This is a genomic window from Massilia sp. UYP11 (assembly GCF_050434805.1).
Classification (GTDB): domain Bacteria; phylum Pseudomonadota; class Gammaproteobacteria; order Burkholderiales; family Burkholderiaceae_D; genus Telluria.
Window position 1 is genome coordinate 1 of record NZ_JBNDJE010000017.1, and the last position, 57,671, is coordinate 57,671.

The following is a 57,671-nucleotide window of genomic DNA, read 5'->3' on the forward strand; positions in this document are numbered from 1 at the left end:
TTGAAAATCACGCTACTGAGCGATGCTGGAGCGCGGACTCACGTTTCGCCTGGCTCTGCTCACGCCGAGAGCGGGTTATTCGAGGTGGCCTTAAGGACAAACTCATGATTATTGAGTTACCAGGATTCGACTTTGAAAAGCCTCGCCAAGATGCAGTGGCAATCGAGCCATTGCTCGATAAAGTTCGACAGTTTCTTGAACCAAAAAGAGTCGATAAAAATGAATACATTATAGGTAGCCAAATCGCGCCCGGACTTGGCGAACTAGTTATTAAAAAAGTAAATGATTTTTGGTTGATTTATACTACCGAACGCGGAACGAATTTTGATGTGGCGATATTTTCAAATGAGTTTCATGCAGTCAACTACTTTGTTTTCCAACTTACAGGTGAGAAAGAGACAATCGATTGGTCGACTATATGAAGGCCCGCTGACCTAATTGCTTTCGCACATCGATGCACTGCAACACCTATGACTAAAACCGAAACCGTCGCATCGAAGCTTCGCTTTGCCCTTCAACAAATAGACTCATTGCCTCCCAACTCGGGAGTTACTCCAGAACAATTACATTTTATTCGAGAGACTCTAACCGTTTACTTGGAACAGGTTGAAAAAAATCTTGAATTCATTCCGCCTTCCGATTTAATTCTTGCATCAAGGCTAGTTATAGAATATTGGCCCATTTCACTTCTTGCCGGTGAAGCGGTTATAGCCGCAGAACAAGCAATGAGAAAGCTCGCAGGAAAATAAACAGATACGCTCTTTGCGCCTGCAAAAATCAGCAGGACAGTCTCTCAAAGTTGCCCATAGGGAAATTCATGATTATTTAGTCACCAAGGATCGACTTTAAAAGCCTACCCCAAATGCAATGGCAATCGAGCCGTTGTTCGATAAGTTCGACAGTTCGACGAACGCGGCAACCTCGTACAGCGCGCCCAGGACGGCATTCGGTCCGAATATGCGTGCGATGCATTCAACCGGATGACCCGCGCCACGACCTAGCATGGCGTTACCACCTTTGCCTACGATCCGCTGGGGCGGCGCATCACCAAGCGCAGCGGGGCGATGGATGGCACTGCCTTCCGCGAGACGACCCGGACCATGTACGGCTGGATGACGACACGCTGGTTGGAAAGCCGCGTGCGCCGGGGCTACGCGGCGGGCGAACGGACCATGCACTATGTATATGAGCGCGACAGCTTCGTGCCGCTGGTGCAGGCTACCCGGAGCCGGGCGCTTCGACTGATGCCTACGGAACCCAGTTAATCTAATTGATCCGCTTGGGCTTTCTTGTAAACTGCCGAGCCTGGCAAAACGGCCTCTTGCGCTTCCTGCTCCGACAGTATCAAATCCTTGGATGCCGAATACTCCTATGGAATCGGCTCCTGCTCCAGAAGGCGGATTAGAGGTTCAAATGGCGATGGCGCCTGGGCAAACTCTACCAGGTGGATGGGCGACACAAGACCACATCCCCAATGTGGCCTATGTACGAAAAAATTTAGCTGTGACACCACAATTCAAACCTGAAGTGTCGCATGTACAAAAATTTCACATTCTTGAAGGAGTGCAGCTCAAGCATGGAATGGTTGGGCCTCAGACGCATGACTGCGCAATTTATCCCGGTGGAGGCAGCCAAGTACAGATTCTGAATGACGCGGACCGTGCCAAACTCGTCCCCGTTGGAGCACCAAGACCATTGAATAACAGAGACAGGCAATGACTAAATTACAGAACTTCAGACATATCGAAATGGACCCGAACTACGACAGAATACAGAACCCGAAGCGATTAACAGTGAGGGAACTACTGCCAGTTGGGGCATCATGGGAACACAATGGAAAAAATATGAAGTGTTGAAACCATGGAGAGTTCTCGCAGTCCGCTAAACGATTTCCGAAGTATTGCCATTGTGGAGGGGCCATTCGAAACGCGACAAAAAAAACATGCTTACGTCATGAATGTGGACGGAAGCGTTCGCTTTGAAATAAACAAGCCAAGAAAATTAACTACTTCGTCATTTTCCGATGTTTATTATGTTTCCGGCGAGCTTTGCTTCTTCTTATCGGGATCATCAGGTGATTTTCGATTATCAATAAATGAAATTGACGGCACGATTTCCAAAATCAATCCGAGCCGATAATCGTGTCGTCAGTTAGATCTCCAAGCGGTAATACAACGGGCTCTGAAGGTGTGAGCGAGATATGCGAGCGGTACAGTTAGGAGATCTGAAATGAAAAGCGGGCGAAAGCTAAATCGGCAATGTGACCTGCCTCACAATTTGCTTGTGTCCGTCGACACAAGGAAGCGTTGATATTCCTAATGGTCCTGCGTTGCAGAGTAATGCGCCAGGAGCTTTGGCAGCAAGAAAGCAGGTGCAAAGTGGGGCTACTTTGTATAGGGCTGGAACAATGGAAAAAAGACAAGCTGCTGAGGCTCAGTTCTGGTCACTTGAGCATCCAGACAGCCCAAATTATGCGCAACACTATGGAATTCCGCAAGAGAACATCGCAAACGCGAACTTTGTAGAAACTGGTGTTCTTAAACCGGGCACGCCCTTTGTGACGAGGGCTGCCACTGTTTCTAGTAATCCAAGAGGGGAAATTGAGGTCGTCACTCCTGCTAACGGAGTTTGTCTAAAAAGTTTTTTTACGAGATAGCCAAAATGAATTCATATGACCACTACTCTCAGGCAAGAGAATTAGCCGAATTACTTGCACGTGATGGAACTGCCGCTCTTTCAGAAGAAGTGCTTGATGCAATGGTTATTGGTTCAACAGGAACAGAAATCTTTATGTTATTGCGAGTGGCAGTAAAGAAATCTTTAGCTCAACCTAACCTATCCAGTGATGCAATACAGCTTGCACAAGCACTTCTAACGCACCTAGAAAAATCACTGCAATGAGGAAATAGCGAAATAAACGTTGGATTTTTCGAGCAGCCATCGGAGGCAATCAGTGGGCGACATCCAGGCAATCGCGGCCGGCGCCGCGCTGTCGGCGCTCAGCGGACAATCGCAGCACAAGCGGCTCATGCGGCTGGAGTTCCCCCCCCCATGATGGGCCGCCTGCGATCCCGCTCCCGGACAAGCTGGTCGCCCATGAGGAAGTCTCGCGCGGCTTCCGCTTCGTGCTCGATGTGCTGTCGGACGACCCACGCATCCCGCTGAAAGCTCGCCGGAAAATAAACAGATAGGCTCTTTGGACCTGCGAAAAACCGGGAAAAGGTGACTCCCGCAGGAACTGATTCATTTTTTAAAGTATGAGTTCCGCCACTCAGCTGGCCGTGCCAGTTCATCGTCGGATCAAGCCAGATAAGCAGCGAACCGCGTGTGTTGAGTGCTTCATTGTAAGTCTTTCAGTCAGTCGTGCGCTACTTCTGTAGCTGGTTTCATCCGTTCAGACTACAAGACCGACGCGCTCTACGCTGGCCGAGCCTGATTTGCGCAACAAAGCCGTTCCGAAATGAAAAAAGCCACCTTGCGGTGGCTGTTTTCATGATACTTGGCGGAGAGGGTGGGATTCGAACCCACGGTACGGTCACCCGTACGCCTGATTTCGAGTCAGGTACATTCGACCACTCTGCCACCTCTCCGGCTTTGGTCGATCCTTGCAGTGGCCTGCAAGAGACCGCCATTATAGACGCATTCGAGAAAAATGGAAGAGGGAAATGTGCGTGCAAGCACGATTCCCCTGTTCCACCTTTCAGGCCGCCGGCGCCAGGCGCTCCAGCCCGCCCATGTACGGACGCAGCACTTCCGGAATGACGACGCTGCCGTCGGCCTGCTGGTAGTTCTCCAGCACTGCCACCAGGGTGCGGCCCACGGCCAGGCCCGAGCCGTTGAGCGTATGCACCAGTTCCGGCTTGCCGGCCGCATTGCGGAAGCGCGCCTGCATGCGGCGCGCCTGGAAGGCTTCACAGTTCGACAGCGACGAGATCTCGCGGTAGGTGTTCTGCGCCGGCAGCCATACCTCGAGGTCGTAGGTCTTGGCGGCGGAAAAGCCCATGTCGCCGGTGCACAGCTGCATCACGCGGTATGGCAGGCCGAGCGAGGTCAGGATGAATTCGGCCTGGCCGACCATCTCTTCGAGCGCCGCGTACGACTGCTCCGGATGCACCACCTGGACTAGCTCGACCTTGTCGAACTGGTGCTGGCGGATCATGCCGCGGGTGTCGCGGCCATAGCTGCCGGCTTCGGAACGGAAGCACGGGGTATGCGCGGTCATCTTGATCGGCAGTTCGTCCAGCGCCACGATCTCGTCGCGCACCACGTTGGTCAGCGAGACTTCGGAGGTCGGGATCAGGTAGAAGTTCTCGCCCTCGCCTTCCGCGCCGCCCTTCTTCACCGAGAACAGATCGGCCTCGAACTTCGGCAGCTGGCCGGTGCCGCGCAGCGACTCGGCGTTGACCATGTACGGGGTGTAGCATTCCAGATAGCCGTGCTGGCCGGTGTGGGTGTCGAGCATGAACTGCGCGAGCGCGCGGTGCAGGCGCGCCATGCCGCCCTTCATCATCGAGAAGCGCGAGCCCGTGACCTTGGTCGCGGTCTCGAAGTCCAGGCCCAGGCGCTCGCCGATGTCGACGTGGTCGCGCACCTCGAAATCGAACGCTGCCGGCGTGCCGACCTTGCGCACTTCGACGTTGGCGCTTTCGTCCTTGCCTTCCGGCGTGCTCTCGTGCGGCAGGTTGGGCAGTGCGGCGATGAAGCTCGCGAGCCTGGCCTGGACCTCGGCCAGCGCCACTTCGTTGGCCTTGAGCTCGTCGCCCAGTCCGGCGACTTCAGCCATCACGGCCGTCGTGTCTTCGCCTTTGCCCTTCAGCATGCCGATCTGCTTCGACAGCGAATTGCGCTTGCCCTGCAGTTCTTCGGTGCGCGTCTGGATCGCCTTGCGTTCGGCCTCCAGCGCATTGAAACTGGCCACATCGAGCTGGTACTTGCGGGTCGCCAGGCGGGCGGCGACGGTATCGATGTCTTTGCGGAGAAGTTGGATGTCAATCATGTCTGGGTGGACTGGGCTGTGTATCGAAAGCACAATTGTACCAAGCCGACCGACATTCTTTGCGAGATTCGGCAACCACATTGCCGGGGCCTCGCCAGGGCGCCCCTGAAACCGGCTTGCGCCGGTCTCAGCGGACTGCCAGGCGCGGCGCGCTGACGATCACGGTCTGGATGCTGGCCATGTCGATCGCCGGGACGGTCGACGCGGCGATCTCGACCGGACGCTCGTCGGCGGTGACGAAACTGCCAATCAGGCCCAGGGCGGCGACGGCGAGGAACAGGGCTTCGAAGTTTTTACGGATGTTCATGATCGCTCCTTCAGGGGGTGGGTTGATTCGCGAATTGCTGTGCGATGGTGGTACTTTAGCCACCCACCCCGGGAGTCGCCATCGACTTGCGACGAAGCGCATGAAACGCGGCGCAGAATGCAGCAATGCGGGACCAAGCGCGCAATGCCGGCGCATTGCGCGCCGTTGAAGGAAGTAGGGTTGGCGGCTTGGCCGCCGACGCGGTGATTGTTATCGGCTCTGCTCGCGCGCCGGATGATCTCGCAGCAAACTCGTATCGGCTCCGCTCGCGTGCCGCATGATTTCGCAGCAAACCATCACCGCGTCGGCGACAAGCCGGCTGCGCGCCCCGGCCAACCCTACGCCCTGTCGCCGTTCGCGCGCGCCTCGTCATCCAGGCTGCGCAGCCAGGCGAGCTTCTCGGCGATCTTGGATTCGATCCCGCGCGGCACCGGCTGGTACCAGCCGGGTTCTGGCATCCCATCCGGCAGATAGGTTTCGCCGGCCGCATACGCGTTCGGCTCGTCATGCGCATAGCGGTATTCGTGGCCGTAGCCCAGCTCTTTCATGAGCTTGGTCGGCGCATTGCGCAGGTGGACCGGCACTTCGCGCGACTTGTCCTTGCGCACGAAGGCCATCGCCGCATTGAAGGCGTTGTAGCCGGCATTGCTCTTGGACGCGACCGCCAGGTAGATCACGGCCTGGCCCAGCGCCAGCTCGCCTTCGGGCGAGCCGAGCCGCTCATAGGTCGCGGCGGCGTCGTTGGCCAGCTGGATCGCGCGCGGGTCGGCGATGCCGATGTCTTCCCACGCCATGCGCACGATGCGGCGCGACAGGTACTTGGCGTCGGCGCCGCCATCGAGCATCCGGCACAGCCAGTACAGGGCGGCATCGGGGTGCGAGCCGCGCACCGATTTGTGCAGGGCCGAGATCTGGTCGTAGAAATTGTCGCCGCCCTTGTCGAAGCGGCGCGCATTGAGCGTCAGCGCGTTCTCGACGAACTCCGCGGTGATGCGGTTGGTGCCGGCGGTGTTGGCCGAGGTGCTGGTCTGCTCGAGCAGGTTCAGGAAGCGGCGCGCGTCGCCGTCGGCATAGCCGACCAGGGTATCGACCGCCAGCTCGTCGAACTCCAGGTGCTGCAGGGCCTCCTTGCGGGCACGCGCCAGGAGCTGGCGCAGCTCGGCGTCGGTCAATGCCTTGAGCACATAGACCTGCGAGCGCGACAGCAGCGCCGAATTGACTTCGAACGAGGGATTCTCGGTGGTGGCGCCGATCAGGGTCACCAGGCCGCTTTCCACGAACGGCAGCAGGGCGTCCTGCTGCGATTTATTGAAGCGGTGGATCTCGTCGATGAACAGGATCGTGTGCTTGCCGCGGGCCAGGTACTGCTCGGCCTGCTCGATCGACGCGCGGATGTCCTTGACACCCGATAACACCGCCGACAGCGCAATGAACTCGCAGTCGAAGGCGTACGCGGTCAGGCGCGCCAGGGTGGTCTTGCCCACGCCCGGCGGGCCCCACAGGATCATCGAATGCGGCTTGCCGGATTTGAAGACCAGGTTGAGCGGCTTGCCGGGCCCCAGCAGGTGGCTCTGGCCAACCACCTCGTCGATGGTGCGCGGACGCAGGGCTTCGGCCAGCGGCGCGGCCGGCTCGGTCTTGAACAGGTCATCCGTGGACATGAATGCGGGAGAACGAATGGTTGTGCATGGGCGTAGTGTAGCCGATGCCCGCACGGCCCGTGCGTCGCACGCACACCCCGCCCGGCCGCGCGCCGATCCGCTGCGCCCAGTGATTACTGTTTGACGACGTCGGCGCCCTGCGGCACCTCGAACTTGAACTGCTGCGCGCCCAGTTGCGGATTGCGCTGGAAGTTGGTGAAGGTCAGGCGCGAGGTCTGGCCGAACGTGTCCTTCAATTCCATCGCCATCGGCACGCCGCCCTTCAGGCCGATGCTGATCTGCTCGAACGACGTGTCCTTGGCCTTCGGCGTGGCGTTCAGCCATTCCATGCCGTCACGCGCGCCGGCCTCGCTCAGCGTGAAGTTTTCTTCCAGCTTGTTGCTGCCGAACAGGATCGCGGCCGGCGAGCTGCCCAGCGCATTGCCCAGCTTGCGGGTGGTAACCTGGTTCAGGTCCTTGTCGTAGATGTACAGGGTTTCGCCATCCGCCTGCAGCACCTGCTCATAGGGCTTCTGGTAGGTCCAGATGAACTTGCCGGGGCGGGCGAACACGAAGCTGCCGCTCGAGGCCGGCGCGGCCTTGCCGCTCTTCGATTTGCCCAGTTGCTGCTGGGTGAATTCGCCCCTGGCCGACTGGGTCGAGGCGACGAAGGTCTTGAACTGGTCGAGCGCGGCGGCGCTCGCCATGCCCGGGACAGCGAAGGCGCTCGCGGCCACCAGCGCGGCCACAGTGAATTTGGTCATTGCTTGCATCCAGGGTTCCTTATTGTCATTCGGCGCTTGCAGTCGGCACCAGGATGTCGCGGTTGCCGTTCGACTGCATCGGCGACACCATGCCGTTCTGCTCCATTTGCTCGATCAGGCGGGCGGCCCGGTTGTAGCCGATGCGCAGGTGGCGCTGCACCAGCGAGATCGAGGCCTTGCGGTTCTTCAGCACGACCTGCACCGCCTGGTCGTACATGGCGTCGGATTCTCCGCCGCCCTCACCCGCCACCGCGCCGTCGGCGCCGCCTTCTTCCAGCGTGCCGCCTTCGAGGATGCCCTCAATATAATTGGGTTCGCCCTGCTCCTGCAGATGTTTTACAACTCGATGCACTTCGTCGTCGGACACGAAGGCGCCGTGCACGCGGACCGGCAGCCCGGTGCCGGGCGGCATGTAGAGCATGTCGCCCATGCCCAGCAGGGTCTCGGCGCCCATCTGGTCGAGAATCGTGCGCGAGTCGATCTTGGACGAGACCTGGAACGCGATGCGGGTCGGGATGTTGGCCTTGATCAGGCCGGTGATCACGTCGACCGACGGCCGCTGGGTCGCGAGAATCAGGTGGATCCCCGCCGCGCGCGCCTTCTGGGCGATACGGGCGATCAGCTCTTCCACCTTCTTGCCGACGACCATCATCAGGTCGGCCAGCTCGTCGATGATGATGACGATGGTCGGCAGTTTTTCCAGCGGCTCGGGCGCGTCCGGCGTGATCGAGAACGGGTTCGGGATGTGCTCCTCGCGCTTGGCGGCGTCGAGGATCTTGCTGTTGTAGCCGGCCAGGTTGCGCACGCCGAGCTTGCTCATGAGCTTGTAGCGGCGCTCCATCTCGTTGACCGCCCAGTTCAGCGCGTGGCCGGCCTGGCGCATATCGGTCACCACCGGCGCCAGCAGGTGCGGAATGCCTTCGTAGACCGACATCTCCAGCATCTTCGGGTCGATCAGGATCAGGCGCACGTCGGCCGGGTCGGATTTGTACAGCAACGACAGGATGGTGGCGTTGATGCCGACCGATTTACCCGAACCGGTGGTGCCCGCCACCAGCAGGTGCGGCATCTTGGCCAGGTCGGCCACCACCGGTTTGCCGGCGATGTCCTTGCCCAGGGCCACGGTCAGGCTCGATGCGCTGTCGCCATACACCTTGGAACCGACGATCTCGCTCAGGCGCACGATCTGGCGCTTGGGGTTCGGCAGCTCGAGCGCCATGTAGTTCTTGCCGGGGATGGTCTCGACCACCCGGATCGAGGTCAGCGACAGCGAACGCGCCAGGTCGCGCGCCAGGTTGACGATCTGGCTACCCTTGACGCCGGTGGCCGGCTCGATTTCGTAGCGGGTGACCACCGGGCCCGGATAGGCGGCCACGACCTTGGCTTCGACGCCGAAATCGGACAATTTCTTTTCGATCAGGCGGCTGGTGAATTCCAGCGTCTCGATCGCCACCGTTTCCTGGGCTGCCGGCGCGTCGTCCAGCAGGCCCAGCGGCGGCAGGCCGGACTCGCCGTTCAGGTCCTGGAACAGCGGCGACTGACGCTCCTTCTCGGCGCGCTCGGATTTCGGCACGCTGACCATCTGCGGCTCGATCTTGATGGTCGGCGCCACCGCCTGGGCCGACGCCAATGGCGCCGGAGCCGGGCTGGCCGCGGCTTTCGGCGCCGGCGGCGCGAACCCGGGCGACGGCTCGTCCTTGACGACCGCGATCGGCTGCTCCGCATGCTTTTCGGTGAACTTGGCGCGCTCGTTGACCACCACTTCGTCGCGCTTGACGGCGGCGGCCTCGCCATGGCGGCGGTCCTCGATGTCTTCCATGCGCAGTTGGAACCAGTCGATGGTGTTGTCGAACACGGCACCGATGCGCTCGGCGACATTCAGCCACGACACCTGGAAGAACAGCGAAAAGCCCAGGAAGAACAGCAGCAACAGCAGCAAGGTGGCGCCGGTCGAGCCGAAGGCGACGTGGCTCGCGTGGCCGATCAGCTGGCCCAGCACGCCGCCAGGGGCGCGCGGCAGCTCGACGTCCCACGACCACATGCGCAGGTATTCCAGGCCGACGCTGCCGGCGAACATCAGGGCGAAGCCGATCCAGCGCACGTACATCTCGCCGTGGTGCGGTTCCTCCACTTTCGTGCCGAGCTTGTCGGTGAGGCGGCGCCAGCCGCGCCAGACCTGGCGCAGGAAGATCACGCCCCACCACCAGGCCGAGAACCCGAAGATGAACAGCAGCAGGTCGGACAGCCAGGCGCCGGCGCTCCCGCCCAGGTTGGCGATGCGCGGCACCGCGTTGGCGTGCGACCAGCCGGGATCGAGCTTGCTGTAGCTGAGCAGGATCAGGACGAAATACAGGAAGGCGACGGCGCCGGCGATCCAGCGCGCCTCGGACAGCAGGCGCGCGAGGCGGCCCGGCAGCGGACGGCGGGCGGTGGCGCTGGCCTGGGTGCGGGTGTATCCGGAAGTGCTGGCTTGGCTATTCTTGCTCATTACAGGTACTGCGGAAGGATGTACTATCGACGATCCACCCATTCTAAGCGATATACGGTCGCGTTGCCCCGACGATTCATGCACATCTGCATGATCGACTATAATCGGCGCTCTTCGGACACCCTCTGGCTGACCCTGGTGGCCCTTGATTCCTGTCAGGCCGCCCCCAATTGCCGTGTGTCTATATAACAACCACGTGAAGCAAAGAGCGCCGCCATGACTACTACCAAACACGCCAAAGTCCTCATCCTCGGTTCCGGGCCAGCCGGCTACAGCGCCGCGGTGTACGCCGCGCGCGCCAACCTGAAGCCGATGCTGGTGACCGGCGTCGAACAGGGCGGCCAGCTGATGACCACCACCGACGTCGAGAACTGGCCGGGCGATCCGCTGGGCGTGCAGGGACCGGAACTGATGCAGCGCCTGCTGCAGCATGCCGAGCGCTTCAACACCGAGATCGTGTTCGACCACATCCACACGACCTACCTGAACGAAAAACCGATCCGCCTGGTGGGCGACAGCCACACCTTCACCTGCGACGCCCTGATCATCGCCACCGGCGCCTCGGCCCAGTACCTGGGCCTGCCGTCGGAACAGGCCTTCATGGGCCGCGGCGTGTCGGCCTGCGCCACCTGCGACGGCTTCTTCTACCGCAACCAGGAAGTCGCGGTCATCGGCGGCGGCAATACCGCGGTCGAGGAAGCCCTGTACCTGGCCGGCATCGCCTCGAAAGTCACCCTGATCCACCGCCGCGACAAGTTCCGCGCCGAGCCGATCCTGGTCGACCGCCTGATGCACAAGGTCGGCGAAGGCAAGATCGTGCTCGAACTGAACCAGACCCTGGACGAGGTCCTGGGCGATCAGAGCGGCGTCACCGCGCTGCGCCTGAAGTCGGCCATCGACGGCGCCACCAAGGAACTGAACGTGCACGGCCTGTTCGTGGCGATCGGCCACAAGCCGAACACCGGCATCTTCGAAGGCCAGCTCGAAATGCACAGCGGCGGCTACCTGGTCACCAAATCGGGGCTCGAAGGCATGGCGACCGCCACCAGCGTGCCGGGCGTGTTCGCCGCCGGCGACGTCCAGGACCACATCTATCGCCAGGCGATCACCAGCTCGGGCACCGGCTGCATGGCCGCGCTCGATGCCCAGCGCTACCTGGAAGCGCTGGAGGACGATCCGAAGTAATCAACGCAACAAAAGGGTAGCAGGCGATGGCGGGCATGAAGGATTTCGGCGAGCTCAAAGGCTTGCGCGACCGGCTCAAGGAAGAAGAGCGCGCGCGCGCCATCGAGCAGGCCGAACGCGAGAAGCGCGAACGCATCGCGCGCGAGCGGGCGGTGGAATTTCGCACGTCGATGCAGGGCGTGCACAAGCTGCCCGAATCGGACCGTTACGTGCACCGCCCGGTGTACGTGGCGCCGGGCGCGGCACGGGCGCGCGCGCAACTGAGCCCCGAGGAAGAAACCGCGGACGTGCTGCGCGCCTCGATGTCGGATGAACTGTCCGACCTGTTCGATGTCGAGGGCATGCTGGACGAAGATCCGTCCATGAGCTATGCCCGCGACGGCGTCGGCCCCGACGTCGTCAAGAAGCTGCGCAAGCGCCACTGGCCGATCCAGGACGAACTCGACCTGCACGGCCTGACCCGCGACGGCGCGCGCGACGCCCTCACCGATTTCCTGCACCGCGCCAACCGGCGCGGGGTGCGCTGCGTGCGCATCATCCATGGTGTCGGCTACGGCTCGCCCAAGGGCGAGCCGGTGCTGCGCAGCATCGTGCACAGCTGGCTGGTGCAGAAGAACGAAGTCATCGCCTTCTGCGCCGCCGGCCGGTCCGACGGCGGCCATGGCGCCCTGATCGCCCTGCTGCGCCCCGCCCTGCACGATTGATGTTGCGCCGGGCAGACACTGCCCGACATGTCGTGTGACAATGAGCCGTTTCACAGTTGCAATCCCTCCAAATCGCGTCCGACAACGGTAAAATGCCTCTACACCGGACGGCTCCGGCCCAGCGAAAGGGGATTTGTATTGAAGGCAACGCAAGCAGTTCCGATGGAGCATGGACGGCAGGTCGACCTGTCATCCTGTGCTGACGAGCCTATCCATATTCCCGGCTCGATCCAGCCACACGGTGCGCTGCTGTTCTTCCAGGGCGATGGTCAGCTCGAAGGCTGGAGCGGGAACGTCCCGGCCTTGCTTGGCGTCACCCCCCAGTTTGGCGCTTCGTACGCCGCGCTGGCGCTGCCGCAGGCGGCGGTGGAAGCGATCGCCGAGTGCATCGCCGCCCGCGACGATGAAGACGCCGCGCCGCTGGCCGCTGGCCTGGCCATCGGCGACGCCGAATTCGACTGCGTCGTGCACGCGCAGCACGGGCGCATCCTCGCCGAATTCGAGCTGCGCGAGACCTCGAGCGAGGAAGTGTCGCGCTTCGCCATCAAGGCGCATGGCCTGATCGACCGCCTGCGCCGCCAGAAGACCATCGATGCCCTGCTCGCGTCGGCCGTCCAGCAGGTGCGCGAATTCACCGGTTTCGACCGCGTGATGGCCTACCGCTTCCGCGTCGACGACAGCGGCGACGTGGTGGCCGAGAGCCGGCGCGACGACCTGGTGCCGTATCTCGGCCAACGCTATCCGGCCGGCGACATCCCGGCCCAGGCGCGCCGCCTGTACACGCTCAACACGCTGCGCGTGATCGCCGACATGGACTACAACGCGGTGCCGCTGTACGGCGCGCCGGACGCCGCGCCGCTCGACATGAGCTTCGCGGTGTTGCGCAGCGTGTCGCCGGTGCACATCGAGTACCTCAAGAACATGCGCGTGCGCGCCTCGATGAGCGTGTCGATCGTGATCAACGGCCGCCTGTGGGGCCTGATCGCCTGCCACCACATGTCGCCCAAGCTGGTGCCCTACGCGGTGCGCATGGCGGCCGACGTGCTGGCCCAGGTGATGGCCTCGACCATCCACAGCATCGAGGCGCGCGAGGACGCGACCCTGGCCGAGCAGTCGGCCCGGGTGCGCACGGCCCTGATCGAATCGCTGCTGCTCGACGACGATCCGCTCGACGCCCTTGACCAGCACGCCGGCGCCCTGCTTGCGGCGTCCAGAGCGCAGGCGCTGATCGCCATGCACCACGGCAAGATCGCCACCCATGGCGAGCTGCCTGAGGACCTGGCCCGCGCCATCGTCGATTCGCTGCCCGCGAACGAGCACGACCTGGTGGTGCGCGAAATGCGGGCCGACTGGCCCGCGGCGCTGCACGACCGGCTCGGCAAGTGGGTCGGCATGCTGGCCCTGCCCTTCGATCCGCTGGGCCAGGGCTGGTGCGTCATGCTGCGCGTCGAACAGATCGACACCGTGGCCTGGGGCGGCCGCCCCGGCAAGATCGTGGTGCTCGGCCCGCTGGGCGAGCGCCTGACGCCGCGCGGCTCGTTCGACGCCTGGCGCGAGACCGTGCGCGGCTGCGCCCATCCATGGGAAGCGAACGTGCTGGCCAATGCGCGCCTGACCCTGGCCGAACTGGTGCGCGCGGTGAACGCGCACCGCTCGCAGACCGAGGCCACGCGCGCCCAGCTGCTGGCCATGCTCGGCCACGACCTGCGCGACCCGCTCCATTCGATCAATATGGCCGGCATGGTGCTCGAACGCACCGGCGGCGCCGCCGACGCCGGTCAGCCCACGCTCGGCAAGCGCATCCAGTCGTCGACCAACCGCATGCAGCGCATGATCAGCCAGGTGCTGGACATGAGCCGCATCGACCGCGGCATGGGCCTGGGCGTGACGCTCGAGCCGGTCGACCTCAAGGCCTTGCTGGTCGACCTGATGGACGAGGCGCGCCTGGCCTATCCATCGATCCCGCTCGAGCTGATCTGCGACGACGACGCGACGGTGAACGCCGACGGCGGCCGCCTGGCGCAGGTGCTGTCGAACCTGCTGAGCAATGCGCGCCACCATGGCGAGCCGGGCAAGCCGGTGACCGTGTGCCTGAGGGCGCACGATGGCGAGGCCTCGGTCGCGGTGAGCAACGCGGGCGCGCCGATTCCGCCCGAGACGGTGGCGACGCTGTTCAATCCGTTCAAGCGCGCATCGCTGAGCAATCCGCGCAACCGCACCGGCATGGGCCTGGGGCTGTACATCGCGCAGCAGATCGTACGCGAGCACCACGGCGAGATCGGCTACCGCTACGAGGACGAACAGGTGGTGTTCACCGTGCGCCTGCCGCTGGCCGGCGCTTGACCGGCCGCCGCAGGCTGCGCCCGGACCTGCCCTGCGTGCCGGCTGGACGGACCGTGGCGGCACGGTCGCAGATTTACCTTACGTAAGTCTGCGAGCGCATGGTAGTCTCACAACACTTCCCGCTTCCTGCTGCTGCATGACCCTCATCAAGTTCATCGAAATCATGGCGATCCTGGTCGGGGCGTTTTCCGGCTTCATCGAGGCGCGGCGCAAGCGCATGGACCTGGTCGGGGTGTTCACGGTGGCCTTCATCACCGCTTTCGGGGGCGGCACGCTGCGCGACATCCTGCTCGACAAGCGGCCCCTGTTCTGGGTCACCCACCAGGAGTATGCGATCGCGATCTTCGTGCTGGCGCTGGTGGCCTCGCCCCTGATCCGCACGCTGCGCCAGATCGTCTCGGAACGCCTGATCGTGGTGGCCGACGCGGTGGGACTGGGACTGTTCTCGATCGCGGGAACATCGGCGGCGCTGGCGGCCGAGATGCCGATCTTCATCGCCTCGATGATGGGCGTGATCACCGGGATCTTCGGCGGCGTGCTGCGCGACATCGTCTGCAACGAGGTGCCGATGGTGTTCCGGGACGGCAAACCGTATGCGATCTGCGCCTTTCTCGGCAACTGGCTGTTCCTGTTGATGGGAAAGTACGGCGTGTCGCACGACTTCGCGCTGTGGTCGAGCTGCCTGTTCATCAGCGGACTGAGGCTGCTGACGTGGAAGTTCGATATGCGGATGGGGCGGTGACGAAGTTGCCAGCGGGAACTTACGTAAGTTAAATAAGCTCAATAGCTACCAATACCACAGTGCTACAATCGCTCTCTGCACATTGAGAGGACAGCGTATGCGTGTCGAGTCGAGCAGATCGGTCTCAAGCCTGCAAAACGTCGGAATGAAGATGAGCACTGGCGCACGCTCGAGAATGCTTACGCATGAAAGGATCGTGCTGAGATATTACAACGACATGGGGAAGAATAAAGGCAACTGCACTTGGGGCGCCGGCATTCTCGCTCATAAAGGCGTGTGCACTCAGGATGAGCTGGAACGAAAAGTGACCCTGAGGGACGTCGACCTGGAATTCGGACGTCGCGTAGCCGAAGCTGAACGGTACGTCATCCGCGCCATCACGGTCCGGTTAAACCAGGACCAGTTCGACGCTCTTGTCAGCCTCACCTACAATGCCGGCATCCGAAATGTGAAAGAGACCTTTGCCTATGTGAATAAAGGGGATTTCGACGGAGCGGCCAGGAATATTAATTTGCTGATCAGAGTCACTATTGTCGACAAAGGAAAACGGAGGCAAGTCATCGCCCCAGGCTTGATCAAGCGCCGCGCCGAAGAGAGCGCCCCGTTCCGCACGAAAGAAGCTTCTGCAACACGCAAATAAGGGCTCAACACTGATTATGAGTCACTCATTCACCCAACGTCACCTCCATGGGATCCTGCTCGTCTTCGTGAATCTGCTGACCACGATGCCGGCTTTGGCAAGCGACACTCCCGAACCAGGAAGAGACACCAGCATCATCGGAAAGTGGGAAATAAAATCCGTGCTGGATTATGCAGCGATCTCCGTCGGCGAAGATCAAGCAAGGTCCTTGATCGGCAAGGACCTGATGATCAGTAAGGAAAAGATCGAACTCGGCAGTCGGGTTTGCTCCGAATCGAACTTCCTTGCCGAAAGCGTGGAAACGAATATCGAGCTCCGGGAAAACGCGCGCACAAGCAACGATAGACTGCGCTTGCCCAATCCCGTTACCGTCGTGGAGCTCAGTTGCGCCTACGCCTACATCAGGAACAAGAACAGAATCGTCCTGGCCTGGAACGGTGTCTTCTTCGACGCCGTTCGTAAAAAGCGGCCGGGATCAACTACCCTCCCCCGTCAACACTCCACCGGCACCAGATAGACAAGCGCTACCCTGCACCCGCTTGTCTGTCCGAGGCCGGCCAGCCAGCTTACACCGCGTCCGCGCCGGTCTCGCCGGTACGGATACGGATCACCTGTTCCACGTCCTGCACGAAAATCTTGCCGTCGCCGATCTTGCCGGTGCGCGCGGCCTTGATGATGGCGTCGACCACCTGCTCGGTCATCGGATCGTCCACCACCACCTCGATCTTCACCTTCGGCAAGAAGTCGACCACGTATTCCGCGCCGCGGTACAGCTCGGTGTGGCCCTTCTGGCGCCCGAAGCCCTTCACTTCGGTCACGGTCAGGCCGGTCACGTTCACCTCGGCCAGCGCTTCGCGCACTTCGTCGAGCTTGAACGGCTTGATCACGCAGGTAATCTGTTTCATGGTGTTGGTCCTTTCAAAATACCAGGGTTAATCGGGAATGTTCGCCAGGTCGTCCAGCCACACGGTGGCTTCGGAATCGGACGGCGCGCGCCAGTCGCCGCGCGGCGACAGCGAGCCGCCGTTGCCGACCTTCGGTCCGTTCGGCACGCAGGAACGCTTGAACTGGCTGGTCTTGAAGAAGCGGAACAGGAAGATCGACAGGTTGCGCTTGATGGCGCCGAGGTCGTACTGGTTGCGCGTGCCCAGTTCGTCGGGCCAGCGCCCGAGCGCGCGGTCGTGCCAGGCCGAATAGGCGAGGAAGGCCGTCTTGCTCGGCTTGTAGCCGTAGCGCAGCGTGTAGAACAGGTTGAAGTCCTGCAGCTCGTAGGGGCCGATCCGCTCTTGCGTGCTCTGGGCCGGCTTGTCGTCCTTGTCGCCTCCCGGCACCAGCTCGGGGCTGATCTCGGTATCGAGGATGTCGAGCAGCACCTGCGCCTGGCCGCCGACGACGGCGCCGGTCTCGGCCACCCAGCGCACCAGGTAGGAGATCAGGGTCTTGGGCACGCTGGCGTTGACGTTGTAGTGCGACATGTGGTCGCCCACGCCGTAGGTGCACCAGCCCAGCGCCAGTTCGGACAGGTCACCGGTGCCGATCACGATCCCGTTGTGGAAGTTCGCCAGGCGGAACAGGTGGTTGGTGCGCTCGCCCGCCTGCACGTTCTCGAACGTGATGTCGTACTCGGCCTTGCCTTCCGCGTAGGGGTGGCCCAGGTCCTTGAGCATCTGGATGCAGCTCGGGCGGATGTCGATTTCCTGCGCGCTGCAGCCCACCGCCGCCATCAGGTCGCGCGCCTGCCTGAGCGTGCGCCCGCTGGTGGCGAAGCCGGGCATCGTATAGGCCAGGATGTTGGTGCGCGGCAGGCCGAGTCGGTCCATCGCCTTGGCGCACACCAGCAGCGCATGGGTCGAGTCGAGCCCGCCCGAGACGCCGATCACCACCTTCTGGATGCCGCTCGACGACAGGCGCTGGATCAGGGCCTGGACCTGGATGTTGTAGACCTCGGTGCAGCGCTCGTCGCGCCGCGCGCGGTCGGCCGGCACGTAGGGGAAGCGCTCGACCGTCCGTTGCAGCGGCAGGGTGCGGTCGAGCGGAAGGTCGAGCTCGAGCTTGACAACGCGAAAGTTCGACACCTCGGCGGCATGGCGCCGCGCCGACTGGGCGAAGGTGGTCGCCTTCATGCGTTCGGTCGACAGGCGGTCCAGGTCCACGTCGGCATAAATAATCTGCGAATCGTCGGCGAAGCGCTCGGACTCGGCCAGCAGCTCGCCCTTCTCGTAGATCAGCGACTGGCCGTCCCAGGCCATGTCGGTGGTCGATTCGCCGCGCCCGGCCGAGGTGTACAGATAGGCCGCCATGCAGCGTGCCGACTGCTGGCCGACCAGCTGGTGGCGGTAGCCGCTCTTGCCCACCACGACGTTCGAGGCCGACAGGTTGACCAGCACCGTGGCGCCGGCCAGCGCGGCGAACGAGGATGGCGGCACCGGTACCCAGACGTCCTCGCAGATCTCGACGTGAAAGCGCAGCAGCGGCAGGTTGGCCGCCTCGAACAGCAGGTTCGCGCCGAAGGGAACGAGCTCGCCGAATAGCTCGATCCGGTCCACCGCCGCGCAATCGGCGGGGGTGAACTGCCGGGGTTCGTAAAACTCGCCATAATTAGGCAAGAAACTCTTTGGCACCACGCCCAGCACCTTGCCGTTCGCGATCACCACGCCGCAGTTGAACAGCATGTGGTTGACCCGCAGCGGCATGCCGATCACCATGGCCAGCGGCAGCGCGTTTGACTCTTCGACGATGGCCGCCAGGCCCTCAAGGCAGGCGTCGAGCAGCGCCCGCTGGTGGAACAGGTCGTCGCAGGTATAGGCGGACAGGCCCAGCTCGGGGAAGGCGACCAGCGCCGCGCCCTGCCCCGCGGCCTGGCGCGCGAGCAGGATGGTCTGTTCGACGTTGTACGCCGGGTCGGCGATCCGCACGCGCGGGATGGCCACCGCGACGCGGGCGAAATGGTGCGAATAGAGATTGAAGAATGGGCTGTTCATAAAATGATCTTCGCAGCGAGACAGGTCGAGGCCGCATCGCTGCCTGTCGTCACTCACCTCGTCAATGGAAGCAATTTTGAATTATCGCACGCATATCGTTTCCGATCTGTCCGAAGTAGGCCAGGCCTCCTGGGATGCACTGGTCCGGGCCCAGGCGGCGCCGACGCCGTTTCTCTCCCACGCCTTCCTGCATGCGCTGCATGCGTCGGGCAGCGCCTCGCCCGAGACCGGCTGGCAGCCGCAATTCCTGCTGCTGTATGACGGGCAGGACGTGCTGGCCGCCGCCCTGCCCCTGTACGTCAAGGGCCACTCCTACGGCGAATACGTGTTCGACTGGGCCTGGGCCGACGCCTACGGGCGCAATGGGCTCGACTATTACCCCAAGCTCCTGAGCGCGATCCCGTTCACGCCGGTGGCGGGCGCGCGCCTGATGGCGCGCGACGCCGAGGCGCGTGCAGCGCTGGTCGACGTGCTGTGCGCCACCCAGCAGGCGACCGAGGTGTCGTCGACCCATGTGCTGTTCCCGCCCGAGGACGAAGCGCGGCAACTGGCCGACGCCGGCTTCCTGCTGCGCAGCGGGGTGCAGTTCCATTGGCTCAACCAGGGCTACCGCAGCTTCGACGATTTCCTGGCCACGCTCGAGCAGAAGAAGCGCAAGAACATCCGCGCCGAGCGGCGCAAGGTGGCAGAGGCCGGCGTGACGCTGCGCCGGGTGCGCGGCGTCGACGCCACGCGCGAGGACTGGGTGCTGTTCAACCGCTGCTACCGCAACACCTACCGCGAACACCATTCGACGCCCTACCTCAACCTCGATTTCTTCCTGCGCATCGGCGCTACGATGCCGGAGAATATCCTGCTGGTGATCGCGGAAAAGGAAGGCCGGGCGCTCGCGGCCTCGCTGGTGATCCACGACCAGAACACGCTGTACGGCCGCTACTGGGGCGCGCTCGAGCACGTGCCCTGCCTGCACTTCGAGGCGGCCTATTATCAACCGCTGGAATTCTGCATCGAGCAGGGCATCGCCACCTTCGAGGGCGGCGCCCAGGGCGAGCACAAGATGGCGCGCGGCTTTTTGCCCACCCGCACCTGGTCGGCGCACTGGCTGGCGCACCCGTCGTTCGCGGATGCGGTCGAGCGCTTCCTGGAGCGCGAGGCGGGCGGGATCGACGACTACATGGATGAACTGAACGAGCGCAACCCGTTCCGGGCGCGCAGCTGATGCGGCATCCGGGGCGGCCTTGCGGCGCCGTCCCGGATGCGGGGTGCCGTTACTTCTTCTTGCCGGTGACCCGTTCGAAGTCCGACTTGCGGATCATTCCATGCACGCCCTTGGTGCCGTCGACGACCTGGCTCACCTGGAAGTCCGAGGCGGCGCTCAGGTAGGCATAGGCGGTGGCGCGGTCCATGCCCAGCTTTTCGGTCAGGAAGCGGATCGATTCGCGCACCGCGTCCTTCATCGCTTCGTCCAGGTCCGGATTGAGGCCAATGGTCACCCAGTGGTCCGGCGTCTCGCCCATCGGGCGGGTCAGGCTGCCCGAGCTCGACGGAATGGCGGCGTCGCCCTTCTTGAGCAGGGTGATGCGGAAGGTCGGACGCAGCGAATGCTCGAGCGCGGTCAGCGCGACTTCGCCGTCGCCCTGCACCATGTGCGGGTCGCCCGTATAGAAGTTGGCGCCCTTGACCAGCACCGGGAAGTACACGGTGGTGCCGACGCCGAGGTCGTTGATGTCCATATTGCCGCCATGCAGGCCCGGCGGAACCGAATGGACCTTCTCGGTGGTCGCCTTGGCCACGCCCATCGTGCCCATGAACGGCGCGGTCGGGAACGTCACCTCGGTGCCGTCCTTGGTCTTCATCACGCCTTCCCATTTGCCATCCTTGTCGCGGCGGATCGGGGTGAACACCGAGACGTTGTGATAGTCGCCCGGACTGGCCGCCGAGGCAGTCGCCAGCGGCTTCGGCGTCTCGGGGAATTCGCCCGGAAGCGCGCCCTTGCCGTGGCGGTTCGACACCACGCCGTACGGCACGCGCGGCACCGCCGACAGCAGCTCCACCTTCAGCACGTCGCCCGGTTCGGCGCCCTGGATCTCGACCGGTCCGGTCACGATGTGCGGGCCGTCCTTGTGGAAGTCGTGCGCCAGGTTCGAGCCGGTGATGGCGATCGCGTCCTTGAGCACCATGTTCGCCGCAATACCCTTGCTGCCGAAATACTTGACCGGATCGCGGCCCTGGTCTTCGACCATGCCCTCATGCGACAGCGTGTCGAACACGATCGTGGCGCCTGATGGAATCGACAGCACCGGCTTGGTCGTCGCATTCGGCAGGTAGCCCCACTGGATCGTTTCCAGGGTCGAAGGCACGTAATACACCTCGTGTTTGGTGCCGGGCAGGACGATGCGGCCAGGCTTGTCGGCCAGCGGCTGCAGGGGGAAGCCGCCGGCTTGCGCCTGGGCGGACGCGGATACGGGGGCCAGACAGGCGATGGCCAGTGTGGTTGCGAGGGTGATCGTGCGAAACTTCATGAGAACTCCGAGTAAAACTGTTGAACAGGAATTCTTATACAGCAACATTTGTGCCATAGCGATCCGTCGCGTTTTCGGTGCGGGATGCACCGTCGAAGTGCACTGGATGACGTAGAACGTGCAAAAGCATTCCAAACGGATGCGTAAGTAGGGCAACTAACGCTGGCCGGGTATCGCCCTCGGGTATCGGCTACAGCGGCCACAGCGGCCGCAGCGGCTGCGGGTACGCTGCGTGATGCGTGGGCTGAGAAGGCTCACGGCCAGATTGCCCGATCAGGACGGTACTGTGGCGACGATCGGGACGGAAGGCGGGATTTGTGGGTGCTTGTGGAAGACGACAACCGTGGCGTCGATCCGGAAGTGACCGGCGTCGCACGTGAAGACGGCCGCAGGGGCCTGGTGGGGATGGGGGAAGGCGATGCGCGCGTCGGAGCGGCTGCACATGCGCAGCGTCGCAGCAGTGGCACGCTGGTGAAACCGGGCGTGCTACTACCCCAAAAGCTGCCTAGTTCCAGCCGCCGGCGTTCGAGCGGTACTCGACCCGGTAGGGCTGGGCGAATGCGGCCTGCTTGCGCAGGATGCTGCGGGCGCGGCTGGCGGCGGCGGCGACGAGGGCGTTGACGATCTTTTTCACGTGCGACTCCTTGATTGCACCGCCGATCACGACGGCGCCTATGATGACGACTGCTATGCGACCGTTATATAGGCGACCCGGAAGAACTTCCAATTCTGAGTAGCAATATCAGACATCAGCTTCGTGAATGTTAATCGAGCTCCCTATGTAGCCAGCTATGGACCCCATCGAGGGAACGGAATTCGGACACGGAGCGGCAGGCGATCTGCGGGTGGCGTGCCTGCAACATGCGCGCCAGGGCGGCGCCCGGCCCCAGTTCGAGCGCGACGGTCACGCCGGCCTCGCGACAGGCGTCCATGCAGTCCTGCCACAGGATCGGCTCGGCGATCTGGCGCGGCAGGTCGCGCATGGCCTGTTGCGCATCGCCGACCGGCGCGGCCGAGATGCCGGACAGGACCGGGAAGGACGGGGCCGCCCAGCGCTGGCGTTCCAGCAGCGCCGCGAACGGCGCCACGGCGGCCTGCAGCAGCGGCGTATGCGAGGCCACGGCCACCGGCAGCAAGGTGGCGCGCCCGCCGGCCGCCAGGGCCGCGCGCGCCAGCGCCTCGCCCTGCGCGGCGGGGCCGCCCGCCACCAGCGCATCCTCGCCGGTCACGATCGCGGCGTGAAAGCCGAAGCGGGCCAGCAGTGACGCCACGCTGCCATCGGGCATGCCGGACAGCGCCACCATCGCCTGCGCCGCGCCGCCCTCCAGGCACGCGTCCATCAGCCGCGCGCGCTCGCCGGCCAGCTTCACCGCGGCGCCAGGCTCGAGCGCGCCGGCGACGCCGTAGGCCGACAATTCGCCGATGCTGTAGCCGGCCACCAGCGCCGGCTCCGGCAGCCGGGCGCGCAGGGCGGTCCACGTCGCCAGCGTCGCCGCCACGATGGACGGCTGCGCGACGCGGTTGGCGAACCGTTGTTCGCCGTCCAGCGACGCGCGCAGCAGCGGCGCCAGCTGCGGGTCGGCGAACCAGGCGTCCAGCAGGCCGCTGGCGCCGGGATCCAGGCGCGCCAGGTCGAACATGCCGGCATGCTGGGCGCCCTGCCCGGGGCACAGGATGGCGAGCCGGCCCGCCATGCTAATCGGCCGTCACGGCCTGCAGCAGGCAGGCGGCGCCCAGCAGGTCGGCCGCGCCGCCCGGCGACAGGCGGCTGGCGACGAAGGCCCGGTGACAGGCCAGCGCCCGCGCTTCCCAATCCGGGTGCGCGGTGCCGCCGCGCGCGACGAAGGCGCGCGCCTGGCGCCGCACGGCCAGGGCGCCCTCGATTCCGCCGCGGTGATAGACGTTGGTGTCGCTGATGTGGGCCATCAGGGCAAACAGCGCGTCGATGCGCGCCTCGCGCATGCCGCGACCCGCGGCCAGCGTGCGGCGCAGCGCCGGCAGGCCAACGGCGAACACCGAGGGAAAGCCGCGCGCCCCCTCCTCGCGCGCGCCGCTGGCGGCGTAGTCCAGCCGCGCGCGGGCCCCGTTCGAGGCGGCGCCGCCACCGACGCTGTGCGCGCCAAGTGCATGGCCCCAGCGCCCCAGCAGCATGGCCTGCACCGCCGCCGCCGTCAGCGGCACGCCGCGCGCATGGCAGCGCCCGATCGCCGCGCACAGCATGCCGAGGCAGAAGATGGCGCCGCGATGGGTATTGATGCCGGCGGTGGCGCGCAGCATGCGGGCTTCGGCATCGACGCCGAGCCGCTTGAGCGCGTGGAACGGCGCGTCATCCACGCCGGCCCGGGTGATGTCCAGAAAGTAGCGGCGCAGCGCGAACAGACTGCGCATGAAGGTCGCGGCCGTCATGTCGGCATGGCTCCCGTTGTCGACGAGCGAGACCAGGCCCGGTTTCGGATACAGGACCAGTTCGGCGTACAGGCTGCGCACCGCGAGGTGCGCGAGGCGTCGGGCAAAACCGTGCTGGTCAAGGGCGAGCCCGCCGGCGCCAGCCGGCAAGCGCGGCGCCGGCGTCTCGTGCAAGGCAATCAATTCGGGCACGTCTCTTCCTCCAGCGTCGCGATCAGTTCTTCGGGCGGCACCAGCGCGATCCGGTGCAGTCCCTTGGTCAGCACGCGCGTGCCCGGGGCGCCGGCAAAGGCCGCGCGCAGCTCCTTCCACGCCACCGCGCGCCCGTCGGGAAACACCACTTCGCCGTCGAGCGGCAGGATGCCCGCGTGCCAGGCCAGCAAATCCAGCCCCTTCATCAGCTGGCGCCGGCTGGTGGGCTGCAGCAGCACGTCGATGTCGGAATGCGGCGTCAGGTAGTACTGGCCGGTCAGCGCCGCCAGCGCCACCGAGCCATACACCGCCAGGCCCACGCCGGCGTCCGCGGCCTGGCTTTCGAGCAGGGCCAGGCTGTCGCGCCACTGCCCCGGCACCGCGTCCAGGGCCGCGACCAGCGGCAAGGCGCGCGTGCGGCGGCCAATCTCGGACAGCTCGACCCGGCAGCCGAACTTCAGCTTGCCGCCCTCCTCCGGCCGCGGCGGCAGCGGAAAGCCGATCGCCACTTCGTTCGGCGCCATCCCGGCCTCGGCCCGCCGCACCACGGCCGGCCAGCCGCCGTCGCGCCAGCGGTCGAGCGCGGCCAGCGCCTCCCCGGGCGCGCCGGCGCGCACGCGCTGCCAGCCGCGACCCGTCAACCACACCAGATCATGCCGCGCGAACATGGCCGCCTGTCCTCACGGCCTCGGCGACCGGCTGCGCCAGCAGGCGCCCGCCGCGCTCGCGGCCCAGCGCCATGCGCCGGTCTTCGTCGGAGGCATCGTGCAGCGCGCGCACCAGCTGGTTGGCGAGATCGCCTTCCCAGATGCCGTGCAGGCCGCCCATGCGCAGATAGTTTTCGGGCCCCGGCGCGAACACCGGATTGTCCCGGGCCAGCTCGGTCAAGCGTTCTTCGGGCACCTTGGTGATGCGCGCCATCGCCGGCAGGCCCATCACGCGGATGGTCGACTGCGGCAGTGCATAGCAGGCGCTCGCGATCAGGCCGCTGGTGATGAAACCGCCCGACAGCGCCTGGTCGTACACCAGGCCGATCACGACATGGCCCTGGCGGCGCGCCAGGTCGACGCACTTGCCCAGGTGGGCCATGTAGCTGTTGATGCCCAACATCTCGTCGCGGTGGCGCAGGCGCTGGCCCTGGGTGTCGACCAGGATCAGGATCGGTCGTCCCGGATGCGCCTGCACGGTCTCCAGGATGGCCTGCGCCTGGGCCAGCGCGATCTCGATGCCGATCGGCGTGTGACCGGTGGTGCCGATCACGGCGACCGCCTGGCCGTCCACCTGCGCCGTGCCCGATAAAAAATGGTCGCGTTCGACGATGTCGTGACCGCCGGGGAAAAGCTCGGTTGTAAGCAGTTGCCAATCCATCGTCAATCTCCCGTCGTGACGCGATAGCGCGCCGCCATGTCGAGGAAGGCGTCGGCTTCCAGCAGCGGCACCCTGCCCGGCTCCGGCACGCCCAGTTTCTTCCACACGTCCATCGGCTCGGCCAGGCCCGCGCTGTCGTCCAGGCGCCGCGCCAGCATGGCCTGCTCGGCCAGCAGGCCCTCGAGCGTCAGGCGCACTTCGCCGGCGCGCAGACCCGCAATGGCATCGATGGCCGCCCTGCGGAAGGCGCCCGATTCATCCGCCACCAGCGCCTGGCAATCGCCCAGCAGGTAGCGGTGCTTGCCGCCCGTGGTGCGCCAGACCAGCGCGCGGTCGCGCGAATCGAATTCCTCGACCCCGTTGGCGGTTTCGATCACCTCGGGGCCGGACATGGCCAGCCGCCCCTCCTCGGACATGATGACGGTGTTGGCGCAGCGCGCCGCGATGCCCATGCCGCCGAAGCAGCCGTTGGCCCCGCCCACGACCGCCACCACCGGGATGCCGGCGGCGCGCACGTCCAGCATGGCGCGCATCACCTCGGACACCGCGATCAGGCCGGCGTTGGCCTCGTGCAGGCGCACCCCGCCCGACTCGAGCAGCAGCAGCACCGCGTGCGCGTTCTCGTCGATCGCGCGCCGCAGCATGCCCACCAGCTTGGCGCCGTGCACCTCGCCCACCGCGCCGCCCATGAAGCCGCCCTCTTGCGCGGCGCCGAACACCATGTTGCCGTCGAGCTTGCCGCGGCCGACGACCACGCCGTCGTCGAACGACACCGGCGCGTCGAGCTGGGCCAGGTGCGGGCTCGCCACCCGTTCGCCCGGCGGCAGGAATTCCTCGAAGCTGCCGGCGTCGAAGATGGCCGGAATGCGCTGGCGCGCGGTCAATTCCAGGTAGCTGCTCATGGCACGTCCTTTGGCAATGGGCCGGCCAGGGACTCCACCGCCTGGTCCAGCCGCAGGCTGACCACGGCCGGCGTGGCCCCCATGTCGTTGATGCTGATGCGCGCGTCGGCCAGGCTCCAGCGATCGTGGAAATCGGCCATCACGGCCTGCCAGGTGGCGCCGAAGCCGACCGCCGCGGTGCGCACTTCGATCTCGCACGCGCCCTGCAAGGGCGACGGCTCGATCAGGACTTCGAGATTGCCCGAGCCGACCACGCCCACCAGCTGCGGCATGCCGGCCAGCGAACGCCTGCCCTGCTCGAAACGGTATTTCAACGTTTCCATGGTTGTTTCCTCACCAGTTCCTGAAGCGCTTCGGTGGATCGTACAGGCCGCCGGAAGCGCGCACCAGGGCCTTCATGTTCTTGGCGGCCAGCAGGTCGCGGGTCGCCATGCGCTTGTCGATGCCCAGGTCTTCGGGGCGCTGGACGATGCCGCGGTCGCGCAGGTTCTCGACCATGCGCTTGTCGCGCCCCATGCCGACCGGCGTGTAGCCGGCCACGCCGCGGATCGCCTGCTCGCGTTCTTCCTCGGTGCGGCACAGCAGCAGGTTGGCGATGCCCTCTTCGGTCAGGATGTGGGTCACGTCGTCGCCGTAGATCATCACCGGCGGGATCGCCATGTTCGCCTGCTCGGCCAGCTGCCAGGCGTCGAGTTTCTCGACAAAAGCCGGCGCCATGTGCTCGCGGAAGGTCTCGACCATCTGCACCACCAGCTTCTGCCCGCGCGGGATCACGTTGCGGCCCGCGCGCGCCTGCTCGCCCGCCTTGAGCCAGGCCTTGCTCGGATGACGCCGGCCGCGCGCGTCCGCCCCCATGTTCGGCGCGCCGCCGAAACCGGCGATCCGGCCCAGGGTCGCGGTCGAGGAATTGCCCTGCAAGTCGATCTGCAGGGTCGAGCCGATGAACATGTCGCAGGCGTAGTGGCCGGCCGCCTGGCAGAACGCGCGGTTGCTGCGCATCGCGCCGTCCGGCCCGACGAAGAACACGTCGGGCCGTGCGCTGATGTATTTTTCCATGCCCAGCTCGGAGCCGAAGGAATGGACCGACTCCACGAAGCCGGCCTCGATCGCCGGGATCAGGGCCGGGTGCGGATTCAGGGCCCAGTGGCGCGCGATCTTTCCCTTCAGGCCGAGACCCGCCGCATAGGTCGGCAGCAGCAATTCGATGGCGGCAGTGTCGAAGCCGATGCCGTGGTTCAGGCGTTCGATCTCGTACTCGGCATAGATGCCCTTGATCGCCATCATCGCCATCAACACCTGGATCTCCGAGATCAGGGCCGGATCGCGCGTGAACAGGGGCTCGATGTAGTACGGGGTGGGCGACTGCACCACGTAGCCGACCCAGTCGCCCGGGATGTCGACGCGCGGCAGCTTGTCGACGATCCGGTTGACCTGGGCGATCACGATGCCGCTCTTGAACGCGGTGGCCTCGGCGATGGCCGGCGTGTCCTCGGTGTTCGGGCCGGTGTACAGGTTGCCCTCGCGGTCGGCCATCTCGGCCGCCACCAGCGCCACGCGCGGCGTCAGGTCGATGAAGTAGCGCGCGAACAGCTCCAGGTAGGTGTGGATCGCGCCGATATCGAGCTTGCCGGATTGCGCCAGCTTGGCCAGGCGGCCGGCCTGCGGGCCGGAAAACGAGAAGTCCAGCCTGGAGGCGATTCCCCGCTCGAACACGTCCAGGTGCTCCGGCAGCGACAGCACCGACAGCAGCATGTGCAGGTCATGCACCCGGCCGGTGTCGACTTTCGTCAGCGCCTTGCCCAGGAAATCGGCCTGCTTCTGGTTGTTCCCCTCCAGGCAGACCCGGTCGCCCGGCTCCAGCACGGCATTGAGCAGGTCGACGATGTGCGTGGCCTGGACGATCTTGCCGTCCAGCGCCCCGCCGAGCGCCGCCTGGACCCGTGCCAGGCGATCGCCGCGGTTGCGTTGCTGGGTGGTCCAGCGAAGATCAGCCTGTGATTCGCTTTGGTTCATGTGATTTCCCGTCGTTGCAAAAGTTGGGTGCCTGTCACAACACCACGAACAGCACCCACAGCGCGACCGGCGCCACCAGGGTGACGATGCCGCCATAGATCATCAGCTGCCGCAAGAAGACGTCGCGGTCGATGTGCTGGGCGCTGGCCAGCACCAGGGCGCCATTGGTCGAGAACGGGCTGACGTCGACGATGGTCGAGGCGACCGCCATGGCGGCGATGAAGCCGATCGGGTCCACGCCCGTGCCCGAGGCCAGGAACGGCACGGCCAGCGGAATCAGCGAGCCGAGCACCGCGGTCGAGGAAGCGAAGGCCGAGACGACCGCGCCGACGAACAGCAGCAGCAGGGCCACGGTGAGCGGCGACGCCAGGCTGGCGGCACTGTCGCCGACCCAGGTGATGGTGCCCATCTTCTGCATCACGCCGACGTAGGTGGAGACGCCGACGATCAGCATGATCTCGGGCCACGACACCTGGCCGATGGCGCGCTTTTGCACCTGCGGCGACAGGATCGAGATCAAGAGGCCGATGGTGATGGCCACGAAGCCGATGTCGAGCTTGTACAGCAGGGTCAGCACCGCCAGTGCGACCAGGCCGACCACGGTGAACATCTGGTGGAAGGTCGGGCCCTCGTGCAGGTCGGTGGCGGCATGGCCGGCGGCGCCGGCAACGCTCCCCGCTGCGGCGCCACCCACCGCGCCGACGGCGGCGCCCGAGCGTTCCTTGGTCAGGCGCTCCTCGCTGGACGATTCGTTCTCGGCGTCGCCATAGATCTGCGGGCCCTGGGCCGCCACCGCCACCGGCGGACCGAATGGCGAGACCGGGAGCCCCTTGCCCGAGCGCTCGGCCTTCGGCACCTGCTGACGCATCAGCTTGGCGCCGCCGAAGGCGAAGAACAGCAGTACCGACACCGCCAGGTTGACGCCCAGGCTGGTGAAGGCGGTGGTCAGCGGCGAGATCGGCAGCCCCGCTTCCATCACCACCTTGTTGGTGATGCCGCCGTAGATGCTGATCGGCGAGAAGCCGCCGCCCTGGGCGCCGTGGATCACCAGGAGGCCCATCATGAGGGGATTGATCTTGTACTTGGCCGCGAAGCCCAGTGCGATCGGCGCGATGATCGCCACCGCCGCCGGGCTGACCGCGCCCACCGAGGTGAGCAAGGCGGTGATCGCGAACATGACCCAGGGGATGGCCGCGATGCGCCCGCCGACGGCGCGCACCGCGAGCCGCACCAGCCAGTCGATGGTGCCGTTGTTCTGGGCCTGGGCGAACAGGAAGGTGATGCCGACCAGGGTCAGGAACAGTTCGGCCGGGTAGCCCGACATGATGGCTTTGGTTTCCATGCCGGCGACCAGGGTGCCGACGAGGAAGGCGCCGACGAAGGCGATGACGCCCATATTGATCGGCATGGCGGTGGCGACGATGAACATCAGCGCCAGGACGCAGATTGCAATGACATGAGAGGACACAACAAGGCTCCTTCAAGATGCGGCGCCGGCTCCAACCGGTGTGGCCGCGGGTGGTACGTCTCCAATGCATGATCCCGCGCCGCGGCCGCCCTTGCTGCGGGCGGCGGGCCGGGCATGCTCGTCGTTATGCTCTTGGTCAGGCTCTTGGTGAGCTGTTTGTGCTGCCAAGTTAACCGCGATCGGCGACGAGATCAATTACGCCCGGTTGGCAACGTTTACTGTCAGCGAAACTGTCGGCCTGGAAGGCGGCCGGAATGCTGCGCTGCGAAATCAGGCGGAACGGTGCTTGAGCATGCGGCACACGGCAGCCAGCGCCAGCAGATTGGGGTCGCGTTCGCGCACCCGCAGAAAGCTCAGGCCGATGATCTGGCGCATGCGGTGGTCGGCTTTCAGGGGGATCAGCTGCACCTTGTCGCCGAACGCATCGCGCACCCGGCCCGGCAGCAAGGTGTAGCCGATGCCGGCCGCCACCAGGTTCATCAGCGAGAAAATGTCGCCCACGCGGGTGACGATGGTCGGCGCATAGCCGGCGATGCGGAAGGCTTCCTGGAAACCCGCGAACGTCACGAAGCCATCCTTCAGGCACACGAACTTCTCGGACGCGCATGCGCGCAGGTCGACTTCCTTCATGCCGGCATAGGGCGAGCCGGCCGGCGCGGCGAAGAACACGTCGTCCTCGAACAGCGGGATCGATTCGATCTCGGGGTCGGGGTCGAGCATTCCCATCAGCGCCGCGTCGATTGCGTTCTGCTTCAGCTTATGCAGCAGCTCGGCGTTCGAGCCCAGCACCAGCTCGGTCTCGATTTCCTGCTTGCGCAGCTTGATGCCGATGATGACCTCGGGGATGGCGCCCGTCGTCAATGAGTACAGCGAGCCGATCCTGAGATGGTCGGCCGAATAGCCGGCCGCCGAGCGCGTGGCGGCGATCCCGTCCGCCATCAGCTTGATCACTTCGCGGCTGACCTCGGCCAGCACCTGGGCCGCCTCGTTCGGGATCAGGTTGCGCCCCTGCAGGCTGAACAGCTGGCAGCTCATGCCTTCCTCGAGCGAATGCAACGCCCGGTGCACGCTCACCGCACTGATGTCGAGCATGCGCGCGGCGGCGTTGAGGTTGCCGCCCTCCATATAGGCCAGCAGGATCTCGAGTTTGCGGAAGGTGATGTCGTCGCTGATCTGGCTGCGCATGGGGGCTTCGCGGAGTAAGAGGTGAGAAGTGAAAGGTGAAAAGTGAAAAGTGAAAGGTGAGCAGCGAGAAGACTGCGAGGATAGCGCGCTCTTCAATCCGGCGCCAATGCAGGCTGCATGCCGTCCTGGACGAACAGGCTTGGCGAGCTGTCGGCATACTCGCGCAGCACATCCCACACCACTTTCACGCGGCGCAGGCGATACAGGTCGGTTGGCGCGGCCAGCCAGAACGAGCGCTCGGCCGAAAAGCCCGGCAGCACCGGCACCAGCCGGCCATCGTCCGGCACCGCATAGGGCGGCGCCATCATCAGGCCCATGCCGAGCGACGCCGCCTCGATCTGCGCCGTCATGCCCGAGCAGCACATGCGCCGGCGCGGCGTGAAACCCAGTTCGTTCAGGTACGACAGTTCGCGGCTGGCCAGGCGATCCTGCACGTAGTCGACGAAGTCGTGGCGCGCCAGGTCGGCCTGGGTGCGGATCGGCGGATGGCGCGCCAGGTAGGCGGGCGACGCATACAGGTAGAAGCGGAACGAAGCCAGGCGCGTGACCACGTAGCGGCCGGTGGTGGGCGGATCGAGCATCACGCCGAGATCGGCCTCGCGATTGGCCAGGTTGGCAAAGCGCGGCAGCGCCAGGAGGTCGATCTGCAGGTCGGGATGCTGGTCCAGCAGGCTGACCAGCAGCGGCGCCACGACCTTCACGCCGAACACTTCCGGCACCCCGAGCCGCACCACGCCGTGGGCCGCGACTTCGGCGCCGCCGATCTGCTCGGCCGCCGCCAGCGCCGCCCCTTCCATTGCCTCGGCGTGCGGCAGCAGGGCCAGGCCGACCTCGGTCAGCTCGTAGCCTTCGCGCGAGCGGTCGAACAGGGTCGCGCCGAGCTGGGTCTCGAGCCGGTCGATGCGGCGCGCGACCGTCGTGTGCTCGACGTCGAGGCGGCGCGACGCGCCCGACAGGGTGCCGGCGCGCGCCAATTCGAGAAAGAACCGCAGGTCCGTCCACTCCGGAAGCGTATTCATCAGATCGCTTGTCAGATATCAAGATGACACATTGTGCACTCGTGCACATTCGCTCTGCAAGCAATTTACCGACGATGTCTGCAGTGGCGCAGAAATGGTGCAATGCGGCATCTGTCCCTAGGAAAGCTCACCCCGGAGTCCGGCAAGCGGGCTGTGCATTCATGCACAACGGGGTGGGCGATTGTTGACTATTCAACCAAACCCGACCTTGGCACACTGCTTGGCATGCGCTCGATCGCACGCATGCTCGATTGCATGCCATATCAAAAATGAGGAGACTAGAATGCGTCTGACCAGGAAGAAGATGAAGCTGCTGAACCAGTCCGCCGCCGCCCTGCTGGTGCTGTCCGGCGGATCGGTGGGGATGGCCCAGGCCCAGGATGCCGGTGGCGCCTCCGCGGCTTCGACCGAGGAAAACGTCTCGAAAGTGGTCGTCACCGCGCGCCGGCGCGAAGAGACCCTGCAGGACGTCCCGGTCTCGGTCACCGCGTTCAGCGCCGACCAGTTGTCCAAGCAGGCCGTGCCCGACGTGACCGCCCTGGCGCTGGCGCTGCCGAACACCACGCTCAAGGCGTCGCGCGCCACCAACACCACGCTGACCGCCTTCATCCGCGGCGTCGGCCAGGCCGACCCGCTGGCCGGCTTCGAGTCCGGCGTCGGCATCTATATCGACGACATCTACCTGGCCCGTCCGCAGGCCGCGGTGGCCGACATCTACGATGTCGAGCGCATCGAGGTGCTGCGCGGCCCGCAGGGCACGCTGTACGGCCGCAACACGATCGGCGGCGCCGTCAAGTACGTCACCCGCAAGCTCGGGCCGAAGCGCGACGTGCGCGTGCGCGCCACCGTCGGCGAGTACGGCCAGAAAGAAGCCGTGGTCACCGCCAGCACGCCACTGACCGACACCGCCCGCGTGGGGGCCACCTTTGCCCGCTTCAAGCGCGACGGCTTCGGCGACAACCTGTTTACCGGCAAGGGCAACTACGACAAGGACGTCACGGCCGGCCGCGTCTCGGCCGAGTTCACGCCCAACCAGGACCTGTTCATCCGCCTGGCCGGCGACTTCACGCAAGACGACTCCAATCCCAAGAACGGCCATCGCCTGATTGTCGGCCGCACCAGCGGGGCGCCGATCCTGCCGGACGTGTTCGACACGCGCGCCAACCTCACGAAGGCGCTGGGCCACGACCAGGAAGTGCGCGCCTACGGCGGCTCGGCCACCATCGAATACATGGTGAACAGCGAATGGAGCTTCAAGTCGATCACGGCCGCACGCCGCGACAAGTCGTATGCGCCGATCGACTTCGACGCCCTGCCGGTGGTCGACATGGAAGTGCCGGCGCTGTATACCAACCGCCAGTTCAGCCAGGAGCTGCAGGTCACCTACAACGGCCCGCGCCTGCAGGGCGTGGCCGGCGTCTACTATATGGACGCCAATGCCTTCAACAAGTTCGACACCATCCTGGCCGGCGTCGTGCCGACCTCCACCTACACGATGGGCGACATCGACACGAAGGCCTGGGCCGCCTACTTCGACGGCAGCTACAACCTCACCGACACCCTGAGCCTGTCGCTGGGCGGGCGCTACACGGTCGACAAGCGTGAAGCCGACGTGCTGCGCCAGATCTACTTCGGCCTGGCAGGCACGCCCGACATGGGCAACCCGGGCGCGATCCTGTTCCGCACCGACACCGACCTGCGGGGCGGCCTGCTCGAACGCGAAGACAAGAAATTCACCCCGCGCGTGGCCGTCAACTGGAAAATGAACCCAAGCCACAACGTCTACGCCTCGTATTCCGAAGGCTTCAAGGGCGGCGGCTTCGATCCGCGCCTGAACGTGGTGGGCACCCGCATCCCGCTCGACGTCGCCCGCGCCGGCTATGCGCCCGAGACCATCGAAACCTATGAACTGGGCCTCAAGTCGGCCTTCAACGGCGGGCGCATCACCACCAACGCCGCCCTGTTCTACAGCGACTACCAGGACGTGCAGATTCCGGGCTCGATCGCGGTCGACACCAACGGCGACGGCCGCGACGACAGCTTCGCCGGCGTCACCACCAATGCCGGCAAGGCCGAGATCAAGGGCGCCGAGCTGGAAGCGATCGCCAACATCACGCCCAACTTCATGATCGCCGGCATGGTCAGCTACATCGACGCCAAGTACAAGGAATACATCGTTGCGGGCGTGAACGTGGCCGACCAGCGCATCTTCCAGAACACGCCGAAGAACTCGGCCAACCTGCGCGCCAACTACGATATCGCGCTGCCGCTCATGGGCCACAACGGCCGCGTCTCGCTGATCGGCAGCGTGTCGTACAAGGGCGCCACCGCCCAGTTCGAGACGCCGTCGATCCTCGACCAGGAGTCGTACAAGATCTGGGACGCGAGCATCGTCTGGACCCGTCTTGACGGCAAGGTGCGCGCCGGCCTGCACGGCAAGAACCTGGGCGACGAGCACTACAAGACCGCGGGCTACCTGTTCCCGACCCTGGGCAACGAAGGCACGCTCACCGCCTTCTACGGCAACCCGCGCACGGTGTCGGCAACGCTGGAGCTGCGCTTCTAAGAGCAAACGCGCTGCAGCGACCGAAGCCACACGAAAGGCCCGCTGCAGCAAACAAGGGCACACGAAAGGCCCGCTGCAGCAAACGAAGTCACACGTCATCCCCGCGAAGGCGGGGACCTCAGTTCTTCACCGAAGTTAAAACATCAAGCAGACCGAACGCTAAACAGGACCCCGCGTGCACCACTCCAGCTCCAGCGCCATCACCTACACCAGCAGCGACGGCCTCGCCCTGTATGCACGCGACTACCACGGCGCCGGCGGCCCGGCCCGCCTGCCCGTGATCTGCATCCACGGCCTGACCCGCAACTCGCTCGACTTCGACGAACTGGCCCCGCAAGTGGCCAGCCTCGGACGGCGCGTGCTGGCGGTCGACGTGCGCGGCCGCGGCCACTCGGCGCGCGACCCGAACCCGGCCAACTACACGCCGTCGGTCTACGCCGCCGACGTGGTGGCCCTGATGCATGCGCTGGGCATTGCGCGCGCCGTCTTCATCGGCACCTCGATGGGCGGCCTGATCACCATGACCCTGGCCGCCCAGCGCCTCGACCTGGTGGCCGGCGCGGTGCTGAACGACATCGGCCCGGTGCTGTCTGCGCGCGGGCTCGAGCGCATCGCCGGCTACGTCGGCAAGCCGGCCACCTTCGCCGACTGGGACGAGGCGACCTGCTACGTCCGCGACATCAACGCCTGCGCCTTCCCCGCCAACCAGGATACGGAGTGGAACAAGTGGGCCCAGCGCGCCTTCGAGCGACGCGACGACGGGCTGTTGTGCGCCCGCTACGATCCCGGTATCGCCCACAGCCTGCAAAACGGTAGACTGCCTCCAACCTCGCTGGCCCTGCGCATGGCCTTCCGGCGCCTGACGCGGCATCGCCCCACCCTGATGATCCGCGGCGAATTGTCCGACCTGGTCGAGCTTGAACAGGCGGCCTGGATGCGCAAGGCGGCCCCCAGCCTGGCCTACGCCGAAGTGCCGAACGTCGGCCATGCGCCGATGCTCACCGAACCGGAAGCCTTCGAGGCGATCAGCGCTTTCCTGACGCGGGTCCCTTAAATAACAAGGAGACATACATGCAGCATCTGATCAAACCCCTCGCCCTATCCCTTGCCCTCGCCTTCGCCGCCGGCGCCGCTCCCGGCGCGCTGGCCCAGGGCAAGGAGTTCAAGGTCGCCCTCATCGCCGGCAAGACCGGCATCATGGAATCCTATGCGCGCGAGACCGAGGCCGGCTTCATGCTCGGCCTCGAATACCTGACCGGCGGCACCATGGCGATCAACGGTCGCAAGATCAAGGTGATCGTCAAGGACGACCAGAGCAAACCCGATCTGGGACGCACCCTGCTGGCCGAAGCCTACGGCGACGACCGGGTCGACATCGCCGTCGGCACCACCTCGTCCGGCTCGGCGCTGGCGATGCTGCCGGTGGCCAAGGAATACAAGAAGGTCCTGATCATCGAACCGGCGGTGGCCGACGCCATCACCGGCGACAAGTGGAACAAGTACATCTTCCGCACCGCGCGCAGCTCGATGCAGGATGCATTGGCCGCCGCCAGCACCCTCAAGGGCGGCAGCGTCGGCTTCCTGACCCAGGACTACGCCTTCGGGCGCGATGCGATCAAGGCCGGCAAGGAAGCGCTGGCCGCCACCGGCAGCGCGGCCAAGGTGGTGCACGAGGAATACGCGCCGCTGGCGACGACCGACTTCACCGCCTCGTCGCAACGCCTGTTCGACGCATTGAAGGACAAGCCGCAGCCGCGCATCCTGCAGATCGTCTGGGCCGGCCCCAACCCGATGAACAAGATCGCCGACCTCAAGCCGGAGCGCCATGGCATCGTGCTCTCCCCCGGCGGCAACATCCTGCCGGTGATGAAGACCTGGAAGAACTTCGCCGGGACCGAAGGCACGATCTACTACTATCACGGCTTCCCGAAGAACAAGATGAACGACTGGTTCGTGGCGGAGCACACCAGGCGCTTCAAGGCCCCGCCCGACATGTTCACCGCCGGCGGCATGGCGGCGGCGGGCGCGGTGGTGGCGGCGCTGACCAGGGTCCCGGACGGCAATGGCGACAAGATGGTGGCGGCGATGGAGGGCATGAGCTTCGAGACCCCGAAGGGCACGATGACCTTCCGCAAGGAAGACCACCAGGCGATCCAGCCGATGTATCACTTCCGCATCAAGAAGGACCAGAAGAACGAATGGGACTTGCTGGAACTGGTGCGCGAGATCCCGGCCACCGAGCTGCCGCTGCCGGTCAAGAACAAGCGCTGACATGACGGCGCTTGCCTCCCCCCTGGATGCACGCCGGCCGGCGCTGTCGACCCGCGACCTGACCGTGCGCTTCGGCGGCCACGTCGCGGTGAACGCGGTGACGGCGGACTTCTATCCCGGCACCCTGACCGTGATCGTCGGCCCCAACGGCGCCGGCAAGACCACCTATTTCAACCTGGTCTCGGGCCAGCTGGCGGCGACGAGCGGCAAGGTCGCGCTGCACGGCCGCGACGTCACGCGCGATGGCGCCGCGCGCCGCACCAGGCTCGGCATCGGCCGCGCCTTCCAGCTGACCAACCTGTTCCCGTACCTGACCGTGGTCGAGAACGTGCGCCTGGCGGTCCAGAGCCGCGCCGGCATGGGCCTGAACTTCTTCTCGATCTGGTCGAGCCACAAGGAGCTGATCGCGCGCGCCGAACACTACCTGGAGCGCGTTGCCCTCATGGCCCGGCGCGACATGTTCGTCGGCGCCCTGTCGCACGGCGACCAGCGCAAGCTCGAAGTGGCGATCCTGCTGGCGCTCGAGCCATCGGTGATGATGTTCGACGAACCCACGGCCGGCATGAGCGTGGACGAGGTGCCCGTGGTGCTCGACCTGATCCGCCAGGTGAAGCAGGAACGCGACAAGACCGTGCTGCTGGTCGAGCACAAGATGGACGTGGTGCGCCAGCTGGCCGACCGCATCGTCGTGCTGCACAACGGCGCGCTGGTGGCGGACGGCGATCCGCGCGAAGTGATGCAATCGAAGATCGTACAGGAAGCCTATCTTGGAACACCCGACCCCCAACCCGAACCCGAACACGCATAGGGTGGACGGCTCCGCCGTCCACGCGTTCAAGGACAGGCCGCCGACCACGGACGCCTTCAACGACACGTCGCCGGCCACGGACGCGTTATTGACCCTGTCCGGCGTGCACACCCACATCGGCCAGTACCACATCCTGCAGGGCGTCGACCTGACAGTGCGGCGCGGCGAACTGTCCGTCCTGCTGGGCCGCAACGGCGCCGGCAAGACCACGACCCTGCGCACCATCATGGGCTGTTGGCGTGCAAGCGCCGGATCGATCCATTTCGATGGCCAGGACATCACGAAGATGGCCACGCCCGACATCGCCCGCGCCGGCATCGCCTATGTGCCCGAGAACATGGCCGTGTTCTCGGAACTCACCGTGCGCGAGAACATGGTGCTGGCCGCCCGCAACGGCCCGCTGGACCAGGCCCGGGTGGACTGGATCTGCGGCTTCTTCCCGGCCCTGCGCAAGTTCTGGAACCAGCCGGCCGGGAACCTGTCGGGCGGCCAGAAGCAGATGGTGGCGATCGCGCGCGCGATCGCCGAACCGAGGAAGCTCCTGCTGGTCGACGAACCGACCAAGGGCCTGGCGCCGAGCATCGTGCAAAGCCTGGTCCGCGCCTTTCGCGAACTCAAGGAGCGCGAGACCACGATTCTGCTGGTCGAGCAGAACTTCAACTTCGTGCGCTCGCTGGGCGACGGCGTCAGCGTGATGGACGACGGCCGCGTGGCCCACGCCGGCAAGATGGCGGCGCTGGCCGGCGACGTCGCGCTGCAGCAGCGCCTGCTCGGGCTGTCGCTCGACTCCCACCAATAGGACACAGGACGAACCATGAGTGCAATCCTTCCCGCTACCGAGCCCAAGGCGAACTCCAATGCCCAGGCCGATGTCGCGCTGCCGGCGGCGAAGCGCGACATCGCGCCGCTGCTGCTGGTGCCCGCGCTGATGCTGGCCATGCTGCCGCTGGTCGGCAGCTTCCCCACCTGGCTCACCCTCACCGTCGCCGGCCTGGCGATGGGCATGATGATCTTCATCATGGCCAGCGGCCTGACCCTCGTGTTCGGCCTGATGAGCGTGCTGAACTTCGGCCACGGCGCCTTCGTCGCAGTCGGGGCGTTTACCGCCACGCTGGTCCTGCTGCCCATGCGCGGCTGGCTCGAGATGGACTCGCTCCTGATCAACCTGGGCGTGCTGGCCCTGGCCGTCACGCTGGCGATGGCCGTCACGGGCCTGTTGGGCTGGGCCTTCGAACGCATCATCGTCAAGCCGGTCTATGGCCAGCACCTCAAGCAGATCCTGATCACGATGGGCGGCATGATCGTGGCCGAACAGCTGATCCACGTGATCTGGGGCGCCGAGACGATCGCCCTGCCGCTGCCGACCGCGCTGCGCGGCGCCATCGTGTGGCAGGACGCGGCGGTGGAGAAGTACCGCCTGGTGGCGGTGGTGGTCGGGCTGGTGGTGTTCGTCGCCATGTTCCTGGTGCTCAACCGCACCAAGGTCGGCTTGCTGGTGCGCGCCGGGGTCGAGAACGGCGAAATGGTCGAGGCGCTCGGCTACCGCATCCGGCGCCTGTTCGTGGCCGTGTTCGCCGCAGGCTCGGCGCTGGCGGGCCTGGGCGGCGTGATGTGGGGCCTGTACAAGGAAACGCTCACCGCCGCGATGGGCAGCGAGATCATGGTGATGATCTTCATCGTCATCATCATCGGCGGCCTGGGCTCGGTGGGCGGCTGCTTCATCGGCGCCCTCTTGATGGCGCTGGTGGCCAACTACGCCGGCTTCCTGGCGCCGAAGATCGCCCTGGTGTCGAGCATCATCCTGATGATCTCGGTCCTGCTGTGGCGCCCGGCCGGCCTGTATTCGACGTCGCGGAGCTGAAGTCATGCCGAATTCCGTACTCCACCGACTTCTCTCCGGCGACCTGCCGCGCAGCCGCATCCTGACCGCGGTGCTGCTCGCGATCGTGCTGGGACTGGCGCTGGCGCCGTTCCTGTTTTCCGGCGCGCGTCCGCTCAATACCGCGGCCACGATCTGCGTCTACATCGTGCTGGTGGCTTCCTACGACCTGCTGCTGGGGTATACCGGCATCGTCTCGTTTGCCCACACCATGTTCTACGGCATCGGCGCCTATGGCATCGGCCTGGCCCTGGCCCGGGTCGACGAGCCCACCTGGGGCGTCATGGTGACGGGCCTGGTGATGGCGCTGCTGCTGGCCCTGGCCCTGGCCCTGGTGGTCGGCCTGTTCGCGCTGCGCGTGCGCGCCATCTTCTACGCCATGATCACGCTGGCCGTCGCTTCTTCGTTTGCCGTGCTGGCCTCGCAGTTGTCCGACCTCACCGGCGGCGAGGATGGCGTGACCTTCAGCGTGCCCGAGGTGCTGTCGCCGAGCTACCTGCTGTTCGAGAACGAGGTCTTCGGCCGCTACGTCGACGGCAAGGTGATCACCTATTACCTGGTGTTCGCCGGCTGCCTGCTGCTGTTCCTGTTCCTGCTGCGGCTGGTGAACTCACCGTTCGGCCGCGTGCTGCAGGCGATCCGCGAGAACGAGTTCCGCGCCGAGGCGCTCGGCTACCGCACCATGGTCTACCGCATCTGGGCCAACTGCCTGGCCGCGCTGGTGGCGGCGCTGGCCGGCGCCCTGATGGCGCTGTGGCTGCGCTACGTGGGGCCCAAGACCTCGCTCGGCTTCGAAGTGATGACCGACATCCTCCTGATCGTCGTCATCGGCGGCATGGGCACCATGTACGGCGCGGTGATCGGCGCCACCCTGTTCCTGCTGGCCCAGAACTACCTGAAGGAACTGATGGCGCACGCATCCACGGCGCTCGAAGGCGTGCCGTTGCTGGCCGCCGCGCTGCACCCGGACCGCTGGCTGCTGTGGCTGGGTGTGCTGTTCATCCTGTCGATCTATTTCTTCCCGATCGGGATCGTCGGCAAGCTGCGCGTGCGGGCGTGGCTGGCGCAGCGCCGCGCGCCCGGCGCCTGAGGCCGCGACCGGCAAAAAAAAGCCGGCGCCCTCGCGGGCGCCGGCTCGTTCGGCGACAACGTCGGACCTGGGCGATTACGCCTTGGCGCCCTTCTTGAATGCTTCCACGCCATTGACCAGCTCGGCCTTGGCTTCCTCGATGCCGGCCCAGCCTTCGATCTTGACCCACTTGCCCGGTTCCAGATCCTTGTAGTGCTCGAAGAAGTGCTGGATCTGCTTCAGGCGCAGCTCTTCCAGGTCGTCCAGCGACTGGATTTTCTTGTACATCGGCAGCACTTTTTCGACCGGCACCGCGATCACCTTGGCGTCGCCGCCGCCGTCATCGGTCATCTTCAGCACGCCCAGCGCGCGGCAGCGCACCACCACGCCCGGCGGCAGCGGGAACGGGGTAATGACCAGCACGTCGCATGGGTCGCCGTCGTCGGCGATGGTCTGCGGCACGTAGCCGTAGTTGCACGGATAGTGCATGGCCGTACCCATGAAACGGTCGACGAAGATCGCACCGCTGTCCTTGTCGACTTCGTATTTGACCGGATCGGCGTTCATCGGGATTTCGATGATGACGTTGAAGTCGTTCGGCACGTCTTTGCCGGCTGGAACGTTATTCAGGCTCATGGATGGTCCTTGGTTGCTGGAGAGTCAATAATAGGCCGCCATTATAGCGAAACAGGGATGGCCTGTGCGGCGCAACATCCGGCAATGGTGCGGCGGGCCGGCGCTGCCGGTCCGCCTCGACAGGCTGTTACAGGATGCTGGCCAGTGCGCACTGCCGGTAATGGCTTGCCGCCTCCTGCTCCTGCCCCAGCGCCTCGTGCATCTGGGCCAGCTTGAGGTGCGCCTCGCGCACCATCGACGGCTCGGTGGCGTCCGACAGCGCCTGCTCCAGGTAGCGCTGGGCCTTGCCCCATAACTTCTGCTTCAGGCACAGCGAACCGAGGGTCAGGGCCAGCTCGGCGTCCATCGGGCGCTCGCGGCGCCAGGTCTCGCAAGCCTCGATCTGGGCCAGGAGCGAAGGAGACCCGGACGGGCTGGCGGCGTCGCGGTAGGCGCGCACCACGCGCTCGTCCCAGCCGGCCTTGAGCGACTCTTCGGCGATCGCGCGCGCCTCGTCGTGCAGGCCGCACGCATTGAAGGCGCCGGCCGCGCGCGCCGCGACATAGGGCACGGTGCGGTCTTGCGGCGGCACCGTGGCCCAGATGCGGCGCAGCGATTCGGCGTCGTGCCCGTCGCCGCCCAGCAGCGCCTCGTAGGACAGCTCGCGCAGGCGGCTCGACAGGGCCGGATGCAGCGCGCGGCGTTTATCGAGGATGCGCACCAGGCGCAGCACCTCGGGCCAGTTGCGCGCCTGCTGGTTGGCCTTCATCGCCCACTGCAGCGCGTGGATGTGGCGCTGGCCGCTGGCATTGAGTTCGGCGACCGCCTCGAGCGCGGCCTCGGGCTGGTGGTCGTCGACCAGCAATTCGGTGACCGTCATCAGGCGCGCGGTCTTGAGGGTATGGTCGTGGGCGATCCCGGCCAGCCAGGCGTCGCGTCGCGCCGGCTCGCGCATGCGGTGCGCGGCGCGCGCGCCGATCAGGGCCGCCAGGCCCGCGTTCTCGGGCAGCTCCGCGGCGCGCATCGCGGCTTTTTCGGCGTGGCCGAAGCGGCCTTCGAACAGGGCCTTGAGCGCGTCGCGCATGCCCTTGTTGCCTTCGCGTTCGGCGCGGCGCTGGCGATAGGCGGCCACGCGCTGCGGCATCCTGAGGGTGGCGTTGATGGCGCGCACCAGGCCGTACAGCGCCAGGAAGGATGCCACCAGCAGCACCACGAACAGGTTGAGCGACATGTCGATCCGGTGCGGCGGATAGAACAGCACTACATTGCCCGGATTGAAGCGCGCCGTCACGGCAATGCCGATGGCGGCGGCCATCAGCGCGACTAACCAGAGAAGTAAACGCATTATGATCGCTTCGCTTTGTGCATGGCTTATTGTTTCGCTTTGTAATTGCGCACGGCGTTCAGGCTGTCGGCCAGCGTCGGCATCTCGATCGTCAGGTCGTTGGCCTGGACCTGGCGCAGCGCGGCCTGGCTTGATTGCGTCACGCGCGCGCGCGTGTCGAAATACCTGACCAGCATGGCCTGGGCCGTGGCCAGGTCGTCGCGGAAGGTCGCCTCGTTGCGCGACAACAGCGCCAGGCGCGCGTTCAGCAGCCGCAGCTTGAGGTTCTCGCGCACGAAGAACGATTCGCTCGGCGACAGCATCAGCGCCTCGGGCGACTCGACGCTGCGCACCCGGATCAGCTGGCGCACGTCGTCCCACATCTCCTGGCTCCACTGGGTCCAGGTCTGCAGCATGCGCTGGCCCACGCCCAGCGGCTGCGCCGCATCGGCGGCGGCCGCATTCGCCCCGGCGCCGGCTGCGGAGACGGCGGCCTCGCCCTTGCGCGCGGCGCGCAGCGGCGCCACCGGCAGCAGCGGCTTTTCGTCGGACAGCATCGGCAGCGAATCGACCTGGCCGATCACGTGGTCGAGGCGCACGGCGACGCCGGCCAGGTCCACCGCCGGCAAGGCCTTGAGCTTCTCGATGTCGCCCGCGATGGCGCGCCGGATGGTGAGGAACTGCGGGGTGTCGGCGCGCGAGACCGCGCGGTCGGCGTTCTGCAACGCGATCAAGGCGCCCTGCACGTTGCCGGCCAACTGCAGCTGCTGGCTGGCGGTCGACAGCACCTGCTCGATCTCGGTCAGCGCCCACTCGTCGCGGTTCTGCGACAAGTCCTTGTACAGCTGCTCGAGCGCCACCTGCTGGCTCTGGGCCTCGCTCTGGCGGCTTTCGAGCACGCCGACCTTGATCTGGAGTTCCTTCGACTGGTCCGCCACGTCGCGCGCCAGCGCCGCCGTCTCGGCATTGACCGCGTTGCCCTTCTGGAGGCTGCGCGCCATGTCCTGGCGCAGCGAGTTGATGCGGTTGTGCGACGAGTACGTTTGCAGCGCCAGCAGCACGGCCAGGGCGATCACGGCCAACGGCAGCGGGCGCGCTACGCGGTCGAACAGGCCAGGGCCGCCCGGCTCGCCGATGCGCGGCAGCACGGGCACGCCGCCCGTCGGCGGCGCCCCACCGGCCGGCGGCATGCCGCCTGGAGGGATGCCGCCGGCGGACGCGCCCGGCGGCGCGCCGCCCTGGCCGCCCTCGGGCTTGTGGAGGCTCGGTGCGGGCCCATTGGCCTGCGGCTGATCTGGATTGTTCGGCAATTCGTTCATTCTTGTGATTGTAACGCTGCTAGTAGGCGTGCATCTCCGGATCCCGTCAGGGTCACGTGGCGCAGGCCCAGGGCGTGCGCCGTCTCGGCAATCCGCGCATGGGGCACGACCAGGCGCTGCCGCTCGAACTGCGCCTGGAACTGCGCCCGCAACGGCGGCGGCCCCAGCGCCGCCACCAGGCCCGCCAGGCCGCGCAGGGCTTCCGAGCTCGTGATTATCCAGTCGTTTGGCTGCGCCAGCAAGGCGCGCAATCGCGCGGCCAGCTCGTCGGTCAACGAAGGGGTGGTGCGGCGGTAGGCCGCCACCGCCTCGACCGTGGCGCCGGCCGCGCGCAGGGCGTCGGCCAGCAGCTCGCGCCCGCCGTCGCCGCGCACGATCAGCACGCGCCGGCCGGCCAGGCCGCCCAAGTCCAGGGTCTGGAGCAGGTGTTCCGAATCGCTGCGGGCAGGGTCCAGCGGGCTATGGATCGTATGGCCGGGCGCCGCCACGCCATGGCGCGCCAGCGCGGCGCGGCTGCCCTCGCCCACGACCGCCAGCGGCACCGCCGGCGGCCATGCATCGAGGTGGGCGAACGCCGCATCGACCGCATTCGGCGAGACGAACACCGCCAGCGCGTAGTCATGCAGGGCGGCCAGCGCCGCACGCAACGGCGCCGGATCGTCGACCGGGGCGATCTCGAGCAGCGGCAGGACCTCGGCCGTGCGGCCGACCTGGCGCACCGCCTGCGCCAGGTCATCGGCCTGGGCGCGCGGCCGGGTGATCACGACCACGCGCGCGCGCGCCGGCGGGCCCAGCTCAGGCATCCTTGGCTGCATCCTCGGCGGCATCGACGCGGCAGGCGGCCAGGATCGCGCTGGCGTCCTGCTGCGCCAGCAGTTCGGACACCTGTTCGCCCAGGTATTCGGGCTGTTCGGCGGCGCCCGCCACCTCGGCGTGCGCGCTGCGCTTGCCGTCGGGGGTCGCGACCATGGCGCGCAGGCGCATCCGGCCGTCCTGCACGGTGGCGTAGGCCGCCAGCGGGATCTGGCAGCTGCCGCCGAAGATGCGCGACACTTTGCGTTCGGCCAGCACCGCCTGGGCGGTTTCGACGTGGTTGAGCGGCGCCAGCACGGCGCGCAGGTCGACGCCGTCGCTGCGCCGGCCGCTCAGGATCTCGATCGCCATCGCGCCCTGGCCGGCCGCCGGCAGGCTCAGTTCGGGCTCGAGCAGCGCGCGGATGCGCTGCGGCAGCCCCAGGCGCTTGAGGCCCGCGGCGGCCAGGATGATGGCCGCGTACTCGCCACGATCGAGCTTGCCGAGACGCGTGTCGAGATTGCCGCGCAGCGGCTGGATCACCAGGTGCGGGTAGCGCGCCGCGATCAGCGACTGGCGGCGCAGGCTGCTGGTGCCCACCACGGCGCCGGCCGGCAGGTCGTCGAGGCTGGCGTAGTCGTTCGACACGAACGCGTCGCGCGGGTCTTCGCGCTCGAGCACGGCAGTTAACTCAAACCCGTCAGGCAGCTCCATCGGCACGTCCTTGAGCGAGTGCACGGCCAGGTCGGCGCGGCCTTCGGCCATGGCGACCTCGAGTTCCTTGACGAACAGGCCCTTGCCGCCGACCTTGGATAGGGTGCGGTCGAGGATCTGGTCGCCGCGTGTTGTCATTCCGAGAATTTCGACGCTACATTCTGGATATAATGCGGCGAGCCGGTCGCGCACGTGCTCCGCCTGCCACATGGCCAGGCGGCTCTCGCGGGATGCGATAATCAGTTTCGCTGGCGCCTGGGGCGTCACGGTAGATTCCTGCTGTATGGCGTTTAGCACTCGAGTTCTTTCACTGTCATTGGGCCGACCCGGACGATGCCAGTAGCCGCTCCCTGCATAAGATCATAAATTTTATCATGGGGGCATCTTGCAGATCATGGCCCACCGCCATCGCACAATCATAACCTGTGGTCGACATGGACAATCCTGCTGCACCCGTAGTACAAGCCGGCGCCGACAAGGACGCCCCGCTCAAAGAAGACATCCGCCTGCTCGGCCGCCTGCTGGGCGACGTGCTGCGCGACCAGGAGGGCGACGCGGTGTTCGACATCGTCGAAACCATCCGCCAGACCGCCGTGCGTTTCCGCCGCGACGACGACCCGGATGCCGGCGAAGAGCTGGCCACCCTGCTGCACAAGCTGACGCGCGACCAGACGATTTCCGTGGTGCGCGCCTTCTCGTATTTCTCGCACCTGGCCAATATCGCCGAAGACCAGCACCACAACCGCCGCCGCCGCGCGCACCTGCTTCAAGGGTCCTCGCCGCGCTCGGGCAGCATCGGCTACGCGCTGGGCAAGCTCGCCGAGGCCGGCATCGGGCGCGACGCCGTCGACGCCTTCTTCCGCGACGCCCTGATCTCGCCGGTGCTGACCGCCCACCCGACCGAGGTCCAGCGCAAGAGCATCCTTGACGCCGAACACGACATCGCGCGCCTGCTGGCCGAGCGCGACCTGCCGCAAACGCCGAAGGAACGGCGCCGCAACGAGCAGCTGCTGCATGCCCGCATCGCCACCCTGTGGCAGACGCGCATGCTGCGCTACTCCAAGCTGACCGTGGCCGACGAGATCGAGAACGCCCTATCCTATTACCGCATCACCTTCCTGCGCGAAGTCCCGGCCCTGTACGACGACATCGAACTCGAGGTCGCCGAGCAGTATGGCGGCGATGGATCGGCGTCGGCCGCGCACGCCTCGTTCCTGCAGATGGGCAGCTGGATCGGCGGCGACCGCGACGGCAACCCGAACGTCAACGCCGACACCATGCGCCATGCGCTGACGCGCCAGTCGACCACCATCCTCGACTTCTACCTCGACGAGGTGCACGCGCTGGGCGCCGAGCTGTCGGCTTCCACCCTGCTGGTCAAGGTGTCGCCCGCGCTGGAGCAGCTGGCCGACGCCTCGCCCGACGCCTCGCCGCACCGCAGCGACGAACCCTACCGCCGCGCCCTGATCGGCATCTATGCGCGCCTGGCCGCGACCGCGCGCGAGCTGGGCGTGGGCCACATCCTGCGCAAGGAAGTCGGCCATGCCGCGCCCTATCTCGATCCGGAACTGTTCGCGGCCGACCTCGAGGTGCTGGCCGACTCGCTGCGCCAGAACCACGGCGCCATGCTGATCCAGCCGCGCCTGGCCGGCCTGCTGCGCGCCGCGCGTATCTTCGGCTTCCATCTCGCCTCGCTCGACATGCGCCAGAGCTCGGACATCCATGAACGCGTGCTGGCCGAGCTGTTCGCGCGCGCCGGGGTCGAAGCCGACTATGCGGCGCTGAACGAAGAAGACAAGCGCGCGCTGATCCTGCGCGAGCTGGCGCAGCCGCGGCCCCTGTTCTCGCCCTACGAAAGCTACGGCGACGAGACCAATTCCGAGCTGGCGATCCTGCGCTGCGCGCGCGAGATCCGCCTGCGCTACGGCCCGCGCGCGATCCGCAACTACATCATCTCGCACACCGAGACCGTATCCGACCTGCTCGAAGTGCTGCTGCTGCAGAAAGAAACGGGCCTGATGCGGATCCGCGCCGGCTCCGCGACGGCGGAGCGCAGCGACGTGATGGTGATCCCGCTGTTCGAGACCATCCCCGACCTGCAGCGCGCCGCCGGCATCATGGACGAGTGGATGGCGATTCCGCTGGTGGCCGACATCATCGAGAAACAGGGCCGGCTGCAGGAAGTCATGCTCGGCTACTCCGACTCCAACAAGGACGGCGGCTTCCTGACCTCGAACTGGGAGCTGTACCAGGCCGAGCTGAAACTGGTCGAGGTGTTCGAGCAGCGCCAGGTGAAGCTGCGCCTGTTCCACGGCCGCGGCGGCACCGTCGGCCGCGGCGGCGGCCCGAGCTACGACGCGATCCGCGCCCAGCCGCCCGGCACCGTCAACGGCCAGATCCGCCTGACCGAACAGGGCGAGATCATCGCCTCGAAATTCTCGAACCCCGAGATCGGCCGGCGCAACCTGGAGCTGCTGGTGGCGGCCACGCTGGAAGCGAGCCTGACGCCGCATGCGGCCAAGGACGGCGCCGGCGGCGTCGACGCCGGGCGCCTGCAGCGTTTCGAGTCCGTGATGGCCGAGCTGTCGAACCGCGCCTACAAGGCGTACCGCAACCTCGTGTACGAAACGCCGGGCTTCACCGACTACTTCTTCGAAGCCACGCCGATCGCCGAGATCGCGGAACTGAACCTCGGTTCGCGTCCGGCCTCGCGCAAGTCGACCCGCCGCATCGAAGACCTGCGCGCGATTCCGTGGGGCTTCTCATGGGGCCAGTGCCGCCTGCTGCTGCCGGGCTGGTTCGGGTTCGCGTCGAGCGTGACGAGCTGGCTCGACGACGCCAGCGTCGGGGGCGAGCGCGAGGCGAAACTGGAAGAACTGCGCGCGATGTACCGCGACTGGCCGTTCTTCGCCACCCTGCTGTCGAACATGGACATGGTGCTGGCCAAGACCGACCTGGCGATCGCTTCGCGCTATGCCGGCCTGGTGAGCGACGCGGGCCTGCGCGAGCGCATCTTCCGCCGCATCTCGGCCGAGCATGGCGAGACGATCCGCTGCCTGGAGGCGATCACCGGCGCCAGCGAGCGGCTGGCCGGCAACCCGCTGCTGGCGCGCTCGATCCAGAACCGCTTCGCCTACCTCGATCCGCTGAACCACCTGCAGGTGGAGCTGATCCATCGCCGCCGCAAGCTGGCCGACAATGCCGATCCGCGCGTGCATCGCGGCATTCACCTGTCGATCAATGGGGTGGCGGCGGGGTTGCGCAACACGGGCTGACGGGCGCGTTGGCGGTCTGCTCGCAACTTGGGTTCCCGCCTTCGCGGGAACGACGTGAGAAGGTTCGTGGACCGGGTCGATTTCCGATGACCACCAGCACCTGCACGTCGTCCCCGCGAAGGCGGGGACCCAAGTCGGCGGCCTCCAGATAGCACGCACAAAAAGCGCGTAAAAAAAAGCGAGCACAAAAAAACGGGCACAAAAAAAAGCCGCCTGGCGCAAGCCGGGCGGCTTTTTCACATCGCGCCAACCAGGTTAATGGTTGTGCAGGAAGGTCTTGAGCTTGTCCGAGCGCGATGGCTGGCGCAGCTTGCTCATCGCCTTGGCTTCGATCTGGCGGATGCGCTCGCGCGTCACGTCGAACTGCTTGCCCACTTCTTCCAGCGTGTGGTCGTTCGACATCTCGACGCCGTAGCGCATGCGCAGCACCTTCGCTTCGCGCGGAGTCAGCGAATCCAGCACTTCCTTGATCACGTTGCGCATCGAGGCGTGCAGCGCGGCGTCCAGCGGGGCCAGGGTCGCGTTGTCCTCGATGAAGTCGCCCAGCTGCGAATCGCCGTCCTCGCCCATCGGGGTTTCCATCGAAATCGGCTCCTTCGCGATCTTCATGATCTCGCGCACCTTATTCTCCGGCATCTCCATCTTGGCGGCCAGCGTCGGCAGATCCGGCTCGCTGCCGGTTTCCTGCATGATCTGGCGCGAGATGCGGTTCATCTTGTTGATCGTCTCGATCATGTGCACCGGCACGCGGATCGTGCGCGCCATGTCGGCGATCGAGCGCGTGATCGCCTGGCGGATCCACCAGGTCGCATAGGTCGAGAATTTATAACCGCGGCGGTATTCGAACTTGTCGACCGCCTTCAGGAGGCCGATATTGCCTTCCTGGATCAGGTCCAGGAATTGCAGGCCGCGGTTGATGTATTTCTTCGCGATCGAGATCACCAGGCGCAGGTTGGCCACTGTCATTTCGCGCTTGGCCTGGCGTGCGCGCTTCTCGCCCGCCGCCATCTGCTTGTTGATCTTGCGCAGGTCGGCCAGCGGCAGCGCCACGCGCGCCTGCAGGTCGATCATGCGCTGCTGCAGCTCCTTGATCGCCGGCAGGTTCCGGCTCAGCACCGCGCTGTACGGATAGGCGCAGTCGACTTCGCGGTCGCCCCACTGCAGGTCGGTCTCGTTGCCCGGGAAGACCTTGATGAAGTGGGCGCGCGGCATGCCGCAGCGGTTCACGCAGATGTCCAGCACGGAGCGCTCGATCGAACGCACTTCGTCCATCTGGCCGCGCAGGGAGTCGCACAGCTTTTCGACCACCTTGGCGGTGAAGCGGATGCCCAGCAGCTCGTACGAGATCACGGCCTGCGCTTCTTCGTAGGCCGGCGAACCATAGCCGTCGTTCTTGAAGGCGTGCCCCATCAGGTCGAACTGCTGCTCGATCAGCGCGAATTTCTCCAGCGCGCCCTTGCGCAACTGGGCCAGCTGCTCGGCCGAGTAGCCGGCCGCGCCGCTGGCGTTGCCGCCGTCGCCCTCTTCTTCCTCGTCCTCGACTTCGACTTCTTCCTCATCCTCCTCTTCCGCGGAAGCGGCGGCGTGGGCCACCGAGGCGGCCGGCGCCGGGGTGTCTTCGAGGTCGACGAAGCCATCGACCACGTCGTCGATCTTCAGCTCGTCGCTGGCGATCTTGTGCGACAGCGCGATGATTTCCGAGATCGTGATCGGGCACGCCGAGATGGCCTGCACCATGTCCTTCAGGCCCTGCTCGATGCGCTTGGCGATCTCGATCTCGCCTTCGCGCGTCAGCAGCGACACCGCGCCCATCTCACGCATGTACATGCGGACCGGGTCGGTGGTGCGGCCGAAATCGGAGTCGACGGTCGACAGCGCGGTCGCGGCGGCGGCCTCGACTTCGTCTTCGCTGGTCGGGGTCACGGCCTGGTCCGACAGCAGCATCATTTCGGCTTCAGGGGCGCGCTCGTAGACGGCGATGCCCATGTCGTTGAAGGTCGCGATGATGCCTTCGATCGCTTCCGGATCGATGATGTTTTCCGGCAGGTGGTCGTTGATCTCCGCATGGGTCAGGTAGCCGCGCTCCTTGCCCATGTTGATCAGGTTCTTCAGCTGCTGGCGGCGCTTTTCGAGTTCGGCTTCCGAGAAGCCGGCTTCGCTCAGCATGGCGACGCCCTTGGCCTTGCGCTCGCGCGCCTTCGAGGCGGCCTTCAGCTCGGCGCGCTCGACGGCGTTCAGCGCCGCGACTTCGTCGTTCTCCGGCACGAATTCGCTTGGCTTGCGGCCGCGGCGGCCCGGGACCTTCACCTGCGGCAGCAGGTAGCCCGAGGTGTCGATCGCGGCCAGCGCGGCGGCGTCGGTGGTCTTGCTGACGGCGCCGACGGCGCTCACGGGGACGCCGGCCGCCGGGCTGGCGTCGACGCGGCGCACGGCGCGGGCGCGCACGGCTTTCGGCACTTCCTCGGCAGCGGCCTCGGCCATCGGGACCGCGGTCGGCGCAGAAGCGGCGGTCAGAGCAGCGGCGGTCGGGGCATCCGGCTCGGCTGCCTTCAGGGCAGCCAGCTTGCCGCGCTTGCGCACGATGAGCGGCGCCACGGCCGGCTTGGCCTGCGCCTGCAGGTATTCGGCGGCCAGGTCGCTGCCGGCGTCCACCTCGGCTTCGGCGGGCGCCGCAGCGGTCACCGCTTCATGGATTGCTTCTTCGACCGCGGCGGCGACCGGGGCCAATGCAGGCGCAGCAGGTGTATCGGGCGCAGCGGCGGCAGGAGCATCTTGCTCGACTGGCACAGCGACCGGTTCGGCCGCCACCTGGCCGCCGGCGGCCAGGATGGCGTCGGCCTGCGCCTTCAGCGTGGCCAGGCGCGAGCGGGTCTTGACCACCGTCACCTTGGCCGCCGCTTCCGTTTCAAGGAAGTAGGAGGTCGCGGTTTTCGGCACTGCCAGCGGCGCCGAAGCCTTGGCCGGCGCTTTTTTCGCTGTCAGTGTCAATGTCTTGGCGGTGTTTTTCATACTTAAAACTCTCCAGTCGAGGCGAGTTGTGCGCCTGCGAAGTCAATAATCCAGCGGGATCCGCGTACGGATCCTGGGAAAGGGGGAACGGAAGTGGCCCTACCTAGGGGCGGACATGCCAGGTTTCAAGCACGACTTGCCCGGTTTTGCGCGCGCCGACACGATTCTGGGCTGCGAACGGATAGGCGATGGTCGATGTTCAAAATCGTGCTGTGCATGTCGGAACGAAAAAAAGCCCGCTAACACGGGCTTGCATCTATTTTTCTTGAAGAATAGGCGAAGGGGCCATTATGCCCCAATGCAAGTTTTGGTGATAATTGATAGATCCGATAAGGGATATACACAATTCACATAGCACCACCCTGACATGCCTTCCGTACAAGCTACTGGGCGTGTCTGCGCCGGCGCAAGCCGGACTCAAGGCAAGAGGCGGATGATACACGATTTCATGCGCCGGCGCCTCTCCCTGCCGTGAGTTTCCCAACATTTATAATTGGAACTAGTACAATGCGCGCCGAGCGCCGTGCTATCCTTCGCAATCTTGTTCTTACCATGAAGTCAATGAATACCACTACCCCTGCAGAGTCCGTCGACAACAACGCCACCACTCCGGAACCGCAGCAGACGCAAGCGCCGGCTGGCGCTGCGCCTGGCGCCGCGCCGGCGCAAGGCATGTCGGCGCGCGCTCTGCTCAAGCAGCTCCAGCAGGAGTTTCCAGCCTTCCGCGACTGCCTGCCGCTGTCGATCGGCATCGACAAGCAGTTGCTGGCCCGCATGCCGGGCCTGGACAAGAAGGTGATGCGCGCCGCGCTCGGCATCCATACCAGTTCGATGCGCTACCTGCGCGCGATGGAAAAGGCGAAAGTGCGCCATGACCTGGACGGCGCCGCCGGGGCCGAAGTGCCCGAGGCGCACCGCCTGCACGCCAAGGAACAACTGCAGCAGCGCTTCAAGAAGGAAGCCGATCGCAAGAAGGCCGAACGCGACGCCGCGCAAGAAGAAGAAAACAACCGCAAGCGCCAGGAAAAACTGCAGGCGCTGGCCTCCAAGTTCTCCAAGAGTTGAACGCAGGGCCCGAGATCGCCGGGGACGACCCGGCGCCCGATCTGCCACCGTACGTCGGCATCGACCTGGCCCGGGTGCGCCTGGTGCGCAGCGAGCAGGACGCGCGCGAGGCGCTGGCCGACCTCTTGGGCAGCGACGCGATCGGCTTCGACACCGAATCGAAGCCAACCTTCGCCAAGGGCGAGGTCTCGACCGGGCCGCACCTGGTGCAGCTCGCCACCCTGGAGACGGCCTGGCTGTTCCAGACCGCGACCCCGGCCGGCAATGCGCTGGCAATCACCGTGCTCAAACCCGTGCTCGAGGACGAGCGCGTGCTGAAGGTCGGCTTCGGCCTGGGCGACGACGTGCGGCGCTTGAAGTCCAAGTTGGGCATCGAGCTGCGCAGCGTGCTCGACCTGTCGACGGCCCTGCGCCGGCGCGGCGAACGCAACCCGCTCGGCGCGAGGAGCGCGGTCGAGCGCTTCCTGGGCCAGCGCCTGCAAAAATCCAAGCGCATCACCACCACCAACTGGGCCCTGCCCCGGCTGTCGGACAAGCAGTTGCAGTATGCGGCCGACGATGCGCATGCGGCATTGAAGATCTACCGGCACTGGAAGGCGAATCCGCCGGCGTCGAAAGCCTGAAGGATCGCCGCAGGGTGGACCGGGGCGCGCAGCCGGCTCAACATCCACCTGTCCACCCGTTCACCCGTCCACGCTCTCCCCCGCGCCTGCCCCGCCCCTCGAAGAAAGAACGATCCCCCGGCAATTCGCGCTATCATTCCCACCATCTTCGATGCCGGTGGGAGCACATGAGATCACGACGCCTTCGCCTGTTTTTCGCTTCCCTGCTCGGCGCGCTTGCCTGCACGGCCACGGCGGCGCCGCAAACCGTCCCCGACACCCTCGACCAGCGCCTGCTCGCCTGCGCCACCTGCCATGCGCGGGTCGACGCGCGCGGCAATCCGGTCAATGACAGCTTCTATCCGCGCCTGCAGGGCAAGCCGGCCGGGTACCTGCATCACCAGCTGCTCAACTTTCGCGACGGGCGGCGCCAGTATCCCTTGATGACCTACCTGGTCGACCACCTGCCCGACGCGTACCTGCGCGAGATCGCGCGCCACTTCGCGGCCCAGCCGCCGACCGTGCTGCCGCCCCAGCCTTCCGGCTTGTCGGGCGCCGTGCTCGAGCGCGGGCGCCGGCTGGTGCTCGACGGCGACGCCGCGCGCAAGATCCCGGCCTGCGTTGCCTGCCATGGCGCGCGCCTGACCGGCGTGCAGCCGAACATCCCGGGCCTGCTCGGACTGCCGCGCGACTACCTCAACGCGCAGTTCGGCGCCTGGCGCAACAAGGTGCGGCGCGCGCACGCGCCGGACTGCATGGCCGACATCACCGCGCGCCTGTCGCTGGAAGACGTGGCCGCCGTGTCGGGCTGGCTGGCGGCGCAGCCGATGCCGCCAGACCCGCGCCCGGCCGAGTCCATCGCGCGCCCACTGCCGCTGGCCTGCGGCAGCGATCCGGAGGCGCGATGAAGCCGCTGCGCCTCGCCCTCTTCGTGGTCGTCCTGCTCGTGCTGGCCGCGGTGGCGCTGGCGTGGCCGCGCGCCGAGCATATCCCGGCGCGCTCGCCGCAGGCTTACGCGCCGTCCGCCGCCAATATCGAGCGCGGCGCCTACCTGGCCCGGGCCGGCGACTGCATCGCCTGCCATACGGCGCGCGGCGGCGTGGCGTACGCCGGCGGCCGCGCCCTCGACACGCCGTTCGGGCGCTTCTACGGACCGAATATCACGCCCGACAAGGAAACCGGCATCGGCGACTGGAGCGCGGACGACTTCTGGAACGCCCTGCACAACGGCATCGCCCGGGATGGCCGCCTGCTCTACCCTGCCTTCCCCTATCCGAACTACACGAAGGTCACGCGCGACGACTCGGACGCCCTGTTCGCCTACTTGCGCAGCCTGGCGCCAGAGCGTCAGCCGAACCGGCCGCACGAGCTGGACTTCCCCTACGACAGCCAGGCGCTGCTGGCCGGCTGGCGCCTGCTGTACTTCCGCCCCGGCGTGCACGCGGCGCAGCCGGCGCGCGGCGCCGAATGGAATCGCGGCGCCTACCTGGTCGAGGGCCTGGGGCACTGCAGCGCCTGCCACAGCACGCGCAACCAGTTCGGCGCGCACCAGGAAGGACTCGACGGTGGCCTGATTCCCACGCTGGGCTGGTATGCGCCGTCGCTCACGTCCGGCGGCGAGGCCGGCATGAAAGACTGGGACCGGGAACACATCGTGGCGCTGCTCGGCACCGGCATCTCGCCGCGCGGCGCGGCGACCGGGCCGATGGCCGAAGTGGTGGCGCGCAGCCTGCAGCACCTGACGCCGGACGACCTGGGCGCGATGGCGAGCTATCTGCAGTCCCTGCCCGCGACACCCGCGCGTCAGCCGGATCGCATGCCGCCGGCGGACGAGCAGGTGCTGCTCGAGGGTCGCCGCATCTACGCGGCCAGTTGCGCGCAATGCCATGGCGACGATGGGCGCGGCAAGCTGCCCGCCTATCCGCCGCTGGCGGGAAACCGCGCCGTGACCTTGACGCCGGCGGTGAACGTGATCCGCATGACGGTCAATGGCGGCTTCCCGCCCGGGACGAAGGGCAATCCCCGCCCCTACGGCATGCCGCCCTTCGGCCACGAGCTCGACGACGCCCAGGTGGCGGCGGTGCTGACCTGGATTCGTGCCAGCTGGGGCAATGCGGCGCCGCCCGTGACCGCGGTCGAGGTGAACCGGCACCGGGCGATCAGCGGCGACTGACCCCGCATGGTGGCGTCCTCTGCCGTTGCCTGCCCGAACCGGACGGCTGGGTACGCATGGTCGTGCTATCGTCGTGACCAACTTTTTCCGTGAACCGATCAGGCTCAATTTGGCGGCCTGCGCGCCCGCGCCGCCCTGAGCCGGCCCGAAAGGATAAGCATGAACCGTTTTAATGAAAAGACCGTGCTGGTCACCGGTGCGGCCTCCGGCATTGGCCTGGCGGCCGCCCGCCGCTTCCTCGATGAAGGCGCGCGCGTCGTGATGCTTGATATCGATGGCGACACGCTGAAGCAGGCTGCCTCCGGCCTGCCCCAGGACCGCGTTCTCATGCAGGTTGGCGACACCGCCGCCAGGGAGACCGCGACCGCCGCCGTCCAGGCGGCCGTCGAGCGCTTCGGCGGCCTGCATATCCTGATCAACAACGCCGGCATGGCCACCGAAGGCGACATCACGCAGACCAGCGAAGAAGACTTCGAACGCGTCATGGCGGTCAATGTCGGCGGCTACTATCACATGGCCAAGGCGGCGATGCCCGAACTCGTGAAGGTGCGCGGCGCAATCGTCATGACCTCGTCGGTGTCCGGGCTCGGCGGCGACTGGAATCTGTTTGCCTACAACACGTCCAAGGGCGCCGTCAGCAATATGGTGCGGGCGATGGCGATGGATGCCGCGAAGGACGGCGTGCGGGTGAACGCGGTCAATCCGAGCTTCACGAAAACCGGGATGACCGAGGACATGGTGAGCGACCCCGAGCTGGTGGCCAAGTTCAGGGAACGCATGCCGCTCGGCGCGCCGGAGGATCCGGAGGGCGTGGCGGCGGCGATGGCGTTCCTGGCGAGCGAGGATGCGCGCCTGATTACCGGCGTGAACCTGCCGGTGGATGCGGGGTTGATGGCGTCGAACGGACAGCCACCGCAGTAAGCCTCTTTACCCAAGACCTTGTCATGCCACGCGCAGTAATGGGATAAACAGCTCAGAAGAGTTTTTTTGGAGGAGCGAAGCTTTTCGCTCTCTCGCGTCTTCGCATGCAGCGCCGCCACGCCAATGTGCTGATTGCGACCAGGAGCACCCAGAACAAGAACGTCAAACCCAGCCGTGGCCACAGGACATCGTCCAGACCGATCAATATCGACAAAGGGTCTCTGGCCACCGAGCCGAGCGGCGATGTCCCCTGGCTATCTGCAAGAAATGGCAGCGGAAACCCATAGGCGAGCACCAGGCAATGGATCGGCGTGCCCAGATTGCCGCAAACCGCTTCGACGCGTCCTGGCACGATCAGCGACAGGTAGGTGAAGGCGACTGCAATGACGAAACACGATGCAATCAATCTCATGCGCGAAGCGGTTCTGCCCATCGGAGCCCTCAGCATCGGCCAGTGTTTCCTGATCCCGCGCCTTCAACCTCCTGGCCCAAACGGGATTTCGGGGCAGCTTATCACATCGTCCTTATCGCAGCGCTCCTTGGTGGCACTGGCCGCTAACAGCGCTGGAATGGCTGCACGCCGTGCATGTTCCTTCGCATTCGCCGCCGGGCCTGAGCGCCGCAAATGACGTGCATTGAACACTTCACGCGTGACGCAATTCACGATAGGCCACAACTGATTCCTGGATCGATCAAACCATGTCAGCGAACGCTATCCGATCCGTGGTCGCATTGCGCGCATCCTCGACCCGCACCTTGTGCGCCGCCAGCAGCCCCTCGAGCGAAGCATTCATCGTGTGGCAGCCGGCATCGATCCCCTTGTTCAGCTGGGCCCGGATGCCGCCCAGATCCCCGGTCTCGAGCATCCGCACGACCGCCGGACCCGGCGTCAGGCATTCGGTCGCCAGATAGTAGCGGTTGCCCTCGACCGACGGCAGCAGGGCCTGGCACAGGACACCGCGCAGCGCATGCGCCAGGGCCTGCGCCTGCGCCTCCGAATTGCCCAGCAGGCGCAACATCTTCTGCAAGCCGAGCTCGGTCGAGCGCGCATGCAGGGTCGCCAGCACCAGCGGCCCCGACTCGGCCAGCGCCAGCGCCTCCTGCGCCGTCTGCGCATCGCGGATCTCGCCGATCATGATCACGTCCGGGCGCTCGCGCAGCGCGTCCAGCGCCCCGAGGTAGTAACTCTCGACGTCGCCATCCTCGCCCACCTCGCGCTGCGTGATGATGCACCTGCGCTGCGGGATCAAGGTCTCGACCGGATCCTCGATGGTGATGATGTGCCCCGAGCGCTGCCGGTTGATCTCGTCCAGGATCGAGGCGATGGTGGTGGACTTGCCCTGGCAGGTGTCGCCGATGATCAGCACCAGCCCGCTGGTCAGCTGCGCAAACTCGCGCTCGTCA

General features: G+C 65.9%; 50 protein-coding genes and 1 tRNA gene (1 of these 51 running past the window's edge). 23 read left to right on the forward strand and 28 right to left on the reverse strand.

Features of this window, described 5'->3' with window-relative positions:
• From ABIB38_RS18790 to ABIB38_RS18800, 3 genes are all read left to right on the forward strand, one after another.
• The coding region (locus ABIB38_RS18790; RefSeq protein WP_429206181.1) for a hypothetical protein at positions 1-422 on the forward strand (422 nt) is incomplete at its 5' end.
• Between the two features lie 48 nt (positions 423-470).
• Positions 471-749 (forward strand): hypothetical protein, encoded by a 279-nt coding sequence (locus ABIB38_RS18795; protein ID WP_429206183.1) that lies wholly within the window; start codon positions 471-473, stop codon positions 747-749.
• A gap of 1,912 nt (positions 750-2,661) precedes the next feature.
• Complete coding sequence (locus ABIB38_RS18800) at positions 2,662-2,901, forward strand: hypothetical protein (protein ID WP_429206185.1); 240 nt, start codon at positions 2,662-2,664, stop codon at positions 2,899-2,901.
• A 599-nt stretch (positions 2,902-3,500) separates the two neighbouring features.
• Here ABIB38_RS18800 and ABIB38_RS18805 read toward each other — a convergent pair.
• The 6 genes from ABIB38_RS18805 to ABIB38_RS18830 all read right to left on the reverse strand — a co-directional run bounded on the left by ABIB38_RS18805 (position 3,501) and on the right by ABIB38_RS18830 (position 10,195).
• A tRNA-Ser gene (locus tag ABIB38_RS18805) sits at positions 3,501-3,590 on the reverse strand.
• A gap of 110 nt (positions 3,591-3,700) precedes the next feature.
• Complete coding sequence (serS, locus tag ABIB38_RS18810; RefSeq protein WP_429206187.1) at positions 3,701-4,996, reverse strand: serine--tRNA ligase; 1,296 nt, start codon at positions 4,994-4,996, stop codon at positions 3,701-3,703.
• Positions 4,997-5,123: 127 nt separating this feature from the next.
• Positions 5,124-5,303 carry a hypothetical protein gene (locus ABIB38_RS18815; protein ID WP_429206189.1) on the reverse strand — a complete coding sequence of 60 codons (180 nt, stop codon included), beginning with the start codon at positions 5,301-5,303 and terminating at the stop codon, positions 5,124-5,126.
• A gap of 338 nt (positions 5,304-5,641) precedes the next feature.
• Positions 5,642-6,964: a replication-associated recombination protein A gene (locus ABIB38_RS18820; RefSeq protein ID WP_429206191.1), complete on the reverse strand. Its 1,323-nt coding sequence runs from the start codon at positions 6,962-6,964 to the stop codon at positions 5,642-5,644.
• A 113-nt stretch (positions 6,965-7,077) separates the two neighbouring features.
• Positions 7,078-7,716 (reverse strand): outer membrane lipoprotein chaperone LolA, encoded by a 639-nt coding sequence (lolA, locus tag ABIB38_RS18825; RefSeq protein WP_429206193.1) that lies wholly within the window; start codon positions 7,714-7,716, stop codon positions 7,078-7,080.
• A gap of 16 nt (positions 7,717-7,732) precedes the next feature.
• Positions 7,733-10,195 carry a DNA translocase FtsK gene (locus ABIB38_RS18830; RefSeq protein ID WP_429206195.1) on the reverse strand — a complete coding sequence of 821 codons (2,463 nt, stop codon included), beginning with the start codon at positions 10,193-10,195 and terminating at the stop codon, positions 7,733-7,735.
• A 216-nt stretch (positions 10,196-10,411) separates the two neighbouring features.
• Here ABIB38_RS18830 and trxB point away from each other — a divergent pair, with 216 nt between their 5' ends.
• From trxB to ABIB38_RS18860, 6 genes are all read left to right on the forward strand, one after another.
• Entirely contained in the window at positions 10,412-11,380 is a 969-nt protein-coding gene (gene trxB / locus ABIB38_RS18835; RefSeq protein ID WP_429206197.1) for a thioredoxin-disulfide reductase, read from the forward strand.
• A gap of 26 nt (positions 11,381-11,406) precedes the next feature.
• Positions 11,407-12,084 (forward strand): Smr/MutS family protein, encoded by a 678-nt coding sequence (locus tag ABIB38_RS18840; RefSeq protein ID WP_429206199.1) that lies wholly within the window; start codon positions 11,407-11,409, stop codon positions 12,082-12,084.
• A gap of 162 nt (positions 12,085-12,246) precedes the next feature.
• On the forward strand, positions 12,247-14,427 hold the full coding sequence (locus tag ABIB38_RS18845) for an ATP-binding protein (protein WP_429206201.1): 2,181 nt from the start codon (positions 12,247-12,249) through the stop codon (positions 14,425-14,427).
• Positions 14,428-14,563: 136 nt separating this feature from the next.
• On the forward strand, positions 14,564-15,169 hold the full coding sequence (locus ABIB38_RS18850) for a trimeric intracellular cation channel family protein (RefSeq protein WP_005669569.1): 606 nt from the start codon (positions 14,564-14,566) through the stop codon (positions 15,167-15,169).
• Between the two features lie 151 nt (positions 15,170-15,320).
• Positions 15,321-15,809, forward strand: a complete 489-nt coding sequence (locus ABIB38_RS18855) for a lysozyme (RefSeq protein WP_429206204.1) — start codon at positions 15,321-15,323, stop codon at positions 15,807-15,809.
• 67 nt (positions 15,810-15,876) lie between these two features.
• The gene (locus ABIB38_RS18860) at positions 15,877-16,326 is read left to right on the forward strand and encodes a hypothetical protein (RefSeq protein ID WP_429206206.1); all 450 of its coding nucleotides are present in this window, start codon (positions 15,877-15,879) and stop codon (positions 16,324-16,326) included.
• A 49-nt stretch (positions 16,327-16,375) separates the two neighbouring features.
• Here ABIB38_RS18860 and ABIB38_RS18865 read toward each other — a convergent pair whose 3' ends face one another.
• Both ABIB38_RS18865 and ABIB38_RS18870 read right to left on the reverse strand, forming a co-directional pair.
• Positions 16,376-16,714, reverse strand: coding sequence for a P-II family nitrogen regulator (locus ABIB38_RS18865; protein WP_429206207.1), 339 nt, complete (start codon positions 16,712-16,714; stop codon positions 16,376-16,378).
• Positions 16,715-16,741: 27 nt separating this feature from the next.
• Complete coding sequence (locus ABIB38_RS18870; RefSeq protein WP_429206208.1) at positions 16,742-18,790, reverse strand: NAD(+) synthase; 2,049 nt, start codon at positions 18,788-18,790, stop codon at positions 16,742-16,744.
• A 64-nt stretch (positions 18,791-18,854) separates the two neighbouring features.
• Here ABIB38_RS18870 and ABIB38_RS18875 point away from each other — a divergent pair, with 64 nt between their 5' ends.
• Positions 18,855-20,009, forward strand: a complete 1,155-nt coding sequence (locus ABIB38_RS18875) for a GNAT family N-acetyltransferase (RefSeq protein WP_429206210.1) — start codon at positions 18,855-18,857, stop codon at positions 20,007-20,009.
• Between the two features lie 49 nt (positions 20,010-20,058).
• Here the strand turns inward: ABIB38_RS18875 and ABIB38_RS18880 are convergent, their stop codons facing one another.
• The 12 genes from ABIB38_RS18880 to ABIB38_RS18935 form a co-directional block, all read right to left on the reverse strand.
• Positions 20,059-21,312: an acetamidase/formamidase family protein gene (locus ABIB38_RS18880; RefSeq protein ID WP_429206212.1), complete on the reverse strand. Its 1,254-nt coding sequence runs from the start codon at positions 21,310-21,312 to the stop codon at positions 20,059-20,061.
• A gap of 505 nt (positions 21,313-21,817) precedes the next feature.
• Positions 21,818-21,946 carry a hypothetical protein gene (locus ABIB38_RS18885; protein WP_429206213.1) on the reverse strand — a complete coding sequence of 43 codons (129 nt, stop codon included), beginning with the start codon at positions 21,944-21,946 and terminating at the stop codon, positions 21,818-21,820.
• 130 nt (positions 21,947-22,076) lie between these two features.
• Complete coding sequence (locus ABIB38_RS18890) at positions 22,077-23,006, reverse strand: ACP S-malonyltransferase (RefSeq protein ID WP_429206215.1); 930 nt, start codon at positions 23,004-23,006, stop codon at positions 22,077-22,079.
• 1 nt (position 23,007) lies between these two features.
• Positions 23,008-23,910 carry a triphosphoribosyl-dephospho-CoA synthase MdcB gene (gene mdcB / locus ABIB38_RS18895; RefSeq protein WP_429206216.1) on the reverse strand — a complete coding sequence of 301 codons (903 nt, stop codon included), beginning with the start codon at positions 23,908-23,910 and terminating at the stop codon, positions 23,008-23,010.
• Positions 23,898-24,578, reverse strand: a complete 681-nt coding sequence (gene mdcG / locus ABIB38_RS18900) for a malonate decarboxylase holo-[acyl-carrier-protein] synthase (RefSeq protein ID WP_429206217.1) — start codon at positions 24,576-24,578, stop codon at positions 23,898-23,900. The genes mdcB and mdcG overlap by 13 nt, the downstream gene beginning before the upstream one ends.
• Positions 24,562-25,278: a biotin-independent malonate decarboxylase subunit gamma gene (gene mdcE / locus ABIB38_RS18905; RefSeq protein ID WP_429206218.1), complete on the reverse strand. Its 717-nt coding sequence runs from the start codon at positions 25,276-25,278 to the stop codon at positions 24,562-24,564. Before mdcE ends, mdcG begins: the two co-directional genes overlap by 17 nt.
• 2 nt (positions 25,279-25,280) lie before the next feature.
• Entirely contained in the window at positions 25,281-26,180 is a 900-nt protein-coding gene (locus tag ABIB38_RS18910) for a biotin-independent malonate decarboxylase subunit beta (protein ID WP_429206220.1), read from the reverse strand.
• A complete protein-coding gene (mdcC, locus tag ABIB38_RS18915) occupies positions 26,177-26,503 on the reverse strand; it encodes a malonate decarboxylase acyl carrier protein (protein WP_429206222.1) in 327 nt (108 codons plus the stop codon). Before mdcC ends, ABIB38_RS18910 begins: the two co-directional genes overlap by 4 nt.
• A 10-nt stretch (positions 26,504-26,513) precedes the next feature.
• On the reverse strand, positions 26,514-28,193 hold the full coding sequence (gene mdcA / locus ABIB38_RS18920) for a malonate decarboxylase subunit alpha (RefSeq protein WP_429206224.1): 1,680 nt from the start codon (positions 28,191-28,193) through the stop codon (positions 26,514-26,516).
• Positions 28,194-28,227: 34 nt separating this feature from the next.
• Complete coding sequence (locus tag ABIB38_RS18925; protein WP_429206226.1) at positions 28,228-29,661, reverse strand: SLC13 family permease; 1,434 nt, start codon at positions 29,659-29,661, stop codon at positions 28,228-28,230.
• A gap of 270 nt (positions 29,662-29,931) precedes the next feature.
• Positions 29,932-30,846 (reverse strand): LysR family transcriptional regulator, encoded by a 915-nt coding sequence (locus ABIB38_RS18930; protein WP_429206228.1) that lies wholly within the window; start codon positions 30,844-30,846, stop codon positions 29,932-29,934.
• Positions 30,847-30,938: 92 nt separating this feature from the next.
• Positions 30,939-31,865 carry a LysR family transcriptional regulator gene (locus ABIB38_RS18935; protein ID WP_429206230.1) on the reverse strand — a complete coding sequence of 309 codons (927 nt, stop codon included), beginning with the start codon at positions 31,863-31,865 and terminating at the stop codon, positions 30,939-30,941.
• Positions 31,866-32,148: 283 nt separating this feature from the next.
• Here ABIB38_RS18935 and ABIB38_RS18940 point away from each other — a divergent pair, with 283 nt between their 5' ends.
• From ABIB38_RS18940 to ABIB38_RS18970, 7 genes are all read left to right on the forward strand, one after another.
• Positions 32,149-34,431 (forward strand): TonB-dependent receptor, encoded by a 2,283-nt coding sequence (locus ABIB38_RS18940; protein ID WP_429206232.1) that lies wholly within the window; start codon positions 32,149-32,151, stop codon positions 34,429-34,431.
• A gap of 175 nt (positions 34,432-34,606) precedes the next feature.
• Complete coding sequence (locus ABIB38_RS18945) at positions 34,607-35,485, forward strand: alpha/beta fold hydrolase (protein ID WP_429206234.1); 879 nt, start codon at positions 34,607-34,609, stop codon at positions 35,483-35,485.
• 17 nt (positions 35,486-35,502) lie between these two features.
• Positions 35,503-36,702: a substrate-binding domain-containing protein gene (locus tag ABIB38_RS18950; RefSeq protein ID WP_429206235.1), complete on the forward strand. Its 1,200-nt coding sequence runs from the start codon at positions 35,503-35,505 to the stop codon at positions 36,700-36,702.
• A 1-nt stretch (position 36,703) separates the two neighbouring features.
• Positions 36,704-37,510, forward strand: a complete 807-nt coding sequence (locus ABIB38_RS18955) for an ABC transporter ATP-binding protein (protein ID WP_429206237.1) — start codon at positions 36,704-36,706, stop codon at positions 37,508-37,510.
• A gap of 88 nt (positions 37,511-37,598) precedes the next feature.
• Positions 37,599-38,309 carry an ABC transporter ATP-binding protein gene (locus ABIB38_RS18960; RefSeq protein WP_429206332.1) on the forward strand — a complete coding sequence of 237 codons (711 nt, stop codon included), beginning with the start codon at positions 37,599-37,601 and terminating at the stop codon, positions 38,307-38,309.
• Positions 38,310-38,324: 15 nt separating this feature from the next.
• Positions 38,325-39,371 (forward strand): branched-chain amino acid ABC transporter permease, encoded by a 1,047-nt coding sequence (locus ABIB38_RS18965; protein ID WP_429206239.1) that lies wholly within the window; start codon positions 38,325-38,327, stop codon positions 39,369-39,371.
• A gap of 4 nt (positions 39,372-39,375) precedes the next feature.
• On the forward strand, positions 39,376-40,479 hold the full coding sequence (locus tag ABIB38_RS18970) for a branched-chain amino acid ABC transporter permease (protein WP_429206241.1): 1,104 nt from the start codon (positions 39,376-39,378) through the stop codon (positions 40,477-40,479).
• 75 nt (positions 40,480-40,554) lie between these two features.
• Here ABIB38_RS18970 and ppa read toward each other — a convergent pair whose 3' ends face one another.
• From ppa to hemC, 5 genes are all read right to left on the reverse strand, one after another.
• The gene (gene ppa / locus ABIB38_RS18975; RefSeq protein ID WP_429206243.1) at positions 40,555-41,094 is read right to left on the reverse strand and encodes an inorganic diphosphatase; all 540 of its coding nucleotides are present in this window, start codon (positions 41,092-41,094) and stop codon (positions 40,555-40,557) included.
• Positions 41,095-41,221: 127 nt separating this feature from the next.
• On the reverse strand, positions 41,222-42,418 hold the full coding sequence (locus ABIB38_RS18980) for a heme biosynthesis protein HemY (protein ID WP_429206245.1): 1,197 nt from the start codon (positions 42,416-42,418) through the stop codon (positions 41,222-41,224).
• A gap of 26 nt (positions 42,419-42,444) precedes the next feature.
• Positions 42,445-43,716, reverse strand: a complete 1,272-nt coding sequence (locus tag ABIB38_RS18985; protein ID WP_429206247.1) for a uroporphyrinogen-III C-methyltransferase — start codon at positions 43,714-43,716, stop codon at positions 42,445-42,447.
• The gene (locus ABIB38_RS18990) at positions 43,713-44,519 is read right to left on the reverse strand and encodes a uroporphyrinogen-III synthase (RefSeq protein WP_429206249.1); all 807 of its coding nucleotides are present in this window, start codon (positions 44,517-44,519) and stop codon (positions 43,713-43,715) included. Before ABIB38_RS18990 ends, ABIB38_RS18985 begins: the two co-directional genes overlap by 4 nt.
• The gene (gene hemC / locus ABIB38_RS18995) at positions 44,512-45,489 is read right to left on the reverse strand and encodes a hydroxymethylbilane synthase (protein ID WP_429206251.1); all 978 of its coding nucleotides are present in this window, start codon (positions 45,487-45,489) and stop codon (positions 44,512-44,514) included. The genes ABIB38_RS18990 and hemC overlap by 8 nt, the downstream gene beginning before the upstream one ends.
• A 167-nt stretch (positions 45,490-45,656) precedes the next feature.
• Here hemC and ppc point away from each other — a divergent pair, with 167 nt between their 5' ends.
• Positions 45,657-48,497, forward strand: a complete 2,841-nt coding sequence (ppc, locus tag ABIB38_RS19000; RefSeq protein ID WP_429206253.1) for a phosphoenolpyruvate carboxylase — start codon at positions 45,657-45,659, stop codon at positions 48,495-48,497.
• A gap of 255 nt (positions 48,498-48,752) precedes the next feature.
• Here the strand turns inward: ppc and rpoD are convergent, their stop codons facing one another.
• Positions 48,753-51,506, reverse strand: a complete 2,754-nt coding sequence (gene rpoD, locus ABIB38_RS19005) for an RNA polymerase sigma factor RpoD (RefSeq protein WP_429206254.1) — start codon at positions 51,504-51,506, stop codon at positions 48,753-48,755.
• Positions 51,507-52,067: 561 nt separating this feature from the next.
• Here rpoD and ABIB38_RS19010 point away from each other — a divergent pair.
• The 5 genes from ABIB38_RS19010 (at position 52,068) to ABIB38_RS19030 (ending at position 56,267) form a co-directional block, all read left to right on the forward strand.
• Complete coding sequence (locus tag ABIB38_RS19010) at positions 52,068-52,571, forward strand: ProQ/FINO family protein (protein ID WP_429206256.1); 504 nt, start codon at positions 52,068-52,070, stop codon at positions 52,569-52,571.
• Positions 52,568-53,194: a 3'-5' exonuclease gene (locus tag ABIB38_RS19015; RefSeq protein WP_429206258.1), complete on the forward strand. Its 627-nt coding sequence runs from the start codon at positions 52,568-52,570 to the stop codon at positions 53,192-53,194. The genes ABIB38_RS19010 and ABIB38_RS19015 overlap by 4 nt, the downstream gene beginning before the upstream one ends.
• Positions 53,195-53,361: 167 nt before the next feature.
• A complete protein-coding gene (locus ABIB38_RS19020) occupies positions 53,362-54,081 on the forward strand; it encodes a c-type cytochrome (RefSeq protein WP_429206260.1) in 720 nt (239 codons plus the stop codon).
• Positions 54,078-55,346, forward strand: coding sequence for a cytochrome c (locus ABIB38_RS19025; protein WP_429206262.1), 1,269 nt, complete (start codon positions 54,078-54,080; stop codon positions 55,344-55,346). The genes ABIB38_RS19020 and ABIB38_RS19025 overlap by 4 nt, the downstream gene beginning before the upstream one ends.
• 159 nt (positions 55,347-55,505) lie before the next feature.
• Positions 55,506-56,267: an SDR family NAD(P)-dependent oxidoreductase gene (locus ABIB38_RS19030; RefSeq protein ID WP_429206264.1), complete on the forward strand. Its 762-nt coding sequence runs from the start codon at positions 55,506-55,508 to the stop codon at positions 56,265-56,267.
• A gap of 52 nt (positions 56,268-56,319) precedes the next feature.
• Here the strand turns inward: ABIB38_RS19030 and ABIB38_RS19035 are convergent, their stop codons facing one another.
• On the reverse strand, positions 56,320-56,715 hold the full coding sequence (locus ABIB38_RS19035) for a hypothetical protein (RefSeq protein WP_429206266.1): 396 nt from the start codon (positions 56,713-56,715) through the stop codon (positions 56,320-56,322).
• A 244-nt stretch (positions 56,716-56,959) separates the two neighbouring features.
• A protein-coding gene (locus ABIB38_RS19040) for a type IV pilus twitching motility protein PilT (RefSeq protein ID WP_429206333.1) crosses the window boundary here: on the reverse strand, positions 56,960-57,671 show its 3' portion. Its footprint extends 410 nt past the window's final position; 712 of the gene's 1,122 nt are visible here — the last part of the coding sequence; the start codon falls outside the window, past its right edge — the gene reads right to left on this strand; it ends in the stop codon at positions 56,960-56,962.

Excerpts from the sequence above, each read along its gene's own strand:
- ABIB38_RS18870 (WP_429206208.1), bottom strand. The coding sequence starts at position 18,790 with ATGAACAGCCCATTCTTCAATCTCTATTCGCACCATTTCGCCCGCGTC.
- ABIB38_RS19030 (WP_429206264.1), top strand. The coding sequence starts at position 55,506 with ATGAACCGTTTTAATGAAAAGACCGTGCTGGTCACCGGTGCGGCCTCC.
- ABIB38_RS18965 (WP_429206239.1), top strand. The coding sequence starts at position 38,325 with ATGAGTGCAATCCTTCCCGCTACCGAGCCCAAGGCGAACTCCAATGCC.
- ABIB38_RS18830 (WP_429206195.1), bottom strand. The coding sequence starts at position 10,195 with ATGAGCAAGAATAGCCAAGCCAGCACTTCCGGATACACCCGCACCCAG.
- ABIB38_RS18815 (WP_429206189.1), bottom strand. The coding sequence starts at position 5,303 with ATGAACATCCGTAAAAACTTCGAAGCCCTGTTCCTCGCCGTCGCCGCC.
- ABIB38_RS18910 (WP_429206220.1), bottom strand. The coding sequence starts at position 26,180 with ATGAGCAGCTACCTGGAATTGACCGCGCGCCAGCGCATTCCGGCCATC.
- ppa (WP_429206243.1), bottom strand. The coding sequence starts at position 41,094 with ATGAGCCTGAATAACGTTCCAGCCGGCAAAGACGTGCCGAACGACTTC.
- mdcA (WP_429206224.1), bottom strand. The coding sequence starts at position 28,193 with ATGAACCAAAGCGAATCACAGGCTGATCTTCGCTGGACCACCCAGCAA.
- ABIB38_RS18875 (WP_429206210.1), top strand. The coding sequence starts at position 18,855 with ATGGAAGCAATTTTGAATTATCGCACGCATATCGTTTCCGATCTGTCC.
- ABIB38_RS19025 (WP_429206262.1), top strand. The coding sequence starts at position 54,078 with ATGAAGCCGCTGCGCCTCGCCCTCTTCGTGGTCGTCCTGCTCGTGCTG.
- ABIB38_RS18890 (WP_429206215.1), bottom strand. The coding sequence starts at position 23,006 with ATGGCGGGCCGGCTCGCCATCCTGTGCCCCGGGCAGGGCGCCCAGCAT.
- ABIB38_RS18850 (WP_005669569.1), top strand. The coding sequence starts at position 14,564 with ATGACCCTCATCAAGTTCATCGAAATCATGGCGATCCTGGTCGGGGCG.
- ABIB38_RS18800 (WP_429206185.1), top strand. The coding sequence starts at position 2,662 with ATGAATTCATATGACCACTACTCTCAGGCAAGAGAATTAGCCGAATTA.
- ABIB38_RS18795 (WP_429206183.1), top strand. The coding sequence starts at position 471 with ATGACTAAAACCGAAACCGTCGCATCGAAGCTTCGCTTTGCCCTTCAA.
- ABIB38_RS18855 (WP_429206204.1), top strand. The coding sequence starts at position 15,321 with ATGAGCACTGGCGCACGCTCGAGAATGCTTACGCATGAAAGGATCGTG.
- ABIB38_RS18845 (WP_429206201.1), top strand. The coding sequence starts at position 12,247 with ATGGAGCATGGACGGCAGGTCGACCTGTCATCCTGTGCTGACGAGCCT.
- rpoD (WP_429206254.1), bottom strand. The coding sequence starts at position 51,506 with ATGAAAAACACCGCCAAGACATTGACACTGACAGCGAAAAAAGCGCCG.
- ABIB38_RS19020 (WP_429206260.1), top strand. The coding sequence starts at position 53,362 with ATGAGATCACGACGCCTTCGCCTGTTTTTCGCTTCCCTGCTCGGCGCG.
- trxB (WP_429206197.1), top strand. The coding sequence starts at position 10,412 with ATGACTACTACCAAACACGCCAAAGTCCTCATCCTCGGTTCCGGGCCA.
- ABIB38_RS18990 (WP_429206249.1), bottom strand. The coding sequence starts at position 44,519 with ATGCCTGAGCTGGGCCCGCCGGCGCGCGCGCGCGTGGTCGTGATCACC.
- ABIB38_RS18930 (WP_429206228.1), bottom strand. The coding sequence starts at position 30,846 with ATGCGCAGCCAGATCAGCGACGACATCACCTTCCGCAAACTCGAGATC.
- mdcC (WP_429206222.1), bottom strand. The coding sequence starts at position 26,503 with ATGGAAACGTTGAAATACCGTTTCGAGCAGGGCAGGCGTTCGCTGGCC.
- ABIB38_RS18980 (WP_429206245.1), bottom strand. The coding sequence starts at position 42,418 with ATGCGTTTACTTCTCTGGTTAGTCGCGCTGATGGCCGCCGCCATCGGC.
- ABIB38_RS18820 (WP_429206191.1), bottom strand. The coding sequence starts at position 6,964 with ATGTCCACGGATGACCTGTTCAAGACCGAGCCGGCCGCGCCGCTGGCC.
- ABIB38_RS18935 (WP_429206230.1), bottom strand. The coding sequence starts at position 31,865 with ATGAATACGCTTCCGGAGTGGACGGACCTGCGGTTCTTTCTCGAATTG.
- ABIB38_RS18950 (WP_429206235.1), top strand. The coding sequence starts at position 35,503 with ATGCAGCATCTGATCAAACCCCTCGCCCTATCCCTTGCCCTCGCCTTC.
- serS (WP_429206187.1), bottom strand. The coding sequence starts at position 4,996 with ATGATTGACATCCAACTTCTCCGCAAAGACATCGATACCGTCGCCGCC.
- lolA (WP_429206193.1), bottom strand. The coding sequence starts at position 7,716 with ATGCAAGCAATGACCAAATTCACTGTGGCCGCGCTGGTGGCCGCGAGC.
- ABIB38_RS18985 (WP_429206247.1), bottom strand. The coding sequence starts at position 43,716 with ATGAACGAATTGCCGAACAATCCAGATCAGCCGCAGGCCAATGGGCCC.
- ABIB38_RS18970 (WP_429206241.1), top strand. The coding sequence starts at position 39,376 with ATGCCGAATTCCGTACTCCACCGACTTCTCTCCGGCGACCTGCCGCGC.
- ABIB38_RS19010 (WP_429206256.1), top strand. The coding sequence starts at position 52,068 with ATGAATACCACTACCCCTGCAGAGTCCGTCGACAACAACGCCACCACT.
- ABIB38_RS18955 (WP_429206237.1), top strand. The coding sequence starts at position 36,704 with ATGACGGCGCTTGCCTCCCCCCTGGATGCACGCCGGCCGGCGCTGTCG.
- ABIB38_RS18865 (WP_429206207.1), bottom strand. The coding sequence starts at position 16,714 with ATGAAACAGATTACCTGCGTGATCAAGCCGTTCAAGCTCGACGAAGTG.
- ABIB38_RS18840 (WP_429206199.1), top strand. The coding sequence starts at position 11,407 with ATGGCGGGCATGAAGGATTTCGGCGAGCTCAAAGGCTTGCGCGACCGG.
- ABIB38_RS19035 (WP_429206266.1), bottom strand. The coding sequence starts at position 56,715 with ATGCTGAGGGCTCCGATGGGCAGAACCGCTTCGCGCATGAGATTGATT.
- ABIB38_RS18880 (WP_429206212.1), bottom strand. The coding sequence starts at position 21,312 with ATGAAGTTTCGCACGATCACCCTCGCAACCACACTGGCCATCGCCTGT.
- ABIB38_RS18940 (WP_429206232.1), top strand. The coding sequence starts at position 32,149 with ATGCGTCTGACCAGGAAGAAGATGAAGCTGCTGAACCAGTCCGCCGCC.
- mdcE (WP_429206218.1), bottom strand. The coding sequence starts at position 25,278 with ATGGATTGGCAACTGCTTACAACCGAGCTTTTCCCCGGCGGTCACGAC.
- mdcG (WP_429206217.1), bottom strand. The coding sequence starts at position 24,578 with ATGTTCGCGCGGCATGATCTGGTGTGGTTGACGGGTCGCGGCTGGCAG.
- ppc (WP_429206253.1), top strand. The coding sequence starts at position 45,657 with ATGGACAATCCTGCTGCACCCGTAGTACAAGCCGGCGCCGACAAGGAC.